The sequence below is a fragment of the Mesobacillus zeae genome (assembly GCF_003570705.1).
GTDB lineage: Bacteria > Bacillota > Bacilli > Bacillales > Cytobacillaceae > Mesobacillus_C > Mesobacillus_C zeae.
In genome coordinates, this window is the sequence record NZ_QWVT01000011.1 from 57,672 (window position 1) to 115,342 (window position 57,671).

Annotated in this window: 52 protein-coding genes, 2 pseudogenes and 2 other annotated features (2 of these 56 cut by a window edge); of the genes and pseudogenes, 37 read left to right on the forward strand and 17 right to left on the reverse strand. The window is 46.2% G+C overall.

The features are described 5' to 3' along the window. From D1970_RS05770 to D1970_RS23575, 4 genes and pseudogenes are all read left to right on the forward strand, one after another. Positions 1 to 85, forward strand: partial view of a DUF5381 family protein gene (locus D1970_RS05770; RefSeq protein ID WP_119111942.1) — the end only. It extends 491 nt beyond the left edge of the window; only the last 85 of its 576 coding nucleotides appear in the window; its start codon lies off the left edge, out of view; its stop codon occupies positions 83 to 85. A gap of 89 nt (positions 86 to 174) precedes the next feature. Then, on the forward strand, positions 175 to 747 hold the full coding sequence (locus D1970_RS05775; protein ID WP_119111943.1) for a DUF5381 family protein: 573 nt from the start codon (positions 175 to 177) through the stop codon (positions 745 to 747). A gap of 98 nt (positions 748 to 845) precedes the next feature. Beyond that, on the forward strand, positions 846 to 1,418 hold the full coding sequence (locus D1970_RS05780) for a DUF5381 family protein (protein ID WP_119111944.1): 573 nt from the start codon (positions 846 to 848) through the stop codon (positions 1,416 to 1,418). Between the two features lie 248 nt (positions 1,419 to 1,666). Further along, a pseudogene (locus tag D1970_RS23575) lies at positions 1,667 to 1,783 on the forward strand (hypothetical protein); the annotation flags it as partial. Between the two features lie 276 nt (positions 1,784 to 2,059). Here the strand turns inward: D1970_RS23575 and D1970_RS05785 are convergent. Then, positions 2,060 to 2,701, reverse strand: a complete 642-nt coding sequence (locus D1970_RS05785) for a lysoplasmalogenase (protein ID WP_119111945.1) — start codon at positions 2,699 to 2,701, stop codon at positions 2,060 to 2,062. A 649-nt stretch (positions 2,702 to 3,350) separates the two neighbouring features. On the opposite strand from D1970_RS05785, the gene D1970_RS05790 reads away from it, so the two are divergent. Beyond that, on the forward strand, positions 3,351 to 4,523 hold the full coding sequence (locus tag D1970_RS05790) for a ParM/StbA family protein (protein ID WP_119111946.1): 1,173 nt from the start codon (positions 3,351 to 3,353) through the stop codon (positions 4,521 to 4,523). Between the two features lie 14 nt (positions 4,524 to 4,537). Then, on the forward strand, positions 4,538 to 5,128 hold the full coding sequence (locus D1970_RS05795; RefSeq protein WP_119111947.1) for a hypothetical protein: 591 nt from the start codon (positions 4,538 to 4,540) through the stop codon (positions 5,126 to 5,128). Between the two features lie 575 nt (positions 5,129 to 5,703). Here D1970_RS05795 and D1970_RS05800 read toward each other — a convergent pair. Genes D1970_RS05800 through D1970_RS05815 form a run of 4 tightly spaced genes read right to left on the reverse strand, consistent with a single transcriptional unit; the run spans position 5,704 to position 9,481 of the window. Then, entirely contained in the window at positions 5,704 to 6,777 is a 1,074-nt protein-coding gene (locus tag D1970_RS05800; RefSeq protein ID WP_119111948.1) for an ABC transporter substrate-binding protein, read from the reverse strand. Further along, positions 6,774 to 7,577: an ABC transporter permease gene (locus D1970_RS05805; RefSeq protein WP_119111949.1), complete on the reverse strand. Its 804-nt coding sequence runs from the start codon at positions 7,575 to 7,577 to the stop codon at positions 6,774 to 6,776. Before D1970_RS05805 ends, D1970_RS05800 begins: the two co-directional genes overlap by 4 nt. A 1-nt stretch (position 7,578) precedes the next feature. Further along, positions 7,579 to 8,382 (reverse strand): ABC transporter permease, encoded by an 804-nt coding sequence (locus D1970_RS05810; protein WP_119111950.1) that lies wholly within the window; start codon positions 8,380 to 8,382, stop codon positions 7,579 to 7,581. Continuing rightward, positions 8,372 to 9,481: an ABC transporter ATP-binding protein gene (locus D1970_RS05815; RefSeq protein WP_119111951.1), complete on the reverse strand. Its 1,110-nt coding sequence runs from the start codon at positions 9,479 to 9,481 to the stop codon at positions 8,372 to 8,374. Before D1970_RS05815 ends, D1970_RS05810 begins: the two co-directional genes overlap by 11 nt. A 319-nt stretch (positions 9,482 to 9,800) precedes the next feature. Between D1970_RS05815 and htpG the strand changes: the two genes are divergently transcribed. The 9 genes and pseudogenes from htpG to D1970_RS05855 all read left to right on the forward strand — a co-directional run bounded on the left by htpG (position 9,801) and on the right by D1970_RS05855 (position 19,002). Continuing rightward, on the forward strand, positions 9,801 to 11,681 hold the full coding sequence (gene htpG / locus D1970_RS05820) for a molecular chaperone HtpG (RefSeq protein WP_119111952.1): 1,881 nt from the start codon (positions 9,801 to 9,803) through the stop codon (positions 11,679 to 11,681). Positions 11,682 to 11,958: 277 nt separating this feature from the next. Next, positions 11,959 to 13,017: a M14 family zinc carboxypeptidase gene (locus D1970_RS05825; protein ID WP_246370165.1), complete on the forward strand. Its 1,059-nt coding sequence runs from the start codon at positions 11,959 to 11,961 to the stop codon at positions 13,015 to 13,017. Between the two features lie 97 nt (positions 13,018 to 13,114). After that, positions 13,115 to 13,252 (forward strand): hypothetical protein, encoded by a 138-nt coding sequence (locus D1970_RS22210; protein ID WP_181213323.1) that lies wholly within the window; start codon positions 13,115 to 13,117, stop codon positions 13,250 to 13,252. A 12-nt stretch (positions 13,253 to 13,264) separates the two neighbouring features. Next, a pseudogene (locus D1970_RS05830) lies at positions 13,265 to 13,783 on the forward strand (C45 family autoproteolytic acyltransferase/hydrolase); the annotation flags it as partial. Between the two features lie 11 nt (positions 13,784 to 13,794). After that, a complete protein-coding gene (locus D1970_RS05835; RefSeq protein WP_119111955.1) occupies positions 13,795 to 14,343 on the forward strand; it encodes a carcinine hydrolase/isopenicillin-N N-acyltransferase family protein in 549 nt (182 codons plus the stop codon). Between the two features lie 128 nt (positions 14,344 to 14,471). After that, on the forward strand, positions 14,472 to 15,587 hold the full coding sequence (locus tag D1970_RS05840; RefSeq protein WP_119111956.1) for an NAD(P)/FAD-dependent oxidoreductase: 1,116 nt from the start codon (positions 14,472 to 14,474) through the stop codon (positions 15,585 to 15,587). A gap of 147 nt (positions 15,588 to 15,734) precedes the next feature. Continuing rightward, positions 15,735 to 16,133, forward strand: coding sequence for a neutral zinc metallopeptidase (locus D1970_RS05845; protein WP_246370156.1), 399 nt, complete (start codon positions 15,735 to 15,737; stop codon positions 16,131 to 16,133). A gap of 246 nt (positions 16,134 to 16,379) precedes the next feature. Further along, a complete protein-coding gene (locus D1970_RS05850) occupies positions 16,380 to 17,597 on the forward strand; it encodes a methyltransferase domain-containing protein (protein ID WP_119111957.1) in 1,218 nt (405 codons plus the stop codon). Positions 17,598 to 17,715: 118 nt separating this feature from the next. Further along, positions 17,716 to 19,002: an MFS transporter gene (locus tag D1970_RS05855; RefSeq protein WP_119111958.1), complete on the forward strand. Its 1,287-nt coding sequence runs from the start codon at positions 17,716 to 17,718 to the stop codon at positions 19,000 to 19,002. Positions 19,003 to 19,263: 261 nt separating this feature from the next. On the opposite strand, the gene D1970_RS05860 is transcribed toward D1970_RS05855, so the two are convergent. After that, complete coding sequence (locus D1970_RS05860; protein ID WP_119111959.1) at positions 19,264 to 20,022, reverse strand: N-acetyltransferase; 759 nt, start codon at positions 20,020 to 20,022, stop codon at positions 19,264 to 19,266. Between the two features lie 452 nt (positions 20,023 to 20,474). Here D1970_RS05860 and D1970_RS05865 point away from each other — a divergent pair, with 452 nt between their 5' ends. The 9 genes from D1970_RS05865 (at position 20,475) to D1970_RS05910 (ending at position 30,166) form a co-directional block, all read left to right on the forward strand. Next, a complete protein-coding gene (locus D1970_RS05865) occupies positions 20,475 to 21,101 on the forward strand; it encodes a TetR/AcrR family transcriptional regulator (protein WP_119111960.1) in 627 nt (208 codons plus the stop codon). Between the two features lie 38 nt (positions 21,102 to 21,139). Further along, the gene (locus D1970_RS05870) at positions 21,140 to 22,018 is read left to right on the forward strand and encodes an ABC transporter ATP-binding protein (protein ID WP_119111961.1); all 879 of its coding nucleotides are present in this window, start codon (positions 21,140 to 21,142) and stop codon (positions 22,016 to 22,018) included. Between the two features lie 12 nt (positions 22,019 to 22,030). Next, positions 22,031 to 22,831: a DUF2705 family protein gene (locus D1970_RS05875; RefSeq protein WP_119111962.1), complete on the forward strand. Its 801-nt coding sequence runs from the start codon at positions 22,031 to 22,033 to the stop codon at positions 22,829 to 22,831. Positions 22,832 to 22,852: 21 nt separating this feature from the next. Beyond that, positions 22,853 to 23,647 carry an ABC transporter permease subunit gene (locus D1970_RS05880; protein WP_119111963.1) on the forward strand — a complete coding sequence of 265 codons (795 nt, stop codon included), beginning with the start codon at positions 22,853 to 22,855 and terminating at the stop codon, positions 23,645 to 23,647. Positions 23,648 to 24,112: 465 nt separating this feature from the next. Further along, the gene (locus D1970_RS05890) at positions 24,113 to 25,414 is read left to right on the forward strand and encodes an ABC transporter substrate-binding protein (protein WP_119111965.1); all 1,302 of its coding nucleotides are present in this window, start codon (positions 24,113 to 24,115) and stop codon (positions 25,412 to 25,414) included. 177 nt (positions 25,415 to 25,591) lie between these two features. Then, positions 25,592 to 26,452: a carbohydrate ABC transporter permease gene (locus D1970_RS05895; RefSeq protein WP_119112076.1), complete on the forward strand. Its 861-nt coding sequence runs from the start codon at positions 25,592 to 25,594 to the stop codon at positions 26,450 to 26,452. Further along, on the forward strand, positions 26,452 to 27,267 hold the full coding sequence (locus tag D1970_RS05900; RefSeq protein WP_119111966.1) for a carbohydrate ABC transporter permease: 816 nt from the start codon (positions 26,452 to 26,454) through the stop codon (positions 27,265 to 27,267). Before D1970_RS05895 ends, D1970_RS05900 begins: the two co-directional genes overlap by 1 nt. An 84-nt stretch (positions 27,268 to 27,351) precedes the next feature. Next, positions 27,352 to 28,413: a LacI family DNA-binding transcriptional regulator gene (locus D1970_RS05905; RefSeq protein ID WP_119111967.1), complete on the forward strand. Its 1,062-nt coding sequence runs from the start codon at positions 27,352 to 27,354 to the stop codon at positions 28,411 to 28,413. Between the two features lie 67 nt (positions 28,414 to 28,480). Further along, positions 28,481 to 30,166 (forward strand): glycoside hydrolase family 13 protein, encoded by a 1,686-nt coding sequence (locus D1970_RS05910; RefSeq protein WP_119111968.1) that lies wholly within the window; start codon positions 28,481 to 28,483, stop codon positions 30,164 to 30,166. Between the two features lie 46 nt (positions 30,167 to 30,212). On the opposite strand, the gene pepT is transcribed toward D1970_RS05910, so the two are convergent. Further along, positions 30,213 to 31,460: a peptidase T gene (pepT, locus tag D1970_RS05915; RefSeq protein WP_119112077.1), complete on the reverse strand. Its 1,248-nt coding sequence runs from the start codon at positions 31,458 to 31,460 to the stop codon at positions 30,213 to 30,215. Positions 31,461 to 31,679: 219 nt separating this feature from the next. Between pepT and D1970_RS05920 the strand changes: the two genes are divergently transcribed. The 8 genes from D1970_RS05920 (at position 31,680) to D1970_RS05955 (ending at position 41,282) form a co-directional block, all read left to right on the forward strand. Further along, a complete protein-coding gene (locus D1970_RS05920) occupies positions 31,680 to 32,372 on the forward strand; it encodes a response regulator transcription factor (protein WP_119111969.1) in 693 nt (230 codons plus the stop codon). After that, entirely contained in the window at positions 32,350 to 34,578 is a 2,229-nt protein-coding gene (locus D1970_RS05925) for a sensor histidine kinase (RefSeq protein WP_119111970.1), read from the forward strand. The genes D1970_RS05920 and D1970_RS05925 overlap by 23 nt, the downstream gene beginning before the upstream one ends. 513 nt (positions 34,579 to 35,091) lie before the next feature. Next, the gene (gene niaP / locus D1970_RS05930) at positions 35,092 to 36,300 is read left to right on the forward strand and encodes a niacin permease NiaP (RefSeq protein ID WP_119111971.1); all 1,209 of its coding nucleotides are present in this window, start codon (positions 35,092 to 35,094) and stop codon (positions 36,298 to 36,300) included. A gap of 241 nt (positions 36,301 to 36,541) precedes the next feature. After that, on the forward strand, positions 36,542 to 37,726 hold the full coding sequence (locus D1970_RS05935; RefSeq protein WP_119111972.1) for an ABC transporter substrate-binding protein: 1,185 nt from the start codon (positions 36,542 to 36,544) through the stop codon (positions 37,724 to 37,726). A gap of 180 nt (positions 37,727 to 37,906) precedes the next feature. Beyond that, positions 37,907 to 38,785, forward strand: coding sequence for a branched-chain amino acid ABC transporter permease (locus D1970_RS05940; protein ID WP_119111973.1), 879 nt, complete (start codon positions 37,907 to 37,909; stop codon positions 38,783 to 38,785). A gap of 51 nt (positions 38,786 to 38,836) precedes the next feature. Beyond that, positions 38,837 to 39,766, forward strand: a complete 930-nt coding sequence (locus D1970_RS05945; RefSeq protein ID WP_374978542.1) for a branched-chain amino acid ABC transporter permease — start codon at positions 38,837 to 38,839, stop codon at positions 39,764 to 39,766. 32 nt (positions 39,767 to 39,798) lie between these two features. Then, positions 39,799 to 40,575, forward strand: coding sequence for an ABC transporter ATP-binding protein (locus tag D1970_RS05950; RefSeq protein ID WP_119111975.1), 777 nt, complete (start codon positions 39,799 to 39,801; stop codon positions 40,573 to 40,575). Beyond that, the gene (locus tag D1970_RS05955) at positions 40,575 to 41,282 is read left to right on the forward strand and encodes an ABC transporter ATP-binding protein (RefSeq protein ID WP_119111976.1); all 708 of its coding nucleotides are present in this window, start codon (positions 40,575 to 40,577) and stop codon (positions 41,280 to 41,282) included. Before D1970_RS05950 ends, D1970_RS05955 begins: the two co-directional genes overlap by 1 nt. Positions 41,283 to 41,413: 131 nt before the next feature. Here D1970_RS05955 and trpA read toward each other — a convergent pair whose 3' ends face one another. The 9 genes from trpA to D1970_RS06005 all read right to left on the reverse strand — a co-directional run bounded on the left by trpA (position 41,414) and on the right by D1970_RS06005 (position 51,247). Beyond that, the gene (gene trpA, locus D1970_RS05960) at positions 41,414 to 42,178 is read right to left on the reverse strand and encodes a tryptophan synthase subunit alpha (RefSeq protein WP_119111977.1); all 765 of its coding nucleotides are present in this window, start codon (positions 42,176 to 42,178) and stop codon (positions 41,414 to 41,416) included. Then, positions 42,171 to 43,376, reverse strand: coding sequence for a tryptophan synthase subunit beta (trpB, locus tag D1970_RS05965; RefSeq protein ID WP_119111978.1), 1,206 nt, complete (start codon positions 43,374 to 43,376; stop codon positions 42,171 to 42,173). Before trpB ends, trpA begins: the two co-directional genes overlap by 8 nt. Continuing rightward, positions 43,373 to 43,987, reverse strand: coding sequence for a phosphoribosylanthranilate isomerase (locus tag D1970_RS05970; RefSeq protein ID WP_119111979.1), 615 nt, complete (start codon positions 43,985 to 43,987; stop codon positions 43,373 to 43,375). The genes trpB and D1970_RS05970 overlap by 4 nt, the downstream gene beginning before the upstream one ends. 13 nt (positions 43,988 to 44,000) lie before the next feature. Beyond that, positions 44,001 to 44,777, reverse strand: a complete 777-nt coding sequence (trpC, locus tag D1970_RS05975; protein ID WP_119111980.1) for an indole-3-glycerol phosphate synthase TrpC — start codon at positions 44,775 to 44,777, stop codon at positions 44,001 to 44,003. Next, complete coding sequence (gene trpD, locus D1970_RS23360) at positions 44,755 to 46,377, reverse strand: anthranilate phosphoribosyltransferase (RefSeq protein ID WP_119111981.1); 1,623 nt, start codon at positions 46,375 to 46,377, stop codon at positions 44,755 to 44,757. The genes trpC and trpD overlap by 23 nt, the downstream gene beginning before the upstream one ends. Next, the gene (gene trpE, locus D1970_RS05985) at positions 46,374 to 47,771 is read right to left on the reverse strand and encodes an anthranilate synthase component I (protein WP_119111982.1); all 1,398 of its coding nucleotides are present in this window, start codon (positions 47,769 to 47,771) and stop codon (positions 46,374 to 46,376) included. The genes trpD and trpE overlap by 4 nt, the downstream gene beginning before the upstream one ends. Before the next feature lie 68 nt (positions 47,772 to 47,839). Then, positions 47,840 to 48,058 (reverse strand) — a binding site (T-box leader). 33 nt (positions 48,059 to 48,091) lie between these two features. Then, positions 48,092 to 48,345, reverse strand: a binding site (T-box leader). 325 nt (positions 48,346 to 48,670) lie between these two features. Then, positions 48,671 to 50,203, reverse strand: a complete 1,533-nt coding sequence (locus tag D1970_RS05995; RefSeq protein WP_119111984.1) for a solute symporter family protein — start codon at positions 50,201 to 50,203, stop codon at positions 48,671 to 48,673. Next, positions 50,200 to 50,553 carry a DUF485 domain-containing protein gene (locus D1970_RS06000; protein WP_119111985.1) on the reverse strand — a complete coding sequence of 118 codons (354 nt, stop codon included), beginning with the start codon at positions 50,551 to 50,553 and terminating at the stop codon, positions 50,200 to 50,202. The genes D1970_RS05995 and D1970_RS06000 overlap by 4 nt, the downstream gene beginning before the upstream one ends. Before the next feature lie 214 nt (positions 50,554 to 50,767). Continuing rightward, positions 50,768 to 51,247, reverse strand: a complete 480-nt coding sequence (locus tag D1970_RS06005) for a cytochrome c-type biogenesis protein (RefSeq protein WP_119111986.1) — start codon at positions 51,245 to 51,247, stop codon at positions 50,768 to 50,770. Positions 51,248 to 51,436: 189 nt separating this feature from the next. Here D1970_RS06005 and D1970_RS06010 point away from each other — a divergent pair, with 189 nt between their 5' ends. Further along, complete coding sequence (locus tag D1970_RS06010; RefSeq protein ID WP_119111987.1) at positions 51,437 to 52,333, forward strand: NAD(P)/FAD-dependent oxidoreductase; 897 nt, start codon at positions 51,437 to 51,439, stop codon at positions 52,331 to 52,333. Positions 52,334 to 52,597: 264 nt separating this feature from the next. On the opposite strand, the gene D1970_RS06015 is transcribed toward D1970_RS06010, so the two are convergent. Then, on the reverse strand, positions 52,598 to 54,142 hold the full coding sequence (locus D1970_RS06015) for an FAD-dependent oxidoreductase (protein ID WP_246370157.1): 1,545 nt from the start codon (positions 54,140 to 54,142) through the stop codon (positions 52,598 to 52,600). A gap of 238 nt (positions 54,143 to 54,380) precedes the next feature. Between D1970_RS06015 and D1970_RS06020 the strand changes: the two genes are divergently transcribed. From D1970_RS06020 to D1970_RS22815, 4 genes are all read left to right on the forward strand, one after another. Then, a complete protein-coding gene (locus D1970_RS06020) occupies positions 54,381 to 55,700 on the forward strand; it encodes a UDP-glucose dehydrogenase family protein (RefSeq protein ID WP_119111989.1) in 1,320 nt (439 codons plus the stop codon). 39 nt (positions 55,701 to 55,739) lie between these two features. Further along, on the forward strand, positions 55,740 to 56,213 hold the full coding sequence (gene ybaK, locus D1970_RS06025) for a Cys-tRNA(Pro) deacylase (protein ID WP_181213324.1): 474 nt from the start codon (positions 55,740 to 55,742) through the stop codon (positions 56,211 to 56,213). 147 nt (positions 56,214 to 56,360) lie between these two features. Further along, positions 56,361 to 57,455 (forward strand): PRK06851 family protein, encoded by a 1,095-nt coding sequence (locus tag D1970_RS06030; protein ID WP_119111991.1) that lies wholly within the window; start codon positions 56,361 to 56,363, stop codon positions 57,453 to 57,455. 65 nt (positions 57,456 to 57,520) lie between these two features. Beyond that, positions 57,521 to 57,671, forward strand: the beginning of a protein-coding gene (locus tag D1970_RS22815) for a hypothetical protein (RefSeq protein ID WP_119111992.1). The gene runs 437 nt beyond the window's last position; the window shows 151 of its 588 coding nt (coding positions 1–151); the start codon lies at positions 57,521 to 57,523; its stop codon lies off the right edge, out of view.

A 57,671-nucleotide genomic window follows, 5' to 3' on the forward strand; every position in this document is an offset into this window, starting at 1 on the left:
GGACAGGCAAATTGATTTAGACATATTATATAAAAGAACAAGTTACAAGCGTCCTGAGACAGAAGATACAACAATTCATCATTAATCCAATGCAGGAGCCTTATCTCATTAATTCGGTAAGGCTCTTCTTTTCTTGATATACATTCCTGGTTTAATTAGATATGGGGTGGGCAAGTGTTATTAAATCTCCGACAAAAAAATGATTCTATTCAAGTAAAAGGGAGTAAGCTTCTTTATGTCCATGTATCGCTAGCGTTACTGGGTTCTTTAGTTGGTTTGTTCTTTCTTTTTCGAACAGGGATAAAATTCGAGTCACATTATTCTTTTTATTATCTTGGAGTAAGTATTATTTTCACTCCGTTTATGCTTTATTTAGCCTTATGGCACCTTTCAGGATTTATCCCCGGCAAAGTATTGATCAAAATCATACCCGGGGAAAATGGAGAAATAAAAAGCGGAGGCAAATCGGTTAAATTTAAGGATATTAACGAGGTATCTTTTTATCGAAGGCCGATTAACCTGATGAACGTGATTTTGCTTGAAACAAGGGATGGAAAGAAAGTAAGAATTCCAACCTATAATTTAATTGCGGATTGGCAAGTGGACATCATGGTAGATAAGTATATTTATCCACACATGAACGAGCAAGCGAGAAAAGTATGGGATCGGAAAATTGATCTTAAGGAATTGTTCGAGAGTACCACTTATAAGAGGGAAGAATCAGGAGATACACCAATCAATCATTAATTAATTCAAGGAAAGAAGAGCCTTACTCCGTTTCTCGGTAAGGCTCTTCTTTCCTTGATATACTACATTCCTGGTTTAATTAGATATGGGGTGGGCAAGTGTTCTTAAATCTCCGAAAAAAAAATAATATTATACAAATTAAAGGGTCAAAGCTGCTTTATTCTGTATTAATGATAGCCTATCCAGGGGGCTTTTTAGGCATGCTTTTTGTGTTGCGAGAAGGCATAAGGTTTGAGTCAAACTATTCCTTATATTATCTTGCAAGCAGCTTAATTTTTATCCCTTTTCTTGTATATCAATTACTTTGGTATTTCCCTGGCCTTATCCCCGGCAAAGTATTGATCAAAATCATTCCGGGGGAATATGGAGAAATAAAAAGCGGAGGCAAATCAGTTAAATTTAAGGATATTAACGAGGTGTCTTTTTATCGAAGGCCGATTAATCTGATGAACGTGATTTTGTTTGAAACAAGAAATGGAAAGAAAGTAAGAATTCCAACCTATAATCTAATTGATGATTGGCAAGTGGACATCATGGTAGATAAGTATATTTATCCACACATGAACGAGCAAGCGAGAACAGTATGGGATCGGAAAATTGATCTTAAGGAATTGTTCGAGAGTACCACTTATAAGAGGGAAGAATTAGGAGATACACCAATCAATCATTAATTAATTCAAGGATAGAGCCTTACTCCGTTTCTCGGTAGGGCTCTTCTTTCTTGATACACATTGTTTAATTAGATATGGGGTGGGCATGTGTTCTTGAATCTCCGACAAAAAAACAATTCTGTTCAAATAATAGGGAGTAAGTTTAGCTATTTCCATGTATTTCTCACTAATCGGTTCTTAGTTTGCTGTTACTTTATCTTTCGAGCGAGGATTAAATTTGAGTCAAAGTACTCTCTTTCTATCTCGGGGCAAGCTTCGTTTATACGACTATAATGCTTTATTTAACTATATGGCATCTCCCTGGATTGGTACCTGGCAAAACTTTTGTCACCATCATTTCAAGCAAAAATTGTGTGGGATCGTAAAATCGATTTAAAATATTTATACGAATTAATGAAGTATGAGCGATCAGAATCGACTGATACACCGATAAATAGCTGATCCTGTTGAGGCGTAAATGGTGCTTAGTTCAATAAGCAATGCAACTGAATGAATCGTACTGTACTTATTATCCTAGAAAAGTGAAAGTATAAGCTCTGATTATCATGAATCTTCTGCTACGGCAGCAACTGTTTTATGTAATCGGCTATAACAAAGCCCCCCATACTGCCTCGTTGGCAGTATGGGGGGCTTTGTTTGGCTTATGATTCTGCACTGTCGGCCCTCACGCTTGTTGCGATGAGGAATTGGGCTGTGTAATAAGTGGTCATGATGAAAACACCTGAGAACGGCACTGGGCTGACGAACATGTTCCAAGACAGAATGGTGTCAGACAGAACGAACAGGAGGCTTCCTGCAATGGCCCATTTGCTGCCTGTCATGAAGGCTGTCAGGGCCATGAGGGAGATGACAAGGATATAGAGAAGCACCGGGACCATTAGCGCACCCTCTCCGCTCTCCTGGAGCGAGCCAATGAGCTCGCGTCCTATAAGGAAGGAATAGATGGCGAGAAGCAAAATGACGGCTAGGCGTGGGTTCGAGCTTTTTCTCATCTTTATAAAGCCGCTTAAATAAAAAAGATGACCTACCAGAAATGCTCCCAAACCTGCTACGAAGGAGAACGCGATGAAGGCGTCGCCAATCATGGAGCATAACAATCCTGCAAGGATGAGGTAATGCTCCGCTGCCCTGCGTTCAGGCAGCTGGAGAAGGGCATATCCGATGATCAGCACCATCGGTATCAATTTAAATGAAACTTTCAGGGCGATTGGGTCTTCTGGGATCAAAAAGATATAAATGAAGCTCATGGCTAAAATCAGCCAGGGCAGTATCGCCTTTCTCAAAAATCCACCTCCATTGCTCTATATGTAGTTAATCTTATTCGCTGTTTAGGCGGATACTCCTTTAAAGTTTTTAGAATTAGATTGACTAGGGACGGAAGGTGGTATAAAATTAAATATAGAACAAGTGTTCTAATATTATACTGCTGCGCCTCTTTACAAAAAACTCTTCTTTATTTTTCTATACTCCATCTCTTAATCCTTTCACCCTGAAAAGCATCTGTTCACTATTATGTTGGCGAATTACTTTTCTCCCATTTTTCCTCCTCTTTTTGCCCTTGCACTGGGAAGAGGGGAGGGGAGAAGCGGGAGAGACGCATGAACGAATTGCGATAAAATGATACTCAATAGTATTGTATACACAAAATGTACACACGCATACAAAATGTAAACATAATGTATGCAATATGGTTTACATGTATACAATTGTGTACACATGTTGATATGACGGGATGTATACAAGATTGCTTGAGTTGTGTGCAATGATGTATACAAAAACCTGTGAAGTTTACGGATTGTTTACAGGTTTACGTTTGTGTATCTTTTTTCCAAATGCCATTGTGAAAACAGTCTGTTACCTTTAACCTTGGTAATAAGGCATGCGCGAAACATACATAGCCAATTTTATTTTATCTATAAAGGGGATTGACGAATGACTAAATCAAGAATTGCAGCTATTGACGTAGGAAATGATTCGATTAAAGCGATTTTTGGAAAAATGGATTATGAGCTGAATATCCCTAACATCATCGCCAGGGATACAGAAGACCGTCCGGTTATCGGGATTGAGGAGCTTGACGAAAAGAACCCGCTTGAAGGAATCCATATTAAGGTCCACTCTCCTGCTCTTAAAGAAAACAATGCTATTTACAGGATCGGCCATTTGGCAACGAAGAGCCAAAATGCGACAGAGTTAGACCCGGGTAGCAGCAAATCGGAAGAAGATCAAACGCTCATCATGCTTTTTGCCACACTGGCACTCGACGCTGCAAGGGCTGAAAATAAAAACACTTTCAATCAGACTAAAAATGTCATTGATGCTAATTACACATTGGGAACAGGCCTTCCTCTCCGTGAAGTGAAGGAAGGAAAGGATGCCGGCTACCGTTCCAGATTAGTCGGCAATGTCCACCAGGTTGAATTCCTTGTCACGCCTAAGTACCAGGGCATTAAAGTAAACATTAAATTCAATGAAGTGAAAGTCTATCCTGAAGGGTTTGCTGCTTATATTAACCTTGTTATGGATAACGACCTGAAAATCATCAATAAAGAACTGATCGATAAGCGTATCCTGATTCAAGATATCGGTGGCCTATCGACAGATATCGCGGTCATCAAGAATCGTAACGTGGATGATGACAAAGCTCAGGGTTTTAACCTTGGAGTATCAGAGTCACTTGAAGCGATCAGGGAAGAAATCCGTACAAAGCATGGCGTCGAATTGGATAGCCGCATGGATGTCGTGGAAATTATTACGAAGAAAAACGACAGGAATCACATTATGGTCAAAGGCAGCCGTACGAGCGTCCATGACATCACAGACCGTATCCTGCTTGACCTTGCGAAAAAGGAATACCGCCTGCTGCGCAATGTGTGGCAAAAGAACTCCCAAACGGAAATTTGCTATTTTGTCGGGGGCGGCGCCATCGTTTTGAAAGAATACTTAAAAACGCTCAATAACAATCTGGATGGCTATAATATTGACTTCTTTGAAGATGAAAAAGAGAGCATCTGGATGATGGCCAATGCTTATTATAAGTTAATCAGCGATTTCGCCAGAAAAGCAGAGAAGCAGCAAGAGGCCAAGCAGCCAGTAAAGAACTAAAATAAGGTGGTCCTATGAATAAAACCAATGCTGGCGAGGTCAAAAGAGGCCAAACCATATCCTTCCGGGTCCCTTCCGATATCCCGGACCATTTGCTCAAGCAGCTGCAGAAATTAAAAGAAACAGAGAGACGGAATTTCTCAAGCAAAATTGCAGAGTTTGTTGTTGAGGGAGTCGGGACATCTTTTTCAAGGGAACGGGAAAGTATCACCATTCCGCTGCCGCACCGTTTAAGCAAGGCGCAGCGTGACTGGATTAAGCATGAACACTCGGAAGCGCTGCTTGGCAGCATTGTCTATCAGCTTCTTAACGATCCGGTGCGTACCGCATCACTGCTTGCATCACTAAACAGCAATCGGACCGATATTGATGAGGCGCTCTATCTTCAGGAAGATGTGCCAATGCCTCCTGCTGCTATGGAGCCTGCAGACGACATTGGAGAAGCTCTGCCTGATGTGGAACCCGGCGGGGTTGACGATGACCTCGACGCCTTTGATTGGGCCTCAGCTAAGCGTGCAGAACCAGAGTCCGAGCTAGAAGGGGAAGAACCAGAAGCGGATCTTGATGAACTGCTTGGAGACTTCCTCGCTAAAATGAACAATTAGCTTTCCGTACATTCAAAAAGACTATTATTGCAGGGTAATATCGCAATAATAGTCTTTTTTATGTTTCTATTTTCCGTTATCCCGCGTGCTAACACGGGGGACAAGAAACGTAATTCGTATATTTCAATGTGCTTCGTTTAGGTCTAGAAAGGGTTTCTTCGATTTTTAATTGTAGCCCAGCAATCTATAGTAAATGCAAATTCATTACATTAAAAGCAGATAGAACGGGTGTAACCGTGTAGATAGAACGGCTATTACCGTAGATAGAAAGTCCGCAGCCTTAGATATCCTAGCAATATTCATCTTAATTTACAATTGTGGAACCGGTTATACATGCTGCTTGGCCAGGCCAATTGCCGATAAAGAGGGAAAAAGTGTATTTTTTCTCCTCAATCTTTTAAAAAAAACACCTCATTCTCCGAAAAAGCGAACTGTTTATTCAAAAATAGCTTCCAAACAAAAAAATCGCCATTACCTAGCTAATTTAGCTAGGCAATGACGATCACCACTATCTTGCTCTCCAATCTGAAAAGGCCTTTTTCTCGCCCGAAAATAGGCGCCTGCCCAACCTCATCCTATTTCCGGTGCATTTTAAATTGCAAAAACAGCTCGTTATAATATGCGAGGTTCTCTTTTCCGAGATTCTCGTATACTTCGAGTTTTTCAGTTAGCTCAGACGAAGGGTAGAATCGTTCGTCCTCTACCATTTCCTTCGGCAAATACTGTAACGCTGCTTTGTTTGGTGTGGAGTAGCTTACATACTCTGTGTTTTGTGCAGCAATCTTCGGATCAAGCATATAGTTGATAAACTGGTGTGCCCCGTCGACATTCTTAGCTGTTTTCGGAATGACCATATTATCGAACCACAAATTGGAGCCCTCTTTTGGCACGACATATTCTAAGTCCTCGTTTTCAGCCATGATTTCCGAAGCAACTCCTGACCATACGAGCCCTACAGCGGCTTCCTGGTTCTCAAGGAGCAACCGGATTTCATCGCCGACAATGGCTTTGACATTCGGAGTAAGGGAGTCCAGTTTATTTTTTGCCTCCAGAAGGTGGCCTTTGTCCGTATCGTTCAGGGAATAGCCGAGGCTGTTCAATCCCATCCCAATCACTTCACGCGCACCATCCACAAGGAGGATTTGATTTTTTAATTCAGGATCCCACAGGTCGGACCAGCTATCAATTTCCTTGCCGTTAAGCATTTTTGGATTGTAGGTAATCCCAACGGTTCCCCAGAAGTAGGGAACGGAAAAATGGTTTTTCGGGTCGAAAGGCAGATCCATGAAGCGTTTGTCGATATATTTCAAGTTTGGAAGTTTCGAGTGATCAAGCTGGACAAGAAGCTTTTCCTTGCGCATTTTATCAATCATATACTCTGACGGGATGGCAATATCGTAATGGGTCCCGCCTTGCTTGATCTTCGTCATCATGGCTTCGTTAGAGTCAAACGTTTCATAAATGACCTTCATACCAGTTTCTTTTTCAAAACGGTTAATCAGGTCTGCGTCGATATAGTCGCCCCAGTTATAGATCGTCAGCGTATTTTCACCGGAATACCCCTGCTCGGAATTCAGGCTGGAAATTGCATAAAGGAGCACCCCCGATACAAGGGCGATCGCAATAAAGAAACGGAAAATCCTGCTCATTTTCCAACCCCCATTCCGTTAGGCTTGTTCCGCTTCGAGATGAAGTAGTAGACAACAACGAGCAGCATCGTAAAGAGGAACAGCAACGCTGACAACGCATTGATATGCAGCGATATTCCACGGCGTGCAAGGGAGTAGATTTCAACGGAAAGCGTGGAAAATCCGTTGCCTGTCACGAAAAAAGTAACTGCGAAATCATCAAACGAGTATGTCAGTGCCATAAAAAAGCCGGCAAAAATTCCTGGTGAAATGTATGGGATGATGACTTTCGAAAATACATCCCAGCCGCTTGCACCAAGATCGCGGGCCGCATCGATCAAGGATGGGCTCATTTCGGACAGCTTCGGGAGCACCATTAGGACGACAATCGGAATGCAAAAAGCGATATGGGACAGCAGCACCGAATAAAACCCCAGCTTGATGCCGGCCATCGTGAACAGAATCAAAAACGATGCTCCAATAATGACATCGGGACTTACAATCAGCACATTATTCAAGGACAAAAGTGCATTTTTAGTGTTCCTTTTTCTCGCCATATGGATGGCCAGTGCGCCCAGAACTCCGATCATGGTAGAGATCAGCGCAGCTAATAAGGCGACCACGATTGTGTTGAGCACGATGATCAGAAGCCGGGTATCCTGGAACAGCTCTTTATACCAATCGAGCGTGAAGCCTTTGAAGTCATACATTGTGTCTCCGCTGTTAAAAGAATAAAAAATCAAGAACAGAATTGGCGCATAAAGAATAAAAAAGATGACCGCCAAATAAAGCTTGGAAACAGGAGATAATTTTCTATCCAATTTATGCACCCCGCTTTCGTGAGCCTGTCAGCATCATGATCAGGACCATTGTAATCATGAGGAAAACGGAAATCATCGAGCCCATTCCCCAGTCCTCTGTCACAAGGAAATGCTGCTCAATGGCTGTGCCAAGCGTAATGACCCGGTTGCCGGCAATCAGCCTTGTCAGCATGAATAGAGAGAGCGCCGGGATGAAGACGACCTGGCAGCCGGATTTTACACCGTCGATTGTCAGCGGAAAAATAACACGCCGGAATGTCGTCCACCTTGATGCGCCGAGATCATTGGCCGCATCAAGCAAAGTGGGGTTCAAATCGTTTAGCGAATTAAAAATCGGCAAAATCATAAACGGTATAAAAATATAAACAGAGACAAATACAAAGCTGAAATCAGTAAACAAAATTTGTTTCGAACCGATTCCGACCATCTCCAGGAAGTTGTTTGCTGCTCCATAAGTCCCGAAGATGCCAAGGAATGCATACGCTTTTAGGAGCAGGTTGATCCAGGATGGTGTGATGATCAGCAACAGCCACAGCTGCTTATGTGTCGTTTTTGTCAGCAGGTAAGCTGCTGGATAGGCAACTGCAAGCGAAATGGCCGTAATCAGGAATGCGTACCAGAACGAACTGAAAATCATTTTTAAATAAACAGGTGTAAAGAATTTCTCGTAGTTGCTTAGTGACAGCTGGCCCTCAATATTAAAGAAAGAGTAGTAGAGTACGAGCAGAATCGGTGCAACGACAAACAGGATGATCCAAAGCAGATACGGAACAGCATAAAGCGAGCGGGTAAGCTTATTCTCCATCGTTATCCACATCCGCGTATGCTTCAAGCCGCCTGTCGAATTCTTCTTCTGTTTCGCCAAGGCGCATGACATGTATGGCTTCAGGGTCGAAATGCAAACCGATTTCTGTTCCTACGGCTGCTTTTTTCGTTGAATGGACAAGCCATTCATTGCCATCCTGGTCATAGCAGCTGATTTCGTAGTGGACGCCACGGAACAAGAGGGAGTCTACTTTTACCTTAAGCTTTCCATGCTCGGTCGAGGTGATTTCAAGATCCTCTGGCCTGATGACAATTTCCACTGGTTCATTCTTGTCCAGTCCCTGGTCGACGCATTCAAACTGGCGGCCGACAAACTCAACAAGATAATCTTCAATCATTTTCCCTTTAACAATATTCGATTCGCCAATAAAGTCGGCAACAAATTGGTTGATTGGTTCATCATAAATGTCTATCGGAGTGCCGCTTTGCTGAATTTTTCCCTTGTTCAGGACAAAAATTTCATCGGACATAGCGAGCGCTTCTTCCTGGTCATGTGTAACAAAGATAAAGGTGATGCCCAGCCTGCGCTGCAGTTCACGCAGCTCATACTGCATCTCTGTGCGAAGCTTGAGGTCAAGTGCCGACAGGGGTTCATCAAGGAGGATGACTTCCGGCTCGTTGACAATTGCTCTTGCGATCGCGACCCGCTGGCGTTGGCCGCCGGACATTTCGCGAATCTCCCTGTTCTCATAGCCTTGCAGATTGACAAAGTTTAAAGCTTCCTTTACTTTCGACTCGATAGCAGGGGCTTTCATTTTTTTGATCCTCAATCCAAAAGCCACATTTTCGAACACATTCAGATGTGGGAAAAGGGCGTAATCCTGGAATACGGTGTTCACCTGCCGCTTATTGGCGGGCACGTGGTTGATTTTATTTCCGTTAAAAAGAATCTCGCCTTCCGATGCTTCCGTGAAACCGGCGATAAGCCGCAGGATGGTGGTCTTTCCGCATCCCGACGGGCCAAGGAGTGTATAGAATTTGCCTCGCTCGATCTCAAAGCTCACATCCTTGAGGACGGGCGGGTCGTTGTCGTATAGTTTGGTAACGTGCTTAAACTGAATAATCGGTACGTTTTCCATGACAGGCACCTACTTTCTTTTACTTCTGTAAATCCTGCTCCGTGCAGGTTCTTTGAAACGATCATTTTACATGATTATCGTTCTGTAAGCCCTTTTAAGCATACGGAATAATTATACCTAAAAAGTATGTGAATCGTTAACTGTTATTCTGATATTTAAAAGAAGGTCAACCGGCGGGGAAAATAATAGGGATATATTGACACGCCTACAAAGTCTATGGTATTAAATGTATGGGTTGGCACTCTTGGGTTGAGAGTGCTAAAACAAAAATGAAAGTATTGTTTTTACAAAAAATATATCGGGAAAGGGAGAATCTTTCATGGAAAAGAAGCAGTTTCAGGCTGAATCAAAACGCCTGATGGAAATGATGGTCAATTCGATTTATTCCCACAAGGAAATCTTTTTGCGGGAGCTAATCTCAAATGCCAGTGATGCCATCGACAAGATTTACTATAAAGCATTGGCCGATGATTCTTTGACATTTAATAAAGACAGCTACTATATAAAAGTGGTTCCTGACAAGGAAAACAGGACGCTGACATTGATTGATACTGGTATCGGAATGACGAAGGAAGAGTTGGAATCTAATCTTGGTACAATTGCCAGAAGCGGATCCCTTGCTTTCAAAAGTGAGAATGAAGTGAAGAACGGCCACGATATTATCGGCCAGTTCGGTGTTGGATTTTATTCAGCATTCATGGTTGCCGACCAGGTGACCGTTATCAGCAGGGCCTTAGGCAGCGAGGAAGCATATCGATGGGAGTCTGAAGGTACTGATGGGTACACGATTGCACCTTGTGAGAAAGAAACTGTCGGCACCGAAATTATTTTAAAAATAAAAGATAATACAGAAGAAGAGCAGTACGGTGATTATCTGGAAGAATACCGGCTGAAGTCGATCATCAAAAAGTACTCTGACTTTATCCGCTACCCAATCAAGATGGAAGTGACATCAAGCAGGTTAAAGGATGGATCAGACAGTGAGTTTGAGGAATTCAGCGAAGAACAGACAGTCAACAGCATGGTACCGATTTGGAGGAAGAACAAAAGCGAGCTCAATGAAGAAGATTACGTGAACTTCTACAATGAAAAGCGTTACGGGTTCGACAAGCCGCTCAAACATGTGCACATCAGTGTGGACGGGACGATCAGGTATAATGCGATCCTGTTCATCCCTGAGAATATGCCGTTTGATTACTATTCCAAAGAGTATGAAAAGGGACTTGAGCTTTATTCAAACGGTGTCCTCATTATGGAGAAATGCGCAGATTTGCTACCGGATCACTTCAGCTTTGTTAAAGGGATGGTCGATTCCGAGGATTTGTCTTTGAATATCTCTCGGGAAATTCTACAGCATGATCGCCAGCTGAAGCTGATTGCCAAAAATATCAGCAAGAAAATTAAAAGTGAGCTGCAAAGCCTCCTTAAGGATGACCGCGAAGAATATGAGACGTTCTACAATTCTTTCGGAAGGCAGCTGAAATACGGCGTCTACAGCGACTTTGGCGTAAATAAAGAAGCACTCCAGGACCTCCTCCTGTTCCATTCTTCCAAAGAGAAGAAGCTTGTCAGCCTTGATGAATATGTGTCACGGATGCCTGAGGAACAGAAGTATATTTATTATGCATCCGGCGATTCTATTGATAGAATTGACAAACTTCCTCAGACAGAGTTAGTGGCGGAAAAAGGATTCGAAATTCTTTATTTCACCGATGAAATCGATGAGTTTGCCATCAAGATGCTGATGAGCTACAAAGACAAGGAATTCAAGTCTGTGGCAAGTGGCGATCTTGGAATTGAAGATGGCGATGGGAAAGAAGAGGCAGAATCTGCGGAGAGTGAATACAAAGACCTCTTTGCATCCATGAAAGAGATTTTGGCAGATAAAGTGAAGGATGTCCGTGCTTCGAAGAGACTTAAGTCCCATCCAGTGTGCCTGTCGACAGACGGCGAAATCACGATTGAGATGGAGAAAATTCTGAAGGCAATGCCGAACAGTCAGGATGTCAAAGCTGAGAAAGTACTTGAAATCAATACAAACCATGAAGTCTTCGGCTCATTGAAAGAAGCCTTCGGCGGGGACAAAGAGAAATTGAGCTTGTATACAAAGCTCCTGTACAGCCAGGCACTTCTGATAGAAGGCCTGCCAATCCAGGATCCAGTTGAATTCACAAACGATATGTGCAAAATCATGGTCTGATTTAGCACGCTGATGCATAAAACGGTGCCTGACCCCCTTTAGCATGCTAAAGGGGGTCAGGCACCGTTTGGTTTATTGCTGTGTTAACGCGAAGCTCTCTTATTTCCCTTTTCGAAGGGTTTCTAAACTCCTTCTATTGAATTAATTATCGGCTGGAAACTTTTCTGAAAATTGAGTATTTGTTTCTATTAACTTATTTCTTTTCTCCCTATAAACTAGTAATTGTATGTTGCTTAGGATGACTAAATAATTTTACGTGGGGGGATTTACATTGAATTTGAAAAAGAAAGCAATTACTTTTTCTTTATCCGGGATGATGGCTCTAGGGGCTTTTGCGGCTGTCGGGACTCCTGCAGGCGCCGTGGGGAACGGGCCGAATGCGGGGACAGGCTCGATCCAGACCTCTATTTTATATACCTATGAAGGGTTGGTAAATTATCTTAAAGATCAGGATGTAAAACAGGACGCAATGACACTTGAAGTGATCGGGAAGACGGTAAAGGGCCGGGATATTCAAATGGCAAAGTACATTTCAAACCCAAATAACCCGACTATTCTATTCTTGACACAGCAGCACGGAAACGAGCAGCTTACGACAGAAGGAGCGCTTCAGTTCATTAAGCACCTTGGCACAAATAAAACAAAAGGTGTTCTCGATAATGTGAATATTCTCGTGATCCCAATGCTGAATGCCGATGGCGCAATGGGGGATGTCGACTTCTCTCTCGACGACTATCATGCGGACGGGGACCGTCACCTCACTCGCTATAATTCAAATAAAGTTGACTTGAATCGTGAACATGCAAAAGCTACTTCAGATATGGAACCAGAGGCAAGGGCGCTTCACGAAAATGTCTTTCAAGAATACCAGATTGACTATATGATCGACCTGCATCATCAAGGCACGCTGAGCGAAACGGACGGTAAGCTTGTTTCCGGTTCTATCCTTCATCCGACAAACGCCAGTGTGAAGCCAGAGGTGTTGGAAAAATCGAAAAAACTTGGCTCTGTTGTTTATCATGAGCTTGAGAGCAAAGGCTGGGGCCATATAGGGAAATATGAAGGTGGATCCGGTGCAAATATCGGCCGGAACGGAGCGGCAATCCGCTACGACATTTCCACACTCTTGTTTGAAATGCGCGGAATGTCGGACCACTACATTGAATCCTATGCCCTTGGTCAAAAGAGCAACGGTTACCTGATCAAGCAGACAATCGAAACACTTGATGCGACCGTCCGCTCTATTGCCGACGGCTCAATTGAAAAAGCGGACACAAGCTTCTGGGATACGCTTCCTACCCAGACGACAAGAGGCGGAGGCGAAGCAGACGAATAGAAGCAGCAAACCACACACCTCTGGTCTTTAGACAGGGGTGTAGTTTTTTTTAGGTGTATTGTTTGATCAAGTTCTGATATCTATTAAAGGAGCAGAAATGATGAAGCATGCGAAAATTGCTTTTTTGATCATGGCTGTATTGCTGTGCTCTGGATGGATCGACAGCACTGTCTTTGCGGAAAACGAAGCAAGCTACATTACAGTAAAAGGAAATGCGGCATCTATAGGGAAATAGTACGGGGAACAGGCCAAGACGGCGGTTGGCCATAACGTAGCTCTATTTAAGAAAACTACTGAAAATCAAGGGTTATCGGAAAAGGATATGAAAAAAGCTGCTGATGATTACCGTGAATATCTTCAGGGGAAAGATCCATCCCAGCTTCAGCAGATTAAGGCATTGGCCAGCATTGCAGATGTTCGTACAGAAGACCTCCTCGCTTTTAATGCACTTGAGGAAAAAGTCGTTGGCGACGGGTGCACAACCGTTATTGCGACGGGAAAGGCTGTCAAAGGAGATAAAGCCTTTTATCACAAAAACAAAGATGCCTCTAGAGGTTATCAGCAGGTAGTACTGCAGGTTGAACCAGAAAAGGGGAATAAGTTCATCGGGGTTACAAGTGCCGGTTCAACTGGGCTGGCAATGGGGATCAATGAACATGGCGTTTCGGTAGGGAACAATGTCCTGTACACCTGGGACACGGGAAAGGGCTACGGGAATTTAACCGTAATCAGGATGGCTCTTGAAGATGCTGAGTCCGCGAGTTAGCTGCAGCTTATATTCAGAAGCTACCCCGCGCATCGGGATCAGCATACGGCATTGCAGACAGCCATGAAGGTGCTTTCCTTGAAACAACCCATTCTGCCCACGCTGTAAAATGGATTGTTGACGGGGCAATGGTCCATACAAACCATTATCTGCTTCCGGAAATGGAAAAGTATGAAGCGTTGGATGATGATCCTGCAGAGAAGTTACGCTGGAGCTGGTACATGTCCACAGAAGAAAGGCTTAAGCGTGCGGGAGAGCTGCTGGAGGTTCAAATGGGCAGCATCACTCCGCAGGATTTGATCAACATTTCCGAGGACCAGGATGGATTGGATAAAATGTATTGGATTGATTCACAGGCTGAAATCAATGGCCAAAGCATGGGTTCGGTATCAATAGGCACTTTTGATGGAAGTAAGCTGAGGATGTGGTCACAGCTCCGCCAGCCAAGCATCGCGCCGGCGATTCCGATTGAAGTCGATCGCCCGCATATTCCGGAACCCTTCGGGAACGGTTTGCAAAGCGATCGCATTGAGCATACGTGGAAAAATAGAACGCAATAACAGCGCACCAATCCTGCCTCCGCAATCTGGCAGGATTTTTTTATCTCTTCGCTCCTGCCCGTTCCTTTGAGCAGCACCGCCAACTCCGCTACAATGATAGAAAACGAATGAAATAGGTGAAGCAGGTTATGAATAAATTCATCGTGATCGGTGCAGGGATATTAGGAGCTTCGGCGGCATACCATCTCGCAAGGAAGGGTGCGGAGGTGACGGTCATTGACCGACACGATGCCGGGCAGGCTACAGACGCCGCTGCGGGTATCATCTGTCCATGGCTGTCCCAGCGCCGCAACAAGGCTTGGTACGCGCTTGCGAAAGGCGGTGCGGCTTATTATGAGACACTTGCGATTATGCTTGAGGAGGATGGCGAAGCAGACACAGGCTATAAAAAGGTTGGCGCCATCAGCATACATGCCGATGCAGACAAGCTGGAGAAGATGGCGGCGCGGGCGGTGTTACGACGGGAAACAGCCCCTGAAATCGGTGAAATCATGCAGCTTGGACCTGAAGAAACGGCCGCGCTGTTTCCTCCTTTGTCAAAAGAGTTCGCTTCTGTCAAAGTCAGCGGTGCCGCGCGCGTTAACGGCCGCGCATTGAGAAACGCCCTAATCCTGGGTGCCAAAAAGAACGGGGCAGAATTTGTGCAGGCTTCTGCAAAGCTTGAGCAGAATGGCTCCCGTGTGACAGCCGTCTTGGCGGATGGCCAGCGCTATGAGGCCAGCGCCATTATTGTGACGGCGGGGGCTTGGGCTGCTGAGTTATTTGCCCCTCTCGGAATTGACCTGGCTGTAACCTCACAAAAAGCCCAGATTATCCATCTTCAGCTTGAAGATACCGATACGCGCGGCTGGCCTGTCGTTATGCCTCCGAATGACCAGTATATTGTTGCTTTTGATGAAGGAAGAGTTGTCATTGGGGCTACGCATGAAAATGAGATGGATTTTGATTTAAGGGTGACGGCAGGAGGTCTGCATGAAGTCCTCGATAAAGCACTTAATGCTGTGCCAGGCCTTGCTGAGGGAACTTTCCTTGAGGCCCGCGTCGGATACCGTCCGTTTACACCAGGCTTTCTCCCGGTCATCGGAACGGTACCAGGTCACCAGAACCTTTTGTTTGCCAACGGCCTTGGTGCCTCGGGGCTGACAGCTGGCCCTTTCCTTGGCGCAGAGCTTGCGAAATTGGCACTGGGAGAGCACTTGGACATTGATCTATCCCTTTATGAGGTAGCAAAGGCCATCCGCTGATTCGCTCTCAAGATAGAAGAATATTCTGCACAAGGTAAGTAAAATGGCTATTAGCGGGTATAAACCTAGTAATCAAAATGGCGATTTTTAATGTTACTAGGGGAGGAACGACCATGAAATGGCAAGGAAGAAAGAGTAGCAGCAAGGTTGAAGCCAGACGGGGCATGGGCGGAGGGAGGATGTTGTTCGGGGGGAATCGGCGGCGTTGTCATTCTGCTGATCGTCACCCTGTTAGGAGGCGATCCCGGCGAACTTCTTAACAGCATGCAGGGAACGACGCGTACCGACACTACGGCCCCATATCAGGAAACGGCGTGGGAAAAAGGACGGGCAGAATTCGTTTCTGTCGTACTTGCAGATACGGAAGAGGTATGGACAAGGATTTCTAAAGAAAAAGGAATGGTCTACAAGGAGCCGACGCTCGTCCTCTATACAGGAAGCGTCCAGTTTGCATGCGGGAGTGCTTCCTCGGCCGTAGGGCCGTTTTTCCTATGCATTTATGCGTTTGGGTCCGAAATCCAGCTGCGGCGGAAAAAGCTTTGCTGATTTCTCTAAACCGGCACTTGTGGATTTTTAGAAGAGGAATTTTGCCATTCCTTTGTGATGCAGCAGGATTTCTTGTCCGGGAAACTGAATGTATCATACATATGCACAGAAACTGAGGATTTGTTGGGGTTTGTCCAATTTAAACCAGTGTGCTCCAGGTATTCGAAAGCCTCCGAACCAATAGCAAAGGGAACCCGGTGATAGCGGAGTTCCGTTCATGCGAAATAAAAAATACAGGTGATGCAGATGAGGATCGGCAAGTTTGGTGAAAGTAATCGGTTAAGCATCGACACGATTCGCCATTATATGGATATTGGGCTGATCGTACCTGAAAAAAGGGGCGGGCAGTATTTTTTTGATGAGCGCTGCCAAGGAGATCTTGATTTGATCCTGGAGTTTAAGGGGATGGGATTAAGTCTGCTTGAAATCAAGACAATTCTGCTTTACAGGAATTTAGCCCAGTATACCCCTTACGAAGAGGATGCCTTTTTCCAAGCGCTTTTTACGGATAAATACAATAAGCTTAATCAGGACATAAAGGAATTGACCGATACTAGGGACAGGCTAAAGAGGAAGCTTGATGAATTATCGAAAAAGATCCCCGCAACGAGTACCTTCCTTGGGATTGATTTAAGTGTCCTCAGCATCCTGCGGTGCAGGAAATGCGGTGAAAAGCTTGACTTACAGGATGGAAGGATCACGAAAAATCAGGTAGTGGAGGGAAATCTAGGCTGTCCTTGTGGCGAGGAGTATGTGATTGACTCCGGTATTTTAATTGTAGGAGAGCCTGATGAACCTGCCCAGACGCCGCAACTCCAACCTTTTTTTGCAAAATACTTTCAAATGACAGATCCAATCTACCTGGAGAATCTTTATCACGGATTACACTGGGCGAAGAGGAAGATGATCTCGGTGGAATTACAAGGCAAGGTGCTGCTGGAATTAGGTTCGGGTTATGGATTCTTTTTGCGGAATGTCTATCAGGAATTGCCTGAAGACAGTGTGTATATTGCTGTCGACCGGGACTTGGATTTGCTCCGGTTTTTAAAAGGCATACTTGAGAGAACTGGTTTAAAAAGAAGAATCCTGTTCATTTGCTCGGACTTCCTGGACATTCCGGTTGGCCCTCATTCGGTTGATATGCTGATCGATCATGCAGGTTCGAGCAACTATGGATTTGAACATAAGGAATTTCTGCTTAAAGAGGTGGATGACCTCATTAAAAAAGAAGGATATCTACTAGGGTCCTATATTGCATTTAAGAATTTCAGCAAGAGGAGCAAGATTGAGCCCCAATACAGGCATAATTTTAACGCGGTGAGAATCAAGGAGAATATAGAGAGGCTTGATTATATTCCGATCGATGAAAAGACTTCGCACTATATGGATAAGGGCGGAGAATTTGAAAATTTCTTTGTGGATGGGGAAGAAGTCTTTTCTTATTCGTTTATGGGCAAAAGGTAGGGTCAGCCCCGCCTTTCTTAATTTTTATCAAAAAATACAGAGGAAGTTCCTATTGCTGTTGGGTTAAGCCAACAGTTTATGCTTTATTTAATAAAGCGTAAGCTGGGAGGCTAAAAAGATGGAAACAGTACAAATAGGCAGCAATAACAGCGTATTTAAGGAAAGAAGCAACTTGGTGCTGTATTCGGCAGGAAAAACGGTTTCAGTCTTTGGGACTGCAATTTATAATTTTGCACTGGGGCTGTATGTATTAAAGCTGACTGGTTCTGCCTTTAGCTTTGCTTTGATCCTTATTCTCGGAATCATTCCCAGTATAATCCTTAACCCGATTGCTGGAGTGGTGGCTGATCGGTTCAGCAAAAAATGGCTGGCCGTATCCATGGATCTCTTGAGCGGAATTTTGCTGGTGCTTGTATATATGGTCAGCATGCTGAATAGCCTAGGCTTGATGCTGATCTATACAGCAACTTTTCTACTGACCGTTTTCGCTACTTTTTTCGGAGTAGGGCTAGAATCCGCAAAGCCCCACATTGTAACGAAAAAAAGACTGATGAATCTTAACTCCATCAGTAAGATCATAGAATCGGTCTCAACCATCCTTGCTCCCATGCTGGGGGGACTGGTGTACGCGATTTTTGACATCAGGACCTTTATCATCATCAACGGTATCTCGTTCATTCTTTCGGGATTGTCGATCCTATTGATCGATTTCAGGCTGAATGGCGGGGAACCAGCCAAGGAACAAGCAAAAACCAAGCTTAATATAATGGCCGATTTAAAGGACGGCTTCTGCTACCTCTCAGGGAAAAAGAATATTATGGGTCTGTTTGTTACCCTGATTTCCTTGAATTTTTCATTGGGTTTCGCCGTAATTGTCCCGCTTCCTTATATTCTCATCACAGTCTTTGGCCTTGATGCAAAGCAGTTTGGCCTAATAGAGGGGATGTTTCCAGTCGGTCTGATTTTAGGGGCGATTTTTGTTAAAAAAATAACGGAAAAAATTGCTTATTCTGTCCTGTTATCGTGGATTGGTGTTGCTTTTTCAATCTTGATGATAGCCATAGGTGTTCCGGTCATTCTGACAGGAAGTGAGGCGGGGCTGTATCTTCTGGTTCTTTATTACGGAATAACAATGGTGTTATTTGGGTTTTGTGTAGCTTTAATCGATATACCTCTTTCTTATTTTTTACAAACAATGATACCAGACGAGTACAGGGGAAGGGTCCTTAGTATTGGTATCTCTCTTGGAAAAGTCATGATTCCTGTGGCTATAATCGCTTCAGGGGCTCTTCTGGGCCTTGTTCCTGCCTATTTGATGCCTATAGCTGGAGGCCTTCTGTTTTTAATAATCAATATCCGTTCATCCAAAGAGATAAATATTGGACTTAAAAAGGAAAGTGCTTAATGTTTTCATATTAAGATCGCCTGGAATTCTATAAAGATACCGGGTATGAAACGGATGCCCGGTTATGTAGCTTTGAAATAAAGTTTGATCAAAAATAGATGAGAAAACTTTATTTATACGATAAATAAAAAGAATCTATTTTAAATAAGGATTGATCAAATTACAATTTTCTCTAGGGGATTTAAGTTTGTATTAATTTTTTTCTACCTGTGTTGTTCCACAATCTCCAGGTTATTGAAAAAGAACATATCGCATTTACAATCAGTTTTCTAACAGCTTTGTTAGTAGTTTCTCAAATTTGTTAGCACTCATCATTTCGTGTGTAATAAATTTTCCATTATAAAACAGACCAAATGTTGTCCAAATAGTAGGCGCATTTTGTGCTTCTTCTGTGGTGATCAATTGATGAGTAGAAAAGGTAACTCCACTGTTTTCTGCAACCTTTCTTAAATCTTCTAAAATACCTACAGCAAAGGGACATTGAGCAGTATAATAAATCGCTATACCTTTTTGTGTAACTGAAGATCTTCCATTCCGTTTAAATGAAGGTCTAACAGCTTGGTCATTCCACGATAATGAAACCAGATCAAAATAAGGATCTATTTGATCTACTAACTCAAATCCCATATATTCAAAAAAGTGTTTCTCGCTCAAGTAAGGATACTTTTTCTTTCCCACAATATGTACGATTCCATCCATACCTTTAGCTATAGCGTCTTCTTTACACTTATCCAGCAATTGTTTTCCATATCCATTACTTTTATATCTACCAGAAACCCACAAACAATTGATATACATATAATTAGGTGCTTGAATAGGAGTCCATGCCATTTCAGCAGGTAAATATTCAATAAATACTTTTGCACGCTCGTTTAAACGATAAAAAATTAATCCTTCATCCATTCGCTCCGTCAACCACTTCTTCTTCTCGTTGACTGCTTTCTCATATTGTTTTGCACCTAAAGCACAACATATGTGTTCATTTTCAATATTGTTTTTTGTTATGTGAATGTATTCCATTTCCCGCCTCACTCCTACACATTTATACAATTATCAAATCAAAATCTTTTAAGAATCCTATCATTTCCTAACATTAATTGAATAACTTAGAAATTCGATTCACATTCTAATAACTCCTTCTCTTGCTCAAGAATCGTTGGTCTCCTTTAACGGAACAACTTTATGCCCTCATAGTTCCTTAACCTGCTTTGCAAGGTCAGTTGTTTTCCTTTTAAACATAAAAAGATCCCTTTGGACAAAGCTATCCAAATGAGTAACACGGTGCAACTTAATTTTAGACCCACAAGTTGACGCCGTAAGCCGAATAGGATCCACGGCGCTTATTTTATGCAGACAATTGTTTTAGAAAAAATAGAGGAAAATAAATTCAGTATGGTATTGACCAATCCAAATATCAGGAATATAATGGGATTGACCATAGCGGTCAAGAGTTAAGTTTAGGAGTTTTTTTTATGTTTGAGAAGTTTTTTAGCATTGATTCTGAAAAGCAGGAACGGATCATCGGCGCTGCAGTGAAGGAATTTGCTTTGAAGGGATATGAAAAAGCATCGACAAATGTAATCGTCAAGGAAGCTGGTATTGCAAAAGGTTTGCTTTTCCATTACTTCAATAACAAAAAAGATTTATATCTGTTTTTGTATGACCGATTTAGTGACATCCTTATAGCCGAGTTTTATGGGAAAATCGACTGGGAGGAAACGGACCTGCTCCGGAAGCTCAGGCAAGTGACTTTGCTTAAATTCGAGCTGATGAAAAAGCATCCAGCATTGTTCGATTTTTTACGTGTGGCCTATGAGGAAAAAGCTGCGGATATCCGCCCTTCGCTTGAGGAAAGGAACCAGGGTATGACCGCAGAGGCTTATGGGTGTCTGTTCGAGCACATTGATCCATCTCTATTCAAAGAAGGAATCGATATGATGGCTGCGGTGAACATGACTGTGTGGACAATGGAAGGCTTGGGCCAGACTCTGCAGGTGAAGATGAAGGATGTTTCCGTCGAAGAAATCGACCAGGCAGCCGTCCTCAAAGAAATGGATGTATACCTTGAACTTCTACGCTTTGCAATGTATAAAGCCTGAAAAAGGCAATGAAATCACTGATAAAAGGGGGTTTTACCATGAATGTCATTGAGATCGACAGACTGACGAAACAATACGGGAAAGCACGGGGTATTACGGATGTCAGCTTCTCGGTGAAGGAAGGCGAGATCTTCGGGTTCATAGGACCGAACGGGGCCGGAAAGTCGACGACGATCCGGACGCTGCTTTCACTCATTTATCCAACAAGCGGCAACGCGAAAATTTTTGGCAAGGACTGTGTCAAGTTTGCACCGGAAATCAAAAAAGAGATCGGCTATCTCCCTTCGGAAGTGTTTTATTATGACAATATGAAGGTGGGCGAGCTTCTTGCCTATTCTGCGAGTTTTTATCGTAAAGACTGCACGCGGCGGATCAAGGAACTGGCGGAAATGCTGGACCTCGACCTTGGAAGGAAAGTCGGGGATTTGTCGCTCGGAAACAAGAAAAAAGTCGGTATCGTCCAGGGAATGCTGCACGAGCCAAAGCTTCTGATTCTTGACGAGCCAACAAGCGGACTTGACCCGCTGATGCAGCAAACCTTTTTCGAGCTTTTGAGGGAGGAAAACAAAAAAGGAGTCACCATCCTTTTTTCTTCCCATATTCTGACCGAGGTCCAAAAGCTGTGCGGCAGGGTGGCGATCATTAAAGAAGGAAAAATCGTCACCGTTGAGAGCATCAGTACGCTCCAAGAAAATAATTATAAAAAATTCAGGGTCGAAACAAGCTCATTGCCAGACATCGCTGCTTTTCAAATCAGTGGGATCAAGGACCTTGAAGTGAACGGCCGAAATGTTCGTTTCTTGTTTAAAGGCGACCTGAACAAAATTATCAACATTTTTTCCGGTCTTGATATCGTCAATCTTTGGGTGGAAGAGCCTGATCTCGAGGAAATTTTCCTCCACTATTATGAAAAATAGAAGGTGAGCCTGATGAATATATATAGGCACGAATTGAAAGCATACCGGAAGTCTACCATCATCTGGACATTTTCCCTGATTGGACTCACGGCCCTCTTCCTCTCGATGTTCCCGTCGATTTCGAAGGATGCCGAACAGTTCGGGAAGCTGCTTGAAGGGTATCCTGAAGCGGTCAGGAAAGCAATTGGGCTAGAACTCGACACATTCTTTTCCTTTCTCGGCTTCTATTCATACACCTTTCTCTACATCACGCTTGCCGGAGCCATCCAAGCCATGAATCTCGGTCTGTCGGTTTTTTCGAAGGAAATGCGTGAAAAGACGGCCGATTTTCTTCTTACAAAGCCGGTCACCCGTGAAAAAGTATTTCTCTCCAAGCTTCTGGCAGCACTGACTTCTCTCCTTGTCACAAACGTTGCTTTTTTCGCAGCCAGCTTCCTGATTTCCAGCCGCATTACGACTGAAGATTACAGCGGAAAAGCTTTCCTGCTCATCTCCCTGACCTTGCTGTTCATTCAGTTGATTTTTCTCGCACTTGGGCTTTTCATTTCTGTTTTCGCAAGGCAGCTAAAGAACATCACGGCTGTTTCATTTGGCACAGTGTTTGGCTTCTTCCTGCTCGGCATGCTCAGCTCAACAAGCGGAAGCGATGGAGCTATGCGCCTATTATCTCCGTTCAAGTATTTTGATACTGCGTACATCATCCGTCACGGTGAATATGAATGGCGCTATATCCTCGCCGCGAGCATCATTGTGCTGGTTTCGGCCGCAATGGGCCTCATCATTTTTAAAAAGAAGGATATCCATTCTGTCTAGCGGGAAAGGAGGAGAAAAAGCATGAATCTTTTTTGGCGGGAAATGAAGGCGAACAGAAAGTCATTGACCATTTGGAGTATCGGTATGGTGATTTTAATCGGTTCAAGCATGTCCAAATATGCTGGCTTTAGCGCCTCAGATCAGTCTGTGAACAGCCTGATGGCAGATATGCCGGATACCATGAAAGCGGTAATGGGCATTGGGGACTTTGATCTGGCAACAGCGAGCGGCTATTACGGCCTGCTTTTCCTATATCTGATCCTTATGGGTACAGCGCATGCTGGCATGCTCGGAGCCAATATCCTTGCAAAAGAGGAAAGGGACCGGACAGCGGAGTTCTTGTTTGTAAAGCCAGTTTCAAGGGGAAGAATCATGATGTTGAAGCTTGCGGCGGCGGTTACGAATGTTAGTGTGTTCAATCTTGTAACCCTGTCCGCATCTTCCGTATTTTTCATTTATTTTGGAGAAGATGAGCATTTTGCCAAAGATCTACTCATCCTGATGGTTGGCATGCTTCTTCTCCAGCTGCTGTTCCTCTCTATTGGCATGCTCATCGCTGCTCTTTTGAAAAGGCCGGGAAAATCGGGTGCACTATCGGGTGCCATCCTGTTAATAGCCTTCGTCCTGTCGGTTGCCGTCAACTTGAAAGAAGAGCTCAGTGTGCTGAAGTATGTGACACCATTTCAGTACTTTGATGCCCACCAATTGATGGAGACAGGATTTGACCCTGTGTTTACCGGCTTATCCGTTTCGCTGACTGCACTGTTCCTGCTCCTGGCTTTCCGAAGCTATAACCGGAAAGATTTAAACGGTTAAAGTGCAGTGATGCTGTAGGGACATGTGAACGAGAATGGCTGATGAGCATCCCGGGGAAACTGCCCCATTTTCAATAGCTAGAAAAAGGAGGCTGGATATCTGGTCTCTTTTTTTGTATATAAGATAAATTCAGATTTTGCTATTTATTGTCACAAAATAAATATTGCATGGGTTTTTGTATGATGATAATATGGAACTACAAGAAATTGTGAAAACGGTTTCCTTGGTAAAATGTTTTTAGGAGTAGCTATAACTCTAGTAACATGGCTAACACCATTGGAGAACAAAGTTATTCTGGCAATGTTGCAACAAATTTTTTTACTGAATTGTGCAAACGATTTCGCAACAAGTCCAAAATACATAAAAAAATGGCATGCGAAAAAATCATCTATTTTTTTGCCAGGAAGTGCAAGCGTTTTCTCGGTGGAAGCGAGACACATTATCAAAATTAAATGGAGGTCAACCATGACTAAGAAAAAGCTGTTTTCAGGAATTTTCGCAGTAGTCCTTTTGCTAAGCGTCGTGCTTGGAGGATGTTCGGGTTCCACAGACTCTAAAGACAAAGGGTCCAAAGGGGACGTAACCATCGATGTCTTCCAATTTAAGGTTGAGTTCAAGAAACAATTCGAAGAAGTCGCCAAAAAATATGAAAAAGATAACCCTGGCGTGAAGATCAATATTACGACAGTCGGCGGCGGTGAAGACTATGGTGCTGCCCTCAGGTCAAAATTTGCTTCCGGCAAAGAGCCTGCTATCTATAACGTAGGCGGACCGCAGGATGTGAAAGACTGGAACAAGAAACTGGCTGACCTTTCCGATACAAAAGCTGCCGATGCAGCATTCGAAGGAACGCTTGATGGCGTAACAAAAGACGGTAAAGTCCTTGGACTTCCATTTAACCAGGAAGGATACGGCTTGCTTTTTAACAAGGATATATTCAAAAAAGCGGGCATCAATCCGGAAAAAATCACGACACTTGCTGCTCTCGAAGAAGCAGTGAAAACGCTTGACGGCAAGAAAAAAGACCTTGGCCTAAAGGCGGTATTCGCCCTTCCAGGTAAGGAAACCTGGGTGACTGGCCTGCATTTGTCAAATGCTTTCCTGGCTCCTGAATTCGACAACAATGCGCTGAACTCATTTGCAGCCAAGAAAGTTGAATTCAAATATGGCGAAGGCTTCAAAAAGGTTCTGGACCTTCAAAACAAATATTCTGTCCAGCCTACTGTTAGCCTTGACTATGCAAAGCAAGTAGAAGAGCTTTTCTCCCTGCAAAAAGTTGCGATTATCGAGCAGGGTAACTGGACTTACGGTTCTATTGCGGGAATCGATGAAGAGTTTGCAAACAACGGCGTAGGCCTTCTGCCAATCCCTGTTGAAGGCTACAAAGAAGATTCAATTCCTGTTGGGATCCCAATGTACTGGGCTGTCAACAGCAACAAAGATGATAAGACTGTAGAAGAATCCAAGAAGTTCCTAGACTGGCTCTACACTTCCGATGAGGGAAAAAGAACAGTCCTTGAAGATTTCAAATTCATCCCTGCTTACGAAGGTTATGATGCATCCAAGATTTCCGACCCTATTTCAAAAGAAATCTATAAATACGTTGAAAACAAGAAAACAATCGGCTGGGCATTCATGGGATATCCAACTGGCTGGGGACAAGAAGAACTGGGTGTCCAAATCCAGAAGTACCTAAGCGGCGATGCTGATTGGGATCAAGTGGTTGAAAATACACAGAAATCATGGGAAAAATCAAGAAGCAAATAATTAATTTCATGAAGAAAATCTGGCAGAGTCAGAGTCAGCCAGATTGCGGGTGAGATTGACTGGGACGTTAACTTGACATTTTTCAAAGGGCCTGATTTTTTAGGGGATTTTTCCTTTAGGAATCAGTCCCTTTGTCTATTGAACTGCTAGCAAAGAGAAATTGGAGGTATTACCATGTTGCGAACTCGGGATCTTTCCTACTGGTTGTTTCTCGCGCCTGTCCTAATTGCGCTGTCTTTGGTCGTTGTCGTGCCATTAGGGCTTGGGGTTTATTATTCCTTTACGGATTGGAACGGTATCGAAGTAGGGAGCTTTGTCGGATTTGAAAACTATATCAATGTCTTTCAGGATGAAGAGTTCATGGCGGCGTTATGGTTTACAGTGAAGTTTTCAATCGTTTCGATTATCTTGATCAATTTCTTTGGCCTTTCCCTGGCGTTGATCGTCACTTCAAAAATTAAATCAAGCAAATTACTTCGAACAATCTTCTTCATGCCAAACCTGATCGGGGGACTTATCCTCGGCTTCATCTGGCAATTTATTTTCATGAAGGTATTTGATGGAATCGGAACTCACTTTGGTATCGAGAATCTTCAAGGCTGGCTTTCAACAACGGAGACAGGGTTCTGGGGTCTTGTCATCCTGATGAGCTGGCAGATGGCCGGATACATCATGGTCATCTATATTGCATATCTTGAAAGCGTGCCGACGGAGCTAATTGAAGCGGCTGAAATTGACGGTGCCTCCCCATTCCAGCGGCTGGTCTACATCATCTTCCCGCTTGTCGCACCGGCGTTCACCGTCAGCATGTTCCTGACTCTTTCGAACACGTTCAAGCTGTATGACCAAAACCTGTCACTTACTGGCGGAGGACCCTATAAATCGACGCAGATGGTGTCTATGGAAATTTTCAAGACGGCATTTGTGGAAAGTGAATTGTCGTATGCCCAGGCAAAAGCGGTTATTTTCTTCCTCATTGTCGCGGTCATTTCCTTGACTCAAGTTTACATCAACAAGAAAAGGGAGGTTGAAATGTAATGGGACGGAAATACAAACTGCCTGTCGAGCTGCTTGGCGTGTTATTGGGCCTCCTGTGGCTTGCTCCTTTTTACTTGATGATCGTTAACTCCTTTAAGACAAAAAGAGAAATATTTTCTGATACGCTGAAGCTTCCGGAAGGGTTTAATTTTGACAACTATATCGAGGCTTTTACACAGCTTAACTTTATGCAAACCTTTTTTAATTCCTTGTTGATTACAATTGTTTCGGTGTTCATCATCGTCATTTTCTCCTCGATGGCTGCCTATGCGCTATCACGCAACAAAAGCAAGGTGAGCACGGTTATTTTCTTCATCTTCGTTGCGGCTATGCTGATCCCTTTCCAGTCGGTCATGATTCCGCTCGTCACCGTTTTCGGCAAGTTTGAAATGCTGAACCGCTCGGGCCTGATTTTCATGTATCTCGGCTTTGGGGCAAGCCTTTCAATCTTCCTATACTACGGCACTCTGAACAGTATTCCAAAGTCACTGGATGAGGCTGCAACGATTGACGGGGCAAACAAGTTCCAGGTTTTCTGGTACATCATTTTCCCGATGCTGAAACCAATTACGGTTACTGTCGCAATCCTGAACACCATCTGGATCTGGAACGACTACCTGCTGCCTTCCCTTGTCATCAACCAGGAGGGAATGGAAACCATCCCGCTGAAAATGTTTTTCTTCTTTGGAGAATATACAAAACAATGGCATTTGGCTCTTGCAGGTCTGACAATCGGAATCCTGCCGGTCATCATCGCTTACTTCTTTGCCCAACGTGAAATTATTAAGGGAGTTTCTGAAGGCGCTGTTAAATAACAGAGTTTAGAATATCGATGGAGCAGCCTTCTGTTTTCATTCATTAATTTTGTTTCACATTAAAAACATCCCAGGATGACTGTGATGGGTAAGGAGGAAGCTGCGGTGGTAACGATAAAGGATGTGGCGAAGGAAGCCGGAGTGGCTCCTTCCACAGTCTCCAGGGTGATTGCAGACAGCCCAAGAATCAGCGAGGAAACAAAAAGGCGCGTCCGTGAAGTGATGGAGGAGCTCGGGTACTATCCGAATCTGCAGGCACGGAGTCTGGCAGCAAAAAGCACGAAAACTATTGGCATCATCATGCCGGATTCAGCCTATCATAATCTTCAGAACCCGTTTTTCCCGGAGGTGCTGCGCGGAATCAGCAAAAAGGCGCATGAGAGTAGATATGGGATCTATCTTTCAACCGGGTCATCAGAAACGGAAATTTATGATGAAGTAATCTCCATGGTGATGGGGAGGCGGGTGGACGGGATTATCCTGCTCTACTCACGGATCAACGATCGAACAATGAAGTACTTGGAGAAGGCTGTTTTTCCTTTTACAGTCGTCGGGAGGCCTTCCAAGAATGAAGAAAGAATAACGTATGTAGACAATAACAATGTGGCCATCACTAAGGAAGTCACCAACTATTTAATCGGGCTCGGACATGAAAAAATTGCTTTTGTTGGCGGGAATCTTAAGTTTGTTGTTACGGTTGACCGCCTTGATGGCTATAAAATGGCGCTGGCCGAAGCGGGCTTTCCATTCAGGGAAGAATACGTGGTGCATGAAAGGTTTGTCCTTGAGAAAGGGAAAGAAGTGACGTTCTCCCTTATGTCGCTTGATTCTCCTCCGACTGCCTTTGTAGCTCAGGATGATTTAATGGCCTACGAAATGATCAGTCATCTCGAAGCCCTGAATATGACGGTTCCTGAAGACATTTCGATTGTGAGCTTTAACAATTTTTCCCTATCCGAACATTCTAAGCCTCCGCTTACATCTGTTGATATTGGCACATTCAGGCTTGGCTATGAAGCCACTCAATATGTCATTGAGAAAATTGAAAACCCGGACGCGCTTCCAAAGCGGATTACCATTCCAACAAGGCTGATCGAACGGAAATCATGTGCGCCGAGAAGCATAGGAGAAGAGCAGGAAAGGTAATGGCAGGGAGCAATCATGACTTAAAAGTAAGTGCACGATACTCTTTATAGATCAGAGAGGGTTTTATATGGAGAAATTATGGTGGAAAGAAGCCGTTGGCTATCAAATTTATCCCCGCAGTTTCATGGATTCCAACGGGGATGGCATTGGCGATATCAAAGGAATCATTTCAAAATTGGATTATATAAAAGACCTTGGGATTGATGTGATTTGGGTTTGCCCGATGTATGCATCTCCAAACGACGACAATGGGTACGACATAAGCGATTATCATGCCGTCATGGATGAATTCGGGACGATGGGTGAATTCGATCTTCTTTTGAAGGAAGTCCACTCCCGCGGCATGAAGCTGATCCTTGACCTGGTCATCAACCATACAAGTGATGAGCATTCGTGGTTTATTGAATCTAGGGAAGCAAAAGACAGCCCGAAGCGGGACTGGTATATTTGGCGTGACGGCAAGGGCGGCGCAGAACCGAACAACTGGGAAAGTATTTTTGGCGGTTCTGCCTGGGAATACGACGAGAAAACGAAACAGTACTTCCTTCACATTTTTTCAAAAAAGCAGCCTGACCTGAACTGGGAAAACGATGAAGTACGGGCAGCTCTGTATGAAATGGTCAACTGGTGGCTTGATAAAGGGATTGATGGATTCCGTGTGGATGCCATCAGCCATATCAAGAAAGAGAGTGGCTTTAGTGACATGCCGAATCCAAAAGGACTCCAGTATGTTGCCTCCTTCGACAAGCATATGAATGTCGATGGAATCCACCGCTTTCTCGAGGAACTAAGGGATGAGACGTTTGCAAAGTATGACATCATGACTGTTGGAGAAGCCAACGGGGTGACGGTGGATGATATAGAATTGTGGGTCGGTGAGAGGAAAGGGAAGTTCAACATGGTCTTCCAGTTTGAGCACCTTTCACTATGGGATGCTGAAACAAAAAAAGAATTGGATATTGTCGGATTTAAGGAAGTGTTGACCCGCTGGCAAAAAGGGATGGAAGGGAAAGGGTGGAACGCCCTCTTCATCGAAAATCATGATAAGCCGCGTGCAGTGTCGAGCTGGGGCAATGATGGGAAGTTTTGGAGGGAAAGCGCAACCGCATTTGCGACTATGTACTTCCTCATGCAGGGAACCCCCTTTATTTATCAGGGGCAGGAAATTGGAATGACTAATGTCCAGTTCAATTCAATCGAAGACTATAATGATATTGCAACGATTAACCTGTACAAACAGGGAATCGCCGAAGGAAAATCCCATGAGCAAATGATTGAAGTCATCTGGGCTTCCAGCCGTGATAACTCACGGACGCCTATGCAATGGTCTGCCGCGGAACATGGCGGCTTCAGCACGGGCACGCCATGGATGAAGATCAATCCGAATTACCGCGACATCAATGTCGAAGCACAGCTGAAGGATGGGCAATCCGTCCTGCAATTCTACAAGAAGTTGATCAGGCTGAAAAAAGAGCAAGACGTTCTTATTTACGGATCGTATGAGGTGCGGGATGAAGATAATCCGCAGACCTATGTCTATACAAGGGAGCTTGAGGGAGACGAGGTTGCTATCATTACGAACCTTTCCTCGAAACCGGCTTCCTTCACCTGCAAGCAAGTGGAAGAGCTGAACCATGCTGGGCTGCTGCTCAGCAATTATCCCGTCGCCCAGCATCTCCCTGTCCAAACCGTAGAGCTGAAGCCTTACGAAGCAAGAGTATATAAAATCAAAAAAGTACATGCCAGGAGCTAAGGCCCGGCATGTGCTTTTTTAAACATTGAGCTGGGTAATTAAAGGTTTAATCCGCGGTGCCTCCGCTTTTTTTTTCAACCAGCCTGCAGATTTCCACCACCACACTGACGCTTTTCAGCATATTGTCGAGCGAAGCGAATTCGTGGCGTCCATGAAAGTTCTCGCCGCCGGTAAAAATATTCGGTGTGGGCAGCCCCATATAGCTGAGCTGCGATCCATCGGTGCCGCCCCTGATTGGCTGCACGATTGGCTGGATTCCCAGGTTCGTTATTGCTTCGTGGGCAATATCCACAATTTCCTTCACAGGCTCGATTTTATCCTTCATATTGTAGTACTGGTCATGCATTTCAAGTGTAATTAGTTCATTGCCGTACTTAAGCTGCAAGTCTGCGGCAATTTCCGTCATGGTATTCTTCCGTTTTTCAAAATTGTTCTTGTCAAAGTCGCGGATGATATAATCAAGAACCGTTTCCTCGACATCGCCATTGATTGAACTTAAATGATAGAAGCCTTCATATCCTTCTGTGTGTTCCGGCGCTTCGTTTTCTGGGAGCCTGCTGTTGAACTCCATGCAGATTTTCGCCGAGTTGACCATTTTGCCTTTTGCTGTACCGGGATGTACATTCTGCCCTTTGATGGTGATTTTGGCGGCCGCAGCGTTAAAGCTTTCGTATTCAAGCTCCCCAAGAGGCCCGCCATCAACCGTATAGGCAAATTTGGCTCCGAATCTTTCAACATCAAATTTGTTCGGCCCTTGGCCGATTTCTTCGTCCGGTGTGAATGCAACCCGGATTTTTCCATGTTGGATTTCCGGATGCTGAATCAAGTAATCCATCGCTGTCATAATTTCGGCAATACCCGCTTTGTTGTCGGCTCCAAGTAGCGTCGTGCCGTCCGTTGTAATGAGCGTATGCCCTATGTACGATGGAAGCGCCGGGAAGCTTGCTGGAGACAGGACAATGCCAAGCTCCTTGTTCAGGATGATATCCTGTCCGTCATAATTCTCGACTATCTGTGGATTAACGTTTTTTCCGGTAAAGTCTGTTGCCGTATCAACATGTGCCAAAAAGCCAATGACTGGAACGTCTTTATCACTATTGGCAGGAAGTGTAGCCATTACGTAGCCGTTTTCATCCATGGACACGTCCGACATGCCAATCGACTGCAATTCTTCGACGAGCTGGCGTGCGAGCGTCAGCTGTCCGGGTGTGGATGGGGTGGTCGGGCTGTTTTCATCGGATTGCGTGTCCACTTTTACATACGAAATAAACCTCTTCAAGAGTTCTTCTTTCATCTTTGTCAGCTCCTTTTCTCTCCATTTTACCATCTCTTCATTTAGGGAAAGAAGCAGAATTTGCATATTCCTCCTAATATTTAGATTATATAATAGGACTTAATAGCAGCGGCTGTTGCTGTAAACTAAGAAGCTTAAGAAAATCTTAAGAAACTTGCTTGCTGAATGTTAAGATTTGGCGGATAAGATAGAGTCAGTGAGAGGAAAGAGGGATGGGCAATGGAACAATATTCGGTGCTTGTGGTGGATGATGATAGGGAAATCTGTGATGCGATCGGCATTTATTTGAAGAATGAAGGGCTGACAGTCATCACAGCAAAGGATGGAATCGAAGCGATTGAAAAACTGAACGAACATAAGATCCACTTAATCATCCTGGACATTATGATGCCCCGGCAGGATGGGATTTCAACAACGTTCAAAATCCGTGAAGAAAGAAACATCCCAATCATCATGCTGAGCGCGAAAAGTGAGGATACCGATAAAGTCCTTGGCCTTCAGGTGGGAGCTGATGATTATATCACCAAGCCCTTCAACCCGCTGGAACTCATTGCAAGGGTAAAGTCGCAGCTCAGGCGATATGTCACGCTGGGCACCTATGAAGGCGGAAATAAAGTGATTGATTTAAAGGGTCTTTGCCTCGACAAGGCGGCAAAGGAAGTGACGGTTGACGGTGAGATCGTCAAGCTGACACCAATCGAGTATCGGATCGTGGAGCTGTTGATGACGAACGCAGGCCGTGTTTTTTCCATCGATGAAATTTATGAGCGAGTATGGAAAGAGCCTGGATTTAACGCTGAAAATACAGTTGCCGTACATATTAGGAAAATCCGCGAAAAAATTGAGATTAACCCGAAGAATCCTAAATTTTTGAAGGTGGTGTGGGGGATTGGATACAAAATGGAAAAGTAGGCTGTTTTTTCTGGGCTGGTCCATGCTGTTCGCTTTTGGGCTCAGCGGGCTGATGGCAGTAATGGATGGAAACGGTCAATTTTTCAAGGGCAGTTACTTTAAGACCCAGCAGTTTGAAACGGAATTGAATCAATTCATTAATTATGCAGCAGCATTTGAGTGGGATAGCCTGAGGGCGGAAGAAGCCAAGAAAGCCATCACCGTTAGCGAGGAGGAGATTGACGAACATCGATTCCGCTATGGTGATTTAAACGATCAAGTCTCTAACATCAATGGCCAATACGAGGACAGGATTGCAGATGCAGTTTCTGCCGGAAACAAAGAGGCAGCTGAAATTTATAGGAAGGAACGCGATTCGAAAATAGATGATATTACGAAAAATTTCAGCAATGATGAGTTTGTACGAGAAAAGGTGGTAAAGGAGAAAGAGCAGAAGATTGACGAATTTTATCGGTCAATGGAAGCGGAGAGGCCGGAATACGACCGTTACCAGTCGGCGTTTAAATATTATTTGGTTGATACGAAAACCGATACCGTCCATACGAACCTTAATGTGAAATCAAAAAGTGCTGCCGAAGAGTTTTTAAACAAGGAATATATGCTGTTCATCCGTAATTATACAGAAAACGGAAAAGGTTTTCTCGAGCTGCAGGATTATTATAAAAACATAAATGAAACAATGGAGCCGATAAGCGGGGATACAATGTTGCTCGAAGGCCGGATTGCCGTATCGGAATCGGCACCCGATTCAAATCCAGTCATGGTCTCTTACCAAAATTTCAAGCAACAGCAAAAGATTTTCTTTATTTTCGTCGCCGCAAGCCTTGTGGCGCTGATTGCAAGCGTCCTGACCTTCAAGAGAATGAAGCTGGCGGTACAGAGACATGGGGGAGAAATGCTGCCATTAGTAAATCTGTTCCCGGTGGATGTTCGGCTGGCTGCTGTAGTGACAGCCGGATTAATGGCCTTCGCCGCGCTTGAATTTCTCAATGTCAGCATTATTTATTCAGCTGATAACTTCATTCTGTCCTTAGATGATATTGCCATTTGTCTTGCAGCTTCTACCTTCCTAACAGCATTTGCAGGGTTTCTGGCTATCGGCATCTTTAGTGAGGTTAAATCGTGGAGAGAATTTAGGATGCTATGGGAAAAAAGCTTGTCTGTGAAAATATGGAATGGATTCAAGGATTTCTTTCTTATCAGGAGTATCGGGTTCCAGATGGCAGTCCTCATGGCAGTGGTGTCTATCTTGGGGGCGTCGGCGGTGCTTGTACTGATTGAACCTAATTTCATAATTGTCTTTGGCTTGTGCCTGCTGATGGGTCTTACGGCAATGATCATGCTGGTCAGGAGTACAGGGTATTTTAACACGATTATTGCCAATACCGCAGAAATTGCTCAGGGGAGGCTGGGGCCGGATCTGCCTGTAAAAGGGAAATCGGTGCTTGCAAGGCATGCAGCTGATATTAACTCCCTGAAACATGGCTTCAAAGTCTCGCAAAACGAGCAGGCAAAAAGCGAGAGGCTGAAAACGGAGCTAATCACCAATGTAAGCCATGACCTGCGTACGCCATTGACCTCTATCATTACGTACACGGAGCTGCTGAAAGCGGAGGGTATCAGCGAGCAGGAGCGGTCCGATTATATTGAAATCATCGACCGGAAATCCCAGCGGCTGAAAGTGCTGATTGACGATTTGTTCGAAGCATCGAAAATGGCCAGTGGAAGCATTGAGCTTGTAAAAGAAAAGGTCGATCTCGTCCAGCTTTTACAGCAGGCGCTGGCCGAGCATGATGAAAGAATCGCGCAATCCTCCCTGACCTTCAGGGTGGCTTCACCCGAAAACCCCGTATATGCACATGTAGATGGGCAGAAGCTATGGCGCGTGTTCGATAACCTGATTGGCAACATTCTTAATTATTCCCTGGAAAATACGCGGGTGTTCATTTCGGTAAGTGAGCAGCAAGGCCAGGCAATCATGGTGTTCAAGAACGTGTCCAAATACGAACTGAGCGAGAACAGTGATGAGCTGTTCGAGCGCTTTAAACGAGGAGACCAATCCCGCCATACCGATGGCTCAGGCCTCGGACTTGCGATTGCCAAATCGATTGCAGACGTTCACGATGGCAGCCTGGACATTGATGTCGATGGCGATTTGTTTAAAGTGACGGTAAAGCTTAGGGCCATTGGAATACAGGCAGTATGACTCGAACCTGTTTTTAACAGAATAAAAACAGACAGCCCTTGCTTAGCAGGGAAAAGAATCTCATGCGGTAATTTTACACCCCATTTACTTGTAAGGTGGGTGGGGAGGGGTTTACCGTGGGATAGAATGCCCAAAACCGTAAATAGATGGATTGATAAGCTTAGCCTTGCGTCCAATTATTATTGTGTAACCGATTACAGAATAAGTTGATCAAGAAACTACCAATAAAGTATCCACTTTTGAGTAGAAAAAGCTCTTTTTCTCCTGAATGCCACAAGGTTTTATAAAAAATCCGCATCCGCTTAGTAAAAAACAATCACCTCTTTAACATACTCTGCAGCACTAGGCAACACAAGGCAATCAAGCAAGCTGTAAATTTAAATAATGACAAGTGTAAAGACACGTGTTAGAATACTCGTTGCACAGCAAAAATGAGTGAATGGGTGATAAGAGCAGAAATGATCGGCAGAATATAGAATGGAAAGGCATATGCCTATAAAGGGGTTGTTAAGGATGGGAGACCAGAAAGAGATGTCCAGCCGGAAGCTGCTCGGGATTGCCGGGATGGGCTGGATGTTCGATGCGATGGATGTGGGGATGCTGTCGTTCATCATTGCGGCGCTGCAGGTGGACTGGGGGCTGTCTGTTAAGGAAATGGGCTGGATCGGGAGTGTCAATTCTATTGGCATGGCAGCGGGAGCCCTGATTTTTGGATATATGGCCGACCGGATCGGCCGGAAAAATGTTTTTATGATTACATTGCTTCTTTTTTCGATTGGAAGCGGAATTTCCGCTTTTGCCACATCGTTGGCTGCCTTCCTGCTCCTCCGCTTTTTTATCGGAATGGGCCTTGGCGGGGAACTGCCGGTGGCCTCGACGCTTGTCTCGGAAAGTGTGTCGGCCGAAAAGCGCGGCAGGACCGTTGTTCTGCTTGAAAGCTTTTGGGCATTCGGCTGGCTGCTTGCCGCAGTCATTTCCTATTTTGTCATTCCGGCATACGGATGGAAATGGGCGCTGCTGATCAGCACAATTCCGGCTTTTTACGCGATTTACTTAAGGGTCAACCTGCCGGATTCGCCAAGATTCCTGGCTAGTAAAAAGTCGGAAAGGGTATCGCTCCTTGAAGGTTTCAGACGTGTCTGGTCCGGAGAAAATGCAAAAAAAACAGCTATGCTGTGGGTTTTATGGTTTTGCGTCGTATTTTCCTACTACGGCATGTTCCTGTGGCTGCCAAGCGTAATGATCATGAAGGGATTCAGCATGATCAAAAGCTTCCAGTATGTGCTCATCATGACGCTGGCCCAGCTGCCTGGATATTTTACTGCAGCCTGGCTTATTGAAAAAGCTGGCAGGAAATTCGTCCTCGTCGTTTATTTGGCCGGGACAGCCGTGAGCGCTTACTTCTTCGGAAATGCCGAGGCACTCTGGCTGCTGATCGTTTCGGGAATTTTCCTCTCTTTCTTTAACCTGGGAGCCTGGGGAGCCCTATACGCCTATACACCTGAGCAATATTCGACAAGCATTCGCGGCACAGGCGCCGGCATGGCAGCATCATTCGGCAGGATTGGCGGTATTCTCGGTCCGTTGCTTGTTCCGTATTTGGTGGCAAACGGTGTTTCCATCTCGATGATCTTTCTGATTTTCTGTATATCTATATTGGTTGGAGCCGCGGCTGTCCTCATCTTGGGGACGGAAACAAAAAAGACAGAGCTGGCGCCATAATAGTAAAGCCCAAGCCATAACGGGAATCTCCCGAAACAGCTTGGGCTATTTTTTTTACAATATTATGTCGCAACGGCTTGTTTTATGGCTAAAAAAAACCTGTATTCCTGCCAAGATACGATAGACTCAGCGCCCCAAAGTCATGTACACTTCTGTCAGAATATTAATTTAATTTAAAAAATTATTATTCGATTTTTATTTGGACATGTAGTTAGAAGCGAAAATATGGGGGGATTTTAGCATGAAGACAAGCAAGCTTGCAGGTGTGGTTCTGTCTTTTTCTTTGATAGCAGGTGCTTTAGCTGGCTGCGGAGGGGAAAAGAGCGGCGGATCAGCAACATCAGGTAAAGGCGGAGATAGCATTACAGTCGGGGCTAACCTGGAGTTATCGGGGGGTGTCGCTTCGTATGGACAATCCATTTCAGAAGGGCTTGACCTGGCACTTTCCGAAATCAACGAAAAAGGCATTAACGGGAAAAAAATCGTTTTGAAGAAAGTGGACAATAAATCAGAGGCCGCTGAAGCGACCAGTGCCGCTATCCGGCTCGCCACACAGGATAAAGCAGTAGCGATCATTGGTGCTGCGACAAGCACGAATACGCTAGCCCAAGTACAGGTTGCACAGGATAACAAAATTCCAATCATTACCCCGACAGGGACCAACCCTGCGATTACGAATAAGGACGGAAAAGTGAATGATTATGTCTTCAGGACTTGCTTTATCGATCCTTTCCAGGGAACGGTTGCGGCCAACTTTGCTGTGGAGAAGCAAAAATCGAAAAGTGCGGCCGTTTTCATCGATAGCTCAAGCGATTATGCCAAGGGGCTAGCGGCAGCTTTTAAATCTTCCTATAAGAAAAAAGGCGGCAAAATCGTGGCAGAAGAAGCCTATGTGGCAAAGGATACTGATTTCCGGGCGACACTGACGCGGATCAAATCAAAGAATCCAGACTTCATCTTCCTTCCTGGTTACTATGAGGAAGTCGGATTGATTATCAAGCAGGCACGCGAAATTGGCCTCGATGTACCTTTTATGGGTGGGGACGGTTGGGATTCGCCGAAGCTTGTTGAAATCGCCGGGAAAGAAGCCTTGAACAATACATTTATCACAAACCACTATTCCTCCGGCGACCCGGAAGAACAAATCCAAAAGTTCGTTGAAGCTTTCAAGACAAAGTACAAAGGGAAATCACCTGATGCTTTTGCGGCCCTGGGATATGATACCGGCTACTATCTAGCTGATGCGATCAAGCGCGCGGGAGGCGCAGACCCTGAGAAAATCAAGGAGGCGCTCGCAAAGACAAAAGACCTTCAGCTTGTTTCCGGGAACCTGACACTTGATAAAAACCATGATCCTGTCAAATCAGCTGCCATACTCAAGTATGAAAACGGAGAGCAGAAATTTGAGACGAAGGTGAATCCATAACAGGCTGGAGTAGGGGGGCTCGGTCCCCCTATTTGTCCTTGATTACATGGAAATCATAAAAATTCCTGAATCGTAATGAGTATCCGGCTCTGAGCGTCATCGACTAATGGACTTTGTTAGACGGGCGCTTACGCTTTTGTCCTGAACTAATAAAAACAGTATTTCCAAGGGGAGTTCAATATGGAACTTGTACAGCAGTTAGTGAACGGAATATCGCTGGGGAGCATTTATGCCCTGATTGCACTAGGTTATACGATGGTGTACGGAATTGTTAAGCTGATCAATTTCGCCCACGGTGACGTTTTTATGGTCGGTTCGTTTATGGGCTTTTACTCGATCACGATCCTTGATCTCTCGTTTTTCCCCGCGCTTGTTTTGACAATGGCCGCCTGTGCCTTGTTCGGAGTAGCGATTGAACGGATAGCCTACAAGCCGCTTCGCAACGCAACACGGATTGCAGCGCTGATTACCGCAATCGGTGTCTCGCTTTTGATTGAATATGGCGTCATCTACTTCCGCGGTGCCCAGCCTGAAGCCTATCCGGGAGATGTCCTGCCAAAGGAAACCATTAGTTTGTTCGGCCTGTCTGTCAGCAGCCAATCGATCTTCATTCTTGGCGTTTCTGTTGCCCTTATGATTCTTCTTCAATTCATTGTCCATAAAACCAAGATTGGAAAAGCGATGCGCGCAGTGTCACACGATGCGGATGCGGCAAGGCTGATGGGCATCAATGTGAACAACACCATCTCCGCCACTTTTGCGATCGGCTCTGCACTTGCTGGTGCTGCCGGCGTCATCTTCGGAACCTACTATATCAAGATTGAACCGCTCATGGGCATTATCCCAGGGCTGAAGGCATTCGTGGCTGCTGTGCTCGGCGGAATCGGCATTATTCCCGGGGCAATGGTCGGAGGGCTCCTTCTCGGAGTCATCGAGGCCTTAGTCAGCGCGCTTGGTTACTCATTATGGAGGGATGGCGCGGCATTCGTTGTCCTGATCCTGATCCTCATTTTCCTGCCTTCCGGGCTGTTCGGCAAAAATGTACGGGAAAAAGTATAGGGGGGCAGGAATGTGAAAATTCTTAAACAGGGAAAAACGTTCTGGCTCTTTATTTTACTCGGCGCTGTTGTCTTCGGGACCGTCCAGTTCATGATTGCTGGCGGCATGCTCAACCAGTTTTACCTGAACACTCTCTTTTCAATCGCCATTTATACCATTCTTGCCGTAAGCCTGCACTTGATCATTGGCATCACCGGCCAGTTCTCGATCGGCCATGCAGGATTTCTTGCAGTCGGAGCGTACGCCTCGGCGATCATGACAATGAAGCTAGGGCTTCCGTTTGTTGTGGCGCTCGTTGCGGGCGGGCTTGCGGCGGCTGTTGCGGGCCTTCTTATCGGGATCCCGAGCCTGCGCCTCAAAGGAGATTATCTGGCCATCGCAACACTGGGATTTGGGGAAATTGTTCGGATTATCCTGCTCAATATGGATTATGTGGGCGGCGCGAGTGGTCTGCAGGTATCTCATCTGACAACATGGCCATGGACATTTGCATGTGTCATCTTGACGATTGTTGTGATTGCTAATTTTACGAATTCCACGCATGGACGGGCCTGCATCTCGATCAGGGAAGACGAGACGGCAGCAGATGCGATGGGCATCAACACGACTTTTTACAAGGTGACGGCATTTGCGATCGGCGCCTTTTTTGCCGGCATTGCGGGGGCGCTCTTTGCCCATAATTTTTACATCATCCAGCCGTCTAACTTCGGCTTCTTAAAATCGTTCGATATCTTAATTTTCGTTGTGTTAGGCGGGCTTGGCAGCCTGTCTGGAGCTGTAATTGCGGCCATTCTCCTGACGATTGTCTCCACCTTCCTGCAGGAATATCCGGAAACAAGGATGATCATCTATAGCCTTGTGCTGATCCTGACCATGCTGTACCGCCCGCAGGGACTGATGGGCACGAGAGAAATCGGTTCACTTTTTAAAAGGAAAGGATCAGGGGGAGGAAGCGTGGATGCGAAGCAAAGAGCTCTGTAGGAGAAGTGGAAAAAGGGAAGGAGGAGTGGCGGATGGAGCAGCAACCGTTACTAAAAGTAGATAACGCCGGTATCCGTTTTGGCGGCCTGCGGGCGGTGGCAGATGTGGAAATGGAGCTGCATGCTGGCGAGCTTGTCGGTCTCATCGGCCCGAATGGTGCGGGCAAAACTACGTTTTTTAACCTTTTGACTGGTGTTTATGTACCGACAGAAGGAAGCATCTTCTTTAATGGCGAGAAGCTGAACAAGCTTCCTCCTTACAAGATTACAAGGAGAGGTGTAAGCCGGACCTTCCAGAATATCCGCCTGTTTGGAGAGCTTTCGGTGATTGACAACGTCAAGGTGGCTTACCACTCGCAGGCGAAGCATTCAATCGCTAGCTCCATTTTCCGCATGCCGGGGCACTTTAGCGGGGAAAAAGAAATGGATCACAAGGCGTTGGATTTTTTAAAAATATTCGCCCTTGAATCATTTAAGGATGAAAAAGCGAAGAACCTTCCTTACGGGCAGCAGCGAAGGCTCGAGATTGCCCGCGCACTTGCTGCGAACCCCAAGCTGCTTCTTCTCGATGAACCGGCGGCCGGAATGAATCCCCAGGAGACCAGGGACTTGATGAAGCTGATTTCGTTGATACGAGAGCGGTTCGATTTGACGGTCTTGCTGATCGAGCATGACATGCCTCTTGTGATGGGTGTTTGCGAGCGGATTTATGTTCTCGACCACGGACAGATGATTGCCCAGGGAACACCTGATGAAATCAGGAATAATCCGAAGGTAATCGAAGCATACCTTGGCGAGGAGGTTTCATGATGCTCAGAGTGGAAGAAATAAATGTATATTACGGGAATATCCAGGCGCTGAAAGACGTTTCGCTTGAAATCAACCAAGGGGAGATCGTGACTCTCATCGGGGCGAATGGCGCCGGCAAGAGCACGCTGCTCAAGACGATATCCGGCCTCCTGAAGCCAAAGCAGGGGCAGGTCATTTATGAGGGACGGAATATTGCCGGGAAGGCGGCACAGGCGATCGTGAAGATGGGCATCTCTCATGTGCCAGAAGGCCGGCGCGTGTTCGCCAATATGACGGTTGAAGAAAATCTCGACCTTGGAGCCTATTTGCGTAAGGATAAGGCGGGTATTCGGGAAGATGCTGAAAAAGTGTACGGATTGTTCCCGCGTCTTCTGGAACGCCGAAAACAGCACTCCGGCACGCTTTCAGGCGGCGAGCAGCAAATGCTCGCGATGGGACGTGCACTCATGGCGCGCCCGCGCCTGCTCGTCCTCGATGAGCCGTCCATGGGACTCGCTCCGCTCTTGGTAAAAACGATTTTTCGGATCATTGAGGAAATCAATGCGGCAGGGACGACCATCCTGCTGGTCGAGCAAAATGCCCATATGGCGCTTTCCATCGCCAGCAGGGCCTACGTCCTCGAAACCGGTCGCGTCGTGCTCTCCGGTACCCCTGATGAGCTCAATGCAAGCGAAAAAGTGAAGATGGCTTACCTTGGCGGGCACTAAATAGTACCGCTCCCGATGGGGGCGGTTTTTTGAGAAAAAGTGTCTGGAATGACGTTCTCAGGAAAATAAATCTGAGAAATAGGAAAATAAGCTGTCCGCCCACTTTCCCGTCCAGGCCCCTCAGAAAAATGTCACGGCATCAGCTCTTTTATTTCCTCCTGCCGCCCTTCGTGGAACAGTTCGACAATCTTACTGCCGACGATCACGCCGTCACAGTACCGGCTTAGTTCTGCCGCCTGATCTCTTGAAGAAATACCAAACCCGGCCAGGACAGGGATGGGACTTTTTGATTTGATTTTTTCCAGATTCGATGCAATACCACCCTCATATCCCGACCGGGAGCCTGTGATTCCGTTCACCGTAACAGCGTATATAAAACCTTCCGCATCGTCTATGATCTTGGCGATTCTTTCCTCGGTACTGGTGAGCGATACCAGGCGGATCAATGCGAGATCCCTCTTTTTCAGCTCCAACCCGATTTCTTCTTCCTCTTCAATCGGCAAATCAGGGACGATTACGCCTGAAACTCCTGCCGCCAAACACTCTTCCGCGAATGCTGCTGCACCGTATTGAAACACCGGGTTCAAATACGTCATCAAAATCATCGGAATCTGAAAAGCCTCTCTATTAACAATCAAAAACTCCAGCACATTCCTCAGCGTAACACCTTCCCTGAGTGCGCGCTTTCCCGCTTCTTGAATGACTGGTCCATCCGCAACCGGATCCGAGAAGGGGATTCCGATTTCAGCAGCTGTGGCGCCTATGCTCTGCAAGAACAGCAGCCTCTCCTTTAATGTAGTAAGCCCGCCGTCGCCAGCCATTATATAAGGGACAAACGCTTTTTCATTTTTGGACGCCGCCGATTGAAGCGCTTCTGCCAGTTTGAATTTACTCACTTTTTCCGCCTCCTAATCTCGCAAAAATGGTTTCCACATCTTTATCGCCCCTGCCGGATAAGCAGACTGCAATACATTCGTCTTTGCCCATCGTTTTCGCGAGTTTTGCTGCATAGGCAATCGCATGGGAGCTTTCGAGCGCTGGCAGGATGCCCTCAGTTCGGGTTAATAAGGAAAACCCTTCTAGTGCTTCCTCATCCGTCACCGCTGTATATTCCACGCGGCCAATTTCTTTCAATAAGCTGTGCTCGGGCCCTACACCTGGATAATCAAGTCCTGCCGAGATGGAGTGTGCTTCCTGGATCTGACCAGCCTCATCTTGGAGGAGGTACATTTTGCTGCCATGGAGAACGCCAATTTTACCTTCTGTGAGCGATGCTGCATGCTTTTCTGTATCTATGCCGCTCCCGGCTGCTTCCACTCCGAAAAGCTTCACTTCCGTATCATCAATGAACGGATAAAACATGCCCATCGCATTGCTTCCGCCGCCGATGCAGGCAACGATTGCTTCCGGAAGCCGGCCTTCTTTTTTCAGCATTTGCCCTTTCGTTTCAAGGCCGATGACACTTTGGAAATCACGGACCATCTGCGGAAAAGGATGGGGGCCAAGCACGGATCCCATAATATAATGAGTGTTCTCAACGTTAGCCACCCAGTAACGCAATGCTTCATTAACCGCGTCTTTCAATGTGCTGCTGCCTTGATTGACACTGACGACTTTTGCCCCGAGGAGCTCCATGCGGTAAACATTTAATCTTTGCCGGCGAATGTCCTCGGCTCCCATGAAAATTACGCATTCCAAATTCAGCAGCGCGCAGACGGTCGCGGTAGCGACACCGTGCTGGCCGGCCCCCGTCTCTGCCACGACTTTCTTTTTCCCCATACGGACGGCGAGCAGCGCCTGCCCAATCGTGTTGTTGATTTTATGGGCCCCCGTATGGTTCAGGTCCTCGCGTTTTAAATAAATTTTCGCCCCACCCAGTTTCTCTGTTAAGTTACGGGCAAAATAAAGCGGGTTTTCCCGGCCGACATAATCAGTTAAATAGCTTTTCAATTCCTTCAAAAATGCAGGATCCTGCATCGCTTCCACATACGCTTCTTCCAATTGGAAAACAGCATTCATCAGTGTCTCGGGTACGTATCTTCCTCCAAAAATCCCGAAATGTCCGCGTTCATCTGGCTGGGTATATATTGTCATAGCTTTATAGCTCCTTTCGCCGCTGAAATAAACTCATTCATTTTTTGCTGATCTTTTACACCATCGCTCTCTACACCGCTTGAAACATCCACCATAAAGGGGCGGACAATCGTAACCGCCGCTTTTACATTTCCGTGATGGAGGCCGCCGGCCAAAATCAGCCGGGAACGGTCAAAATTTTCGTCCTGCAGCAAGTGCCAGTCAAATGCAGTCCCATTCCCGCCTCGATGAGCGCCAGCCGGGCTATCTAGCAGAAGATAATCTGCTGGATAGGCGAGCATCCCGTTTACGGACATTCCTTTTTGAAAACTGAAAGCTTTGATTACCGGCAGTTTAATCTTCCGGGCCAGCTCAGGCGGTTCCTCGCCGTGGAGCTGGATCATATCGAGAGAAGCCTGTTCTGCGGTCCTCATGATATTTTCATAGCTTTCGTTCACGAATACGCCGACCTTCACTGGATCCTCATTCACCATCGCCGAGATGGCAGCAGCCTGTTCGACCGTCACTTTCCGCCTGCTTTCGGCAAAAACAAATCCAATTGCGTCCGCCCCAATCTCTTTCGCATGCCTTGCTGTACCGATATCCGTGATGCCGCATATTTTCACTTTCACTTAGTCAGACACCTCACAGGCTGATTTTTAACCCCATCATTATCCGGGAAATATTCTCACTTTTCATCAATGCTTCACCAACTAAAATCCCTCTTGCCCCAGCCTGTTTGACGCGCTCCACATCAGAAGCTGTTTGAAAACCGCTTTCCGAGATGAAGATTTTCCCGGGATGGTCGTACTTGTTCAATAAGCGTTCAGTCACACCAAGGTCGACCACGAAGCTTTTTAAATCCCGGTTATTAATGCCAATCACATCTGCATCCACTGAGAGCGCCATTTCCATTTCCGGCTCGTTATGGACTTCAAGCAGCACATCTAGTTCTTTTTCCTTTGCATAGCTGTAAAGCGTGCCGAGTCTGTCAGTGCAAAGGGCCGCAGCGATGAGCAAAATCACATCCGCTCCAGCTGCCAGTGCCCGGTCAATTTGTATTTCATCAATGATAAAGTCCTTGCACAGCACTGGCACATCCACTGCCTGGCGCACCAGTTGCAAATCCGCCATGCTTCCCTTGAAAAAGGGGGTATCAGTTAAGACGGAAATGGCATCCGCGCCGTACTCTTCATACCGCTTTGCCTGCAGGGTTGGATCCACTGTAAAATTAATCTCTCCTTTGGAAGGGGAGGCCCTCTTGATTTCCGCAATGACATTCATTTTTTCAGAATGATAGAAGCGGTCATACAAGGATGTTTTTGGTGATTTCGCTGCTGCGGCCGGATGGAATGTTTGTTTTAGCATGCTGATTTCCTTTTCTTTTTCCGCTAAAATTTTATCCAAGATTGTTGTTTCCATACTGCGACCTCCGTTTCCTCGAATAATCTATCAAGTAATGAAGCTTCGAAAGAGCCGATCCGGAATCGATACTTTCCCTCGCAAGCTGTATCCCTTTTTGAATGGTCCTTGCCTTGCCTGAGGCAAACAAACCGATTCCTGCATTTAAAAGCACTGTGTCACGGTGTGCGCCTTTTTCCCCTTCTAGTATTCTCTTTAAAATATCCGCATTTTCTTTCGCTTCTCCGCCGCGAATGTCTTCCAGGCTATATACGGGGAGATCGACTTCTTCAGGGGTAACAGTCATTTTCTTTTGCAGGCCTTCTTCAAGCAAAATCAAATGATTTTCTCCGGCCAGGGAGGCTTCATCCATAAAACCGGCTCCGTTTATAACAACGGCCCGCTTTCTGCCAAGGCGATGGAGGACACAAGCCATACTCTCGAGCATGTCGCGGCGGTAAATGCCTAAAAGCTGCGTATCAAGCTCGATGGGATTGGTGAGCGGTCCAATCAAGTTAAAAATGGTTGGAATTTTTAAATCGCGGCGTACTTTCATAATCCGTTTGATCCTCGGATGGACGCTCGGAGCAAACAGAAAAGCAATGCCGTTTTCCTCGAGAAGTTCATCTGTTTCGCCTTCAAGATAATCGAGTGATATTCCTAAATGTTCGAGTACATCCGCGCTGCCTGTTTTACTCGAAACGCTGCGGTTGCCGTGTTTGGCAATCTTCGTTCCGGCACCTGCGAGCACAAAAGCGGCGGTCGTACTGATGTTGAAGCTTTGCGAGCCGTCTCCTCCTGTTCCGCAGTTATCCATCACGCCGGTATGCTGCCTGCCAGTTGTGAGTGCATTTTGGCGAAGCACATTGACGAGGGAAGCTATTTCATCCACTGTTTCCCCTTTTGCTTTCAGGGCAACAAGGAAAGCGGCAATTTCACTATCCGTCGCGTCTTCCTGCAGCATTTCTTCAACGGCTTCAGCCATTTCTGCTGCGGCAAGCGCCTGGTGTCCGGCAAGCTTTATCAAATAATTTTTCATATTCTTCTCCTTTCGGCATTGGCGGAAAAATTGCCTGATGATGTCGGTTCCAGCTTTTGTCCCGATGGATTCGGGGTGGAACTGCAGCCCGTACACTGGATACTCACGGTGGCGGATCGCCATGATTTCGCCATCATCGAGAGAGCGTGCGAGTATTTCCAGCTTTTGCGGCAGTGTCTCTTCGTCGACTGAGAGCGAATGATACCGCATGGCCGGGAAAGGGCTGGCGAGCGTTTGGAAAAGTTCTTTTTCTTCGTGGGAGAGAAGTGAAATTTTTCCGTGCTTGATCTTTTTTGCCGGCCTGATTTTTGCCCCGAAGGCAGCGGCGAGCACCTGGTGTCCCTGGCAAATGCCGAGGAGGGGGATACGGTGGTAAAAACTGCGGACAATCTCAAAGCAAATGCCCGCTTCCTCTGGTGCTCCAGGCCCTGGCGACAGCACGATAGCTTCTGGTTCCAGCGCTTCAATTTCTTCGATTGTAAGTTCATCATTACGGATGACACGAACGTTTTTGCCGAGCGATCCGATTTGCTGATACAGGTTATACGTGAAAGAGTCATAATTATCGATGAGCAAAATCATCCTTTCACCTCCAGCAGGGCGTTTGCCTTATGCATCGTTTCTTCATATTCTTTTTCCGGAATGGAATCGTACACAATTCCGGCACCGGCCTGGACAAAGGCCTGACCTTCTTTCACAATCATTGTCCTGATCGCGAGCGCGAAGTCCAGGTTTCCGTTACATGAAAGGTAGCCGACAGCGCCGGCATACAATCCCCGTTTCACACGTTCCAATTCATTGATGATCTGCATGGCGCGGATTTTCGGTGCGCCCGATACTGTTCCGGCGGGCAGGCAAAATGATAAGGCATCAAGCGGGTCGATTTCTGTTCTTAACGCTCCGCTCACTTCGGACACAAGGTGTATGACTGTTTCATATTTTTTAATATTCCGATACTTCGTCACGGAAACACTTCCTGTTTCACATACACGGCCAAGGTCATTACGGCTTAAATCGACAAGCATGCGATGTTCGGCGTTTTCTTTTTCATCATGCAGCAGTTCTTGCTGAAGGGCTTCATCCTCCTGATCATCACTGCCGCGGCGGCGGGTGCCGGCAATCGGGTTGGCGGTCACGTTCCGGCCGCTGACTTTAATCAGGCTTTCGGGGGAAGCGCCTAGCACTGTATAATCCTTGAAGTCTAAAAAATACATATACGGTGATGGATTGGATGTCCGAATGCGCCGATACAATGAAAATGGACTTCCGCTAAAAGCCGCTTTCAACCGTTGCGAAAGTACCACTTGAAAAATGTTGCCGCGCACAATGTGGTCTTTCGCTGCTTCCACCATGCGGCAGAATTGTGCCTGATCGACATTGCCGGTGAAAAGGAGGGTCTCCAGTGACTCCGGCGTGCGCGGGGGAGAGGAGAGCGTTATATTTTCCTCTAACTTGAGAAGGGCATCGTCCATTTCCTCTGCCGTCCTGTCACCAAATAAATCCACAGCAGCAAGTGTGATTCTTTGCAGCAGGTGATCGTACACAATGAAGGTGTCATAAAACATGAAATGGACATCGGGCATTTCCAGCTCATCTTCAAGCGAGTCGCCAATCTTTTCATCCAGAAACATGACATCATAGCCGATGTAGCCAACGCCGCCCCCGAAGAAAGGGAAGGGCTGCTCCTCACCTTGCCTTTGGGGAATGAGACCCTTTAGTAGCAAAAGGCTGTGGCCGCCGAGCGTTTCTCTTTTGCCGGTCCGATGGTTCATTCGCTCCGCTGCGAGTCCCGTTGCTTTATACTCTTCAACAGGATTGGCACCAAGGAAAGAATAGCGGCCGCTTTGTTTGTGTTTATAAGAGCTTTCCAACAGAAACTTCTTTTCACCCGTAAGCTGATGGAAAAGCGCAATCGGGGTCAGCGTATCTCCCTCTATTTCTTTTACTTTGAAGGCGATTTTTCGTTCGGTTGTCATGCCTTTCACCTCTTTTAGCTTTTTTTAATAAAAAAATCCCCCGCGGGCGATGAAATCGTTCATCGCTCGCGGAGGACGGTTATAACCGCGGTGCCACCTCGCATTGAAGCTGTAAAAGCTTCCTCTTTTTCCCGGAATGCCGGGCCCTGATAACGGCGGGGGCCGGGCAGCCATTTCCTGCTGCCGCTCCTGAGTCCATTCAGCTTGCGGTGCTGCACCGGCTCTCACCAATCCCGGCTCTCTGTAGCTCACGCTGCAAGCTTACTCTTCTCAGTCATTGATTTTTCTATATGGGTAAAAAACACAAAAAGGCCCCTGTCGCAAAGGACGGGGAGCCGTGGTACCACCTTTATTGACTGCAGCAAGCTGCAATCCACTCTGAGGGCATCGAAGCTTGAAGCTTTTAATGCCTGCCTCATGTAACGATAAGGCGGTTCGCCGCAGCCTACTGCCTAAAAAGGGTTCGGTGCGGAAGCTCGGAAGGCCATTCACTAAAATGTCTGTGCTGATTCTCACCAACCATCAGCTCTCTGAAACATCCACAATAGCTACTCTTCTTCGTCATCGCTTGCATATAAGACGTTCCGTTTGTTGTTAATCATGTTAATTCATTCTTATTTGGATTGTCAACAGTTAATCAGAATATTCTTTTTACTGATAGGCAATATTGACTTTTGTTTTTCGGCGCATGGTAAGGCTGGATGGTGTATACACGATGATCATTGTTAGGTAATACATTTTATGTTTTTGAAAACTTCCCAGTGTCTAAAATTATCATTATGTTAACGATTACCTAAAAAGCCCATTATTTTTTAAATAATGGGCTTTGGATTTAAGTTGTATAAATCCATTTTTCAACCGGCTGTCTGTACTAATACAGGCAGCCGGTTTCTGTATGTTTATCTCTGAATTCCAGTATTCGCCTTGACGAGGATTTCATCAAATTTCTTGGCGTCAGCTTTTTTGCTTGAAAGGACGGTGCCGAGGTAGGCGCCGAGAAACCCTAGCGGGATCGAGACAATCCCAGGGTTTGTCAGGCTGAACAGCGGTTTGCCGACAAGGATGGCAACGCCAGCTTCAGGTGACCACACATTCGGGCTGATGGCGACAAGGATGAGTGAGCTGGCGAGCCCGACAATCATGCCGGTGACGGCGCCAGCAGTGTTAAACCGCTTCCAGAAAATCGTGAACAGAAGCACCGGTAAATTGGCGCTCGCGGCGACCGCAAAGGCAAGCGCCACTAGGAACGCGACGTTCATTTTTTGGGCGAACAATGCAAGGATGATCGACAGCACCGCAACGCCGACTGATGCAAACTTCGCGGCCACCATTTGTTCCTTTTCCGTTGCCTGGCCACGGCGGACAATATGGCTGTAGAAGTCGTGGGCGAAAGCGGATGCAGCCGAGAGCACGAGGCCGGCAACAACGGCGAGAATGGTTGCGAACGCTACTGCGGACACAAATGCAAACAGGAAATCGCCCCCGAGCGCCTGGGCAAGCAGCGGTGCGGCCATATTTCCGGCAGCGTTGGCGGCAACAATTTTGTCATAGCCGACGAACGCTGCTGCACCGAAGCCAAGGAAAATCGTCATGACGTAAAACGCGCCGATGATCCATGTCGCATACACAACCGACTTCCGCGCGGTGATGGCATCTTTTACGGTAAAGAAGCGGATCAGGATATGCGGCAGGCCTGCCGTTCCGAGGACAAGCGCCAGGTTAAGGGAGATGGTATCCAATGGATTCTTGAACTTGTTCCCAGGGTTCAGGAAGCCTTCGCCAAGCGGCGTAGCCGATTTCATTTCAGTGAACATTTTCATGACGCTGAAATCGAACTTGGCAAAAACAATCAGGGAAATGATCAATGTGCCAAACATCAGCAAGACGGCTTTGACGATCTGCACCCAGCTTGTTGCGGTCATGCCGCCAAAAACGACGTAGACGGTCATCAGCGTGCCGACAATGAGCACCGCGTATACATAATCAATTCCGAGCAGCAGCTTGATCAGCGCCCCAGCCCCGACGAGCTGGGCAATCATATAAAAAATCGAGATGGAAATCGTGTTCAGCGCGGCGACACCGCGGACTGTTTTGTTATTAAAGCGGGCGGCGATCATATCAGCCATTGTATATTTGCCGAGGTTTCGCAGCGGCTCAGCCACAAGGTAGAGCACAACGAGATAAGCAACGAGGAAGCCGATGCTGTAAAAAAATCCGTCAAAGCCGGACAGCGCAATCATCCCGGCGATTCCAAGGAAGGAGGCGGCGGACATATAGTCCCCGGCAATCGCCAAACCGTTCTGGAAACCGGTCAGACTGCTGTCGGCCGTGTAAAAATCGCTTGTCGTCTTTGTCTTTTTTGAAGCAAAATACGTGATGACAAGTGTAAGGCCCACAATGGCGAGAAAGAGAGTGAATGCCAACGTATTCATGAGGATTCCTCCCTGCCATGTTCGCGCTTGATTTCGTCCACCATTTCATCGAACCGGGCGGCGCGCTTCGTATAAAGGATGCATAGTGTCCACGTCATGACAAACTGTGCAGCTGCGAACACCCACGCCCAGGTGATGGAGCCGGCTGCAGGCTTGTTCAGAAAGCTTGTGTAGGCGGTTAAGATTGGAAGTGTGAAATAAAATGCGAGAAAAAATAAAGATAAAGGCAGGATGAACTTTCTTTTTTCCATAAGAAGCTGTTGAAAGGCAGGGGATTGGACGACTTTTGTATAGTCTAGTGGAGTTTCGGTTGACTGTGATTTTTCAACTGCTGTTTGGTTTAATGCCAAGGGCTTTTCCCTCCTCAAAATAGTTTAACGCCTAAAGTTCGGCCCCCCTTTAGGTCAAGGATACAAAGTTTATTATATATTTATCTGAAAAATATGTAAATTCAGTATTATATATATTTATGGTTTTTATTTCGACAAATTTCATCACCAGGACAGCCTGAAAAAGGTCTAGCACATAAAAAAAAGAGCCTCTTGGCTCTTTGGATGTTGGCTGTCAAAGATATTTTTTACGTTCATTTTCAATCATGGATGAAAGAATCTCGGCATCTGCACTTTCTGTAACAGTAACCAAGGGAGAAGGTGTGGGAACCTTTTTGCTGACCCATTTTTTCAGGCTGAAATAAATCACTCCGCCTGCCAGCATCAAAATGAGGAAAGGCGTGTACCAAAGCGTCATATTGAATCCTTTTTTTGGGGGCGCCTGCAGTGCCTGGTCGCCAAGGTTTTTCACATAGTAATCAAGCACTTCATCCTTCGACATGCCTTTGTTCATCATCTCGGCGATTTCATCATAGTACAGCTTTTTAACGGAACAATTGCTCACATCATGGGTTCCGTGGCCTTCCATTGAAAGCATGCCCACAACCTCCTGAAAATCAGGCCTGCTGTAGTCAAATTCTTTTTCAGCGGCAAAAGTGGTAGAGGCACCAAAGAGAACGAGTACGGCAATCATTATATTCGAAAGGAATTTCATGTTTAACCCTCCTGATCCAACCTTTACTATATTATACCGCGGCATGTCTGGACGAAATGTTAGTAATTGTATGTCAATGTGGATGGGTGTTTTCCCCTATTGATGTGGAGTAGTCCTTCTGCAGTATTACTCTACCTGACAAAGGGAACTATCTAACATAGACAGTTTTTTTAAAGGAGGCTGAAAAGTTTGAAGTATGACTGTATTATTATTGGCGGCGGCATTGCTGGCCTTCAAGGGGCGATTCAGCTTGGCCGTTATAAATATAAAGTGCTGGTGATTGACAGTAATGAAGGAAGGTCAACGATTTGCCGGAGCTACCATAATGTCCTCGGGTATCCGGATGGGGTGAGCGGTCCGGAGCTTCGCAGCCTTGGGAGGGAGCAGGCAGAAAGTCTTGGTGTGGAGTTTGTGGAAGACAGTGCGAAGGAAGCTTCTAAAACGGCGGATGGCTTTGTCATTGAGACTAAGAACGGAAAAAGCTATGAGGGGCGTAGATTGCTTTTTGCAACAGGTGTCATGGATCGAATTCCCCCGTGGCCCGCGTTAAGCCCGTGCCTCGGCATCAGCGTGTATGTGTGCCCCGACTGCGATGGATACGAGATCTCAGACAAGCGGACCATTGTGCTTGGTTCAGGGAATCCCGGGGCGAATATGGCGAGGATCCTTCACTATTGGTCAAAGGATATTGTTTATATCAACCATGAACGGACCGAGGTTGATGCTGCCGTGCTGCAGCGGCTGAAGGAAAAAGGGATTACGTATATCAATCAGCCTGTCGGCAAAATCCTCGCCGACGGTCCGGAGTTTCGTGGCGTTGAGCTTGAGGGCGGGGAGAAAGTGGAAGCGGAACGGGGATTTGTCGCTTTCGGAGGCAATGAAGTTAAATCGCAGCTCGCAGCGCAGCTGGGCGTCGATCTCCACCATAATAAGCATATCCTTGTTGACCCGAGGACAAAGATGACAAATGTTGAGCATGTATGGGCAGCAGGTGATATCGTGGCCCACTCCGAGCAAGTGACAATCGCCATGGGCGACGGTTCCCAGGCCGGCATCTGGATCCATAAAACCCTTGTGGAGGAATAAATCGTGACTCGGATACGGAATGAAAAAAAGCGGCCTGTGGGGCCGCTTTTTGAGTCATTTTAATGGTGAGGCTGACAAAAAGGAAAGAGGAGTGGCAGAGTTTTAATATCCCCGAAAAGGTACTCTCGATTAACCCACGACATTGCACCAGCAATCACACAGATAGAAGCCGCACCTGCTCCATGCAGTAAGAATTTCATCCTCAAACCAGAATCGCAACTCGCAACCTCACTCTGCATAACTCACCAGTCCCCACTCCTTGCTTTATTCCTCGGAGAGCTTTTTCAGCGGAAGCTCGGCCGGTCCTTCGAGAACTTCACCCTTATGGGAGAAGCGGGAGCCGTGGCACGGGCAGTCCCAGGTGCGCTCGCCGTTGTTCCAGTTAAGCTCGCAGCCCATATGGGTGCAGGTCGTGTCGACGATGTGGAGCTTGCCGTCATGATCGCGGTAGGCGCCGGCCCGCTTGCCGTCCACCGTGACGGCCGCGCCTTCATCCAACCCCAGGTTTTCTGGCTGCGTGGATGGTTGCTCGAGCTTGCCTTTTACAAGATCCTTCGCCACTCCAGCATTGATCGACAGAAATTTTTTTACGTCAGGGTAAGCATGGAACCTTTGCGGTGTGAAGACATCCTTGTACGGGTTGTCCCGACCAACAATTAAGTCTGTCAAAAGCAGCGCAGCGTTCGTACTGTTCGTCATGCCCCACTTCCGATAGCCTGTCGCGACGTAAATATTCGAAGTCGAAGACGAATAGTGGCCGACAAACGGAATTTTATCAAGCGTAATTGGATCCTGCGCCGACCAGCGGTACGGGATTTCGCGGACGCCGAACGTTTTGTCGGCAAACTTCTCAAGCTCTTCATAGTACTGGTGCGTATTCTCTTCTTTCCCTGTATCATGGCTGTCGCCGCCGAAAATGATTACTTTTTCTCCGTTTAAGTCCGCGGAACGCAGCGAGCGTGACGGTGATTCGGCATTGATATACATTCCTCCGGGAAATTCTTTCTCTGTTTTGACCGCCATCGCATACGAGCGGCTCGGGTACATCCGGCTAAAATAAAACCCTTTCAGGTCGTAAAACGGAATGTGGGAGGCAATGATCATTTGACTGCAGGACACTTTATGATTGTCCCTCGTCGTAATGACCGGACTGTCGCCTTCCTCTATATCAACGACCGTTGTATGCTCGTAAATTTTCCCGCCCAGCTTTGTGAATTCATTGACGAGGTGTTTCAAGTACTTCAGCGGATGGAATCGCATTTGTTTTTTCATGATAATGGCGGCCTTGGCTTCCACAGGGATAGGGATTGTCGAAACATATTCCCCGACGATGCCAAGCTGTTCATATGCCTTGAACTCATCAATGAGACTTTGCATCTTATCGCTTGCGTTCGTATAAATATAAGCGTCCTCTTCGGAGCAATCACAATCAATCTTGCCGTCTTTTATAAGATCCTTCATGAACTGCAGGGCGTCATGGTTGGCCTGATAATACAGCCGGGCTTTTTCCTCGCCAAAGTTGCCGATGAGCTCATCATAAATAAGGCTGTGCTGGGCAGTGGCTTTGGCAGTCGTATGTCCTGTTGTACCGTTTAAAATTACGCCAGCCTCAAGCAGCGTAACCTTCAGCCCTTCTTTTGCAAGCAGATAAGCCGAGGTGATGCCGGTCATGCCCCCGCCGACAACAACCGCATCTGTTTGAATGTCTTCCGTGAGCTTCGGAAATTGCGTCAGCTCTGCCGTCCCGCGCCAGAGCGGCTCGGGGAAGCGTGGCAGGCGCCCGTTGTTTTCGTATCCAGTCATACTCATTGCCTCCTTTAAATATTCTGTCATACTTGTTAATTTTTACTATCATGTGTAAAAAAATGTATCGATGCTAAAAAATTAATATGTTGTTTCCACCTTTACCCGCGAAGAAAGCTTTTATTCATATGATTGCGTATAGGCATCCAGTTATTGGCTCGCTTTTTCAAGAGGTTTCCTGCAGAATAGATGTTAAAATGGGAGAAATGAACTGCTTTGCTGCAGTGGGAAAGGAACGCAGGCAATGAATATTACGGTTGCAGGAACGGGTTATGTCGGACTGGTCACCGGTGTCTGCTTCGCGGAAGCTGGATATACGGTTACCTGCTTTGATACCGATACTGAAAAAATAAATACACTCTCGGCCGGCATCAGTACGATTTATGAGCCCGGACTTGAGGAAATGCTGGTGCAAAATATGGACGCGAAACGGCTCCGTTTTACTGTAAGTCCCGCTGAGGCATACTCCGGGGCCGATTTTATTTTTATAGCGGTTGGGACGCCGGAACGGGAAGACGGTTCAGCCAATCTGGATTTTGTGGAAAGCGTCGCACGGGAAATTGCAGAACATGCCCGGGGCAAAACGGTTGTGGCTGTAAAAAGCACGGTTCCTGTTGGGACAAACAGGAAGCTCGCCGGCTTCTTTAATCCAAGGAGTGGAATAAGTATTGTCTCTAATCCGGAGTTCCTCCGGGAAGGCTCGGGGATTGCTGACACTTTCCAGGCGGAGCGGATTGTCATCGGAACAGACGACAAAGCGGCAGGGGACAAGCTTGCCGGGATTTACAGGCGGTTTGGAGTGCCAATTTTAAGGACAGGCCTGAAGAGCGCTGAAATGATCAAGTATGCCTCCAATGCTTTTCTCGCTGCAAAAATCAGCCTGGTGAACGAGATAGCGAATTTTTGCGAGGTCACGGGTGCCGATATTGAGGAAGTGGCACTTGGGATGGGCATGGACAGCCGGATTGGCAGCCAATTTTTGCGGGCAGGAATTGGTTATGGAGGCTCATGCTTTCCGAAGGACACAAAAGCCCTTGTGAAGCTGGGGGAAGAATGGGGTTGTGATTTCAGCATCCTGAAATCAGTTATTGAGGTCAACAGCAGGCAAAAGCAAAAGCTGGTCAATGCAGCGATTGGCATTGCCGGCAGTTTCAAGGGGAAACGGGCAGCAGTACTTGGGCTTTCTTTTAAACCATTTACAGACGATATTCGTGAAGCCCCGGCGCTTGAGGTGATCCGGCAGCTGCTGGACGAGGGTGCCGACATTTCTGTCTATGACCCGGCAGCAATGGGAAAAATGCGGGAAATTTACGGCGATCAGCTTTATTATGCCGAAACGCCAGAAGAAGCGGTAAAAGGCGCTGACTTTGCGTTTGTTTTGACAGAATGGCCCGAAATCACAGCGTTTCCCCTTGAAAAATACAGGCTGTTCATGAGGCAGCCTGTATTGCTCGACGGGCGGAATTGCTATTCGGCAGAGGCTGCGGAAAAGGCGGGGCTGACTTATGTTTCAATCGGAAGGAAAGCCGTTCTGGCAGAAGCGGTGGCCGCAGCTACTAAGTAAAAGTGTGAAAACGATAAGAAGAGACAAGGAGCGAGTGTGATGGCAGTAAAAACAAATGCAATGAGACTGCTTGATCAGCAAAGTATCTCTTACGAACTGCTGACATATGACAATCGGGATGGGAAAATAGACGGCATTTCCGTTGCCGCAAAAATTGGCAGGCCGGCGGAAATTGTTTTTAAAACGCTGGTAGCGACAGGGACAAGCAAGAATATTTATGTGTTTATCATCCCGGTTCAAGCGGAGCTTGACTTAAAAAAAGCCGCGCAGGCCGCGGGTGAGAAAAAAGTCGAAATGCTTCCCGTCAAGGACATCCAGAAATATACAGGATATGTGCGCGGCGGCTGTTCCCCGTTAGGGATGAAAAAGCATTACCTGACTTTTATTGACGATAGCGCAGAACAGCTTGAAAAGATGGTTGTCAGCGCTGGGAAGATTGGTTTGCAAATCGAAGTTGTGCCTGCCGAACTTCTGAAGGCAGCACAAGCCGAATATGCTGAACTGAAAAAATAGTGAGAAGGAAAGTCCATGGGGTGCATGGGCTTTTTTTTGCGATTTACTGCCGTTTTTAATGGGCATTCACCCAGTGGGCGTTTCCTGCATAGGTTAATGGGGAAGCAAAAAAAGCCGTCACGCTGGCGGACGGAGGGAGTGTCATTATTGGCGGGAAAAGTGCTGAACTATTATGCCGGCGGCAATACTGCCCGAGGGTTTCACAGCCTGTATGAATCTAATCTGGAGGGGCTAAGCAGTTTGTTCATTCTTAAAGGCGGCCCGGGAACAGGCAAGAGCTCACTCATGAGAAAGCTCGGAAAAGAGTGGAACGGGAAAGGCTTTGATATCGAATATTTGCATTGCTCTTCAGATAATGACTCGATCGACGGCCTGATTATTCGTGCTCTTGGCTTTGGAATCGTGGATGGCACGGCGCCACATGTCATTAAACCGAAGGCCCCCGGTGCTGTAGAGGAATATATCAATCTTGGAGAAGCATGGGATTCGGCAAAGCTGAAGGAGCGGCGTGAAGAGATTGAAGAGCTGACGGGAAAAATCAGCCAATCGTTCCAGTCTGCTTACGCCTGTTTTGCTAAAGCGCTCAGGATCCATGATGAGTGGGAAACATACTATATTGAAAATATGGACTTTGAAAAAGCGAATGAGCTGACGTTGGAACTGATCGAATCATTTTTTGGCAGGAAGGCTTTGGACAAAAAGCCCGATGTGCGCCATCGTTTTCTCGGTGCGGCGACTCCTGCCGGCGCGGTGGATTTTGTGCCCAACCTGACAGAAGGATTGGCAAAGCGTTATTTAATCAAAGGACGCCCCGGCTCGGGCAAGTCTACAATGCTGAAAAAACTGGCGGCGGAAGCGGAGCAGCGGGGCTTTGACGTGGAGATTTACCATTGCGGCTTTGATCCGAACAGCCTGGACATGGTGATTGTACGGGAGCTGGGGTTTGCAATTTTTGACAGCACCTCCCCGCACGAGTATTTCCCGGATAGGGAAAGCGATGAAATCATTGACATGTACAGCCGGACAATCGCGCCGGGAACCGATGAAAAGTATGAAGACCAGATTGCCGACGTGGGCAGGAGATACAAGGAAAAAATGAAGGAAGCCATTGCTTCGCTTGCAAAGGCCAGCCACCTGCACGATGACCTTGAAGATATTTATGTAGAAGCAATGGATTTCCAGCATGTGGACCGGGTGGCTGCGGAAATCAGCGCGGAGATTCAAAGATTGTCTGAAAAATAGGCTAAGCACCATTACGGGCGCTTCGCATACATTACAACGAGAAATGACAGAGAGGGGATATGGTCTTGACTTACAATCAATACTATCCGTTTCAAGCCCCGTTTCCGGCTGAAACGAACTTTATGGAAGATTCCTATGTGAATGGTGAATATGGTGAAACTTACAACCCGTATGGCTATGCTGACCCTAATGTATATCAGGGAGGCTATCCTGTGG

Excerpts from the sequence above, each read along its gene's own strand:
- D1970_RS05940 (WP_119111973.1), top strand. The coding sequence starts at position 37,907 with ATGGAACTTGTACAGCAGTTAGTGAACGGAATATCGCTGGGGAGCATT.
- niaP (WP_119111971.1), top strand. The coding sequence starts at position 35,092 with ATGGGAGACCAGAAAGAGATGTCCAGCCGGAAGCTGCTCGGGATTGCC.
- D1970_RS05815 (WP_119111951.1), bottom strand. The coding sequence starts at position 9,481 with ATGGAAAACGTACCGATTATTCAGTTTAAGCACGTTACCAAACTATAC.
- D1970_RS05890 (WP_119111965.1), top strand. The coding sequence starts at position 24,113 with ATGACTAAGAAAAAGCTGTTTTCAGGAATTTTCGCAGTAGTCCTTTTG.
- D1970_RS05810 (WP_119111950.1), bottom strand. The coding sequence starts at position 8,382 with ATGGAGAATAAGCTTACCCGCTCGCTTTATGCTGTTCCGTATCTGCTT.
- D1970_RS05920 (WP_119111969.1), top strand. The coding sequence starts at position 31,680 with ATGGAACAATATTCGGTGCTTGTGGTGGATGATGATAGGGAAATCTGT.
- D1970_RS05955 (WP_119111976.1), top strand. The coding sequence starts at position 40,575 with ATGCTCAGAGTGGAAGAAATAAATGTATATTACGGGAATATCCAGGCG.
- D1970_RS05795 (WP_119111947.1), top strand. The coding sequence starts at position 4,538 with ATGAATAAAACCAATGCTGGCGAGGTCAAAAGAGGCCAAACCATATCC.
- trpB (WP_119111978.1), bottom strand. The coding sequence starts at position 43,376 with ATGACAATATATACCCAGCCAGATGAACGCGGACATTTCGGGATTTTT.
- D1970_RS06015 (WP_246370157.1), bottom strand. The coding sequence starts at position 54,142 with ATGAGTATGACTGGATACGAAAACAACGGGCGCCTGCCACGCTTCCCC.
- D1970_RS05865 (WP_119111960.1), top strand. The coding sequence starts at position 20,475 with ATGTTTGAGAAGTTTTTTAGCATTGATTCTGAAAAGCAGGAACGGATC.
- D1970_RS05935 (WP_119111972.1), top strand. The coding sequence starts at position 36,542 with ATGAAGACAAGCAAGCTTGCAGGTGTGGTTCTGTCTTTTTCTTTGATA.
- D1970_RS05875 (WP_119111962.1), top strand. The coding sequence starts at position 22,031 with ATGAATATATATAGGCACGAATTGAAAGCATACCGGAAGTCTACCATC.
- htpG (WP_119111952.1), top strand. The coding sequence starts at position 9,801 with ATGGAAAAGAAGCAGTTTCAGGCTGAATCAAAACGCCTGATGGAAATG.
- D1970_RS05905 (WP_119111967.1), top strand. The coding sequence starts at position 27,352 with ATGGGTAAGGAGGAAGCTGCGGTGGTAACGATAAAGGATGTGGCGAAG.
- D1970_RS05950 (WP_119111975.1), top strand. The coding sequence starts at position 39,799 with ATGGAGCAGCAACCGTTACTAAAAGTAGATAACGCCGGTATCCGTTTT.
- D1970_RS05860 (WP_119111959.1), bottom strand. The coding sequence starts at position 20,022 with ATGGAATACATTCACATAACAAAAAACAATATTGAAAATGAACACATA.
- D1970_RS05850 (WP_119111957.1), top strand. The coding sequence starts at position 16,380 with ATGAGGATCGGCAAGTTTGGTGAAAGTAATCGGTTAAGCATCGACACG.
- trpD (WP_119111981.1), bottom strand. The coding sequence starts at position 46,377 with ATGATTTTGCTCATCGATAATTATGACTCTTTCACGTATAACCTGTAT.
- D1970_RS05840 (WP_119111956.1), top strand. The coding sequence starts at position 14,472 with ATGAATAAATTCATCGTGATCGGTGCAGGGATATTAGGAGCTTCGGCG.
- D1970_RS05790 (WP_119111946.1), top strand. The coding sequence starts at position 3,351 with ATGACTAAATCAAGAATTGCAGCTATTGACGTAGGAAATGATTCGATT.
- D1970_RS05800 (WP_119111948.1), bottom strand. The coding sequence starts at position 6,777 with ATGAGCAGGATTTTCCGTTTCTTTATTGCGATCGCCCTTGTATCGGGG.
- D1970_RS05880 (WP_119111963.1), top strand. The coding sequence starts at position 22,853 with ATGAATCTTTTTTGGCGGGAAATGAAGGCGAACAGAAAGTCATTGACC.
- D1970_RS05910 (WP_119111968.1), top strand. The coding sequence starts at position 28,481 with ATGGAGAAATTATGGTGGAAAGAAGCCGTTGGCTATCAAATTTATCCC.
- D1970_RS22210 (WP_181213323.1), top strand. The coding sequence starts at position 13,115 with ATGATGAAGCATGCGAAAATTGCTTTTTTGATCATGGCTGTATTGCTG.
- D1970_RS05900 (WP_119111966.1), top strand. The coding sequence starts at position 26,452 with ATGGGACGGAAATACAAACTGCCTGTCGAGCTGCTTGGCGTGTTATTG.
- pepT (WP_119112077.1), bottom strand. The coding sequence starts at position 31,460 with ATGAAAGAAGAACTCTTGAAGAGGTTTATTTCGTATGTAAAAGTGGAC.
- trpE (WP_119111982.1), bottom strand. The coding sequence starts at position 47,771 with ATGACAACCGAACGAAAAATCGCCTTCAAAGTAAAAGAAATAGAGGGA.
- D1970_RS06005 (WP_119111986.1), bottom strand. The coding sequence starts at position 51,247 with ATGAAATTCCTTTCGAATATAATGATTGCCGTACTCGTTCTCTTTGGT.
- D1970_RS06020 (WP_119111989.1), top strand. The coding sequence starts at position 54,381 with ATGAATATTACGGTTGCAGGAACGGGTTATGTCGGACTGGTCACCGGT.
- D1970_RS05855 (WP_119111958.1), top strand. The coding sequence starts at position 17,716 with ATGGAAACAGTACAAATAGGCAGCAATAACAGCGTATTTAAGGAAAGA.
- trpC (WP_119111980.1), bottom strand. The coding sequence starts at position 44,777 with ATGGAAACAACAATCTTGGATAAAATTTTAGCGGAAAAAGAAAAGGAA.
- D1970_RS05870 (WP_119111961.1), top strand. The coding sequence starts at position 21,140 with ATGAATGTCATTGAGATCGACAGACTGACGAAACAATACGGGAAAGCA.
- ybaK (WP_181213324.1), top strand. The coding sequence starts at position 55,740 with ATGGCAGTAAAAACAAATGCAATGAGACTGCTTGATCAGCAAAGTATC.
- D1970_RS05995 (WP_119111984.1), bottom strand. The coding sequence starts at position 50,203 with ATGAATACGTTGGCATTCACTCTCTTTCTCGCCATTGTGGGCCTTACA.